Source organism: Nocardia sp. NPDC051570, from assembly GCF_044454005.1.
In the GTDB taxonomy this organism is placed as follows: Bacteria; Actinomycetota; Actinomycetes; order Mycobacteriales; family Mycobacteriaceae; genus Nocardia.
On sequence record NZ_JBITDI010000006.1, the window covers coordinates 322,807 to 380,347 of the forward strand.

Here is a 57,541-nt window from a genome sequence, read left to right on the forward strand (position 1 = left end):
TTCGGATGCATGTAGTTAGAGGGATCACCGGAGCGAATATGGTCGGCGCGCAGCCACTGATGAACGGATCGGTTCCATCTCGTCGACCAGCACCTCGGTGCGGTATGCCGATCTGAACAGTGGAGGGGAGAGATCGGCATATCGCAGCGCAGTGCTTCCGGACGCCGGAATGACTACGCTGTGCGGTTATGCATCTGCCGCGCTGCTGGTTCGGCGTCGACGTCATCGCCACCCTGCTGCGCGAGGAGATCTTCATCCACTCCGCGGGCGGACAGCGCGTGGCCCGTCCGCTGCGCCGGGTCGCGTCCCGGCTGGGATTCGATCGCCAGGGCGAGGATCTGTTCACGGCCGTCGTCCGGGACGCGCTGGCCGGTCCCGCGGTGGACCGGGTCCGAGCGGAGGGTGGGCTGGAATGCCATACCCACTGGATCAAGGCCCCCGATGACACCTCGGTCGGCCTGATCGTCTGGCTGGCCGCCGCGCCGGTGCAGATCCGTCCGGTCTACAACTCGTGGATCCTCGACCTGCACAAGGTCGCAACCCGCAGCGGCGGCGACAACCTCGGCCTGATCGGTTCGGACCGTCTGCCCGGTGAGGAGCGGCCGATCAGGGATCTGCTGCGCCATACCAACCCCGAGGACGCCGGGGAATTCCTCTCGCTGTACTACGGCGCCCGGACCGGGAAGGAGGGCGCCTACACCGAGGCGTTCTGGTCGGTACGCCCAGGCGACGACTGGGTCCATTTCTGGTCCAGCACCAATCTCGTCGGCTCGGCCGATTCCGGCCGCGCCACCGTCTACGGGCTGACCGCGCAGCTGCGCGATCGCGAACTGGATACGCGCCTGGGCACCCTCGTGCGGTACACCAATGCCACCTTGCTGATGGTCGACGCGCAGAACAAGGTGACCGTGACCGCCACCGGCGAGCTCGCCCCCGCACTCGAGGACGAGCAACTGCTCGAGCAGGTACTCGCTCAGATCGATACCGATCGGGTGCTCGCGGCGACCTCGGACTCCGTCGTCGAACAGACGATCGCGATCGAGGGAGACCAATTCCGCGCCGCGGCCTTCTCGGTGACCAACGCGCGCAAACATATCGACGGTCCGGTCGCGATCCTGCTCGTACCCGCCCGCACCGATTAGCGGCGGGGCTGCCGGGCCGTCCAGAGGGCGATCGAGCCGATGGTGTTCACCCGCACGTCCGCATAGGCCTTCTCCAACGCGCCGACCAGGCCGTCGAGATCGTCGTCCTCGTTGTGGAAACCACCGCGGCGGTTGAAGGACGCGGAGGTGGCGCGCGAGATCCGGGTATGCGGGACGTCATGGGACAGTACGGTCGCGCCGAAGAACACGCCGTCATCGGCCGTCGCGTCGGCGATATGCGCGAACGCGATCCCCTTGCTGTCCCAGCCGCCCGGCACGCAGTGCATCAACAGGCTCGCCGCGACCGAGGCGTAGCGACGCTCGACCGGCAGCGGGCGCAGCACGCTGGCGATATGGGTGGTGGGTTCGATCCGGCGTTCGCGCAGCCGTCGACCGGCCATATCCAGCGGATGCTGGTTCAGGTCGATCAGCGTGATCCGCGGCTGCGAGGTCGGGAAGACGGCACGCGCCAGATGTCTGCCGGTGCCCGGGCCGATGTCGAGGTGATCGCCGGAGACGTTGTCGTCGTAGAGCCGCCGCAGATGCCTGGTGGGGCAGCGCCAGACGACCGTGTTGTTGAACCCGAGCACCCAGAGGTCGTAGACGCGCAGCAATCCGGGCGAATACGGGTGCGCGCCGTCCAGCTCCGCCTGACTGATTTCGTTCGACTCCATGTTCGATGACTCCGTGTGGTTGAGGGGGGTGCCGAAAACGAGCCTCGCACAAGGCTTCCGCATTCGGTCGCAGGAGTCGCTCACCGGCCGACGCGTTCCGATCATAGCCCGCGCACGAGATCCGGGCCGGATCCGCGGGTTCTACAAACTTGAACAAAACCCCGTACCTCATTTCGGCATTACTTATTCTTGACTTGTAATGTGATAAACGTCACACTTCATTCAGGCAAACGACATCCGGGCAGCGCGGTGAGAAACAATTCCGGCGAGTAACGTCCGGGCAACCGTCAACCATTGTCACCATGTTTGCCCCATCTGAAAAGACTTGATACGCTGGATTCAGTCGGAATGGACGAGAAAGAATGGGGGTTCTTTTCTATTCGCACGTATTCTTGTCTTTGATCTTGATACTTCGATGGATATGTGCGACACGCGCAGTTCATCGAAAGGAAAGTAGTGCCCGGGCCGACGCAACAGGATGTCCGAAACACCTTCGATAGTGGCCTCCCCCCACAGACCTCCGTCAATTCCGTGATCGTCGTGGGAGCCGGTCTGGCCGGACTCGCCGCCGCCTATGAATTGGCGCAGCGAGGAATCCGGGTCACCGTGCTCGAGGCGAGCGATCATCCGGGCGGGCGAACCCGGACTCTTCGTCATCCATTCGCCGACGACCTCCGCGCCGAGGCCGGTGCGATGACGGTGACCCAACATTGCCACTACACCATGCACTACCTGAGGAAGATGGGCGTCGAGACCGAGCCCAGCGACCTCGTCGACACGGATTTCTATTACTACCGCAACGGTATTCGCATACGCCCGGACAAGATCGGCGATCATGCCGTGGAGCTGGGCCTCAACGCCGCGGAACGGGACCTCTCCGTCGCCGATATGATCGCCGGATACGTCACGAAATGGCATGAGAACATCGGTCCGGAAATCGCCGAACTCACCTGGACCCCGACGCCGCGCCTGCTGGAACTCGACCGGATCTCCGTCCGCCGCGCCCTCGTCGATCGCGGCGCCTCCGCGGCAGCGATCGGCCTGATGGAACCGATGTTCCTGGAGATGCGCGGCGGCGAACTGGAATCCGCCTCGGCGATGTCGTGGGCGCGGTACGAATCGGGCCCGCGCTCCTTCTCCACCGCCGACGCCGGGTGGTACAAGATCAAGGGCGGTACCGATCGGCTCGCCCGGGCGCTGGCGGACAAGATCACCGACCGCATCCTCTACCACCGGCCCGTCGTCCGCATCACGCAGAACGAGCGCGAGGCGCAGGTGACCTTCCTCGATCGCGAGCGGCTACAGACCCTGCGGGCCGACCGGGTGATCGTGACCGCACCGGCCACCACCCTGCGGCGGATCAATCTCTCGATGGCCGGGATATCGGCGGAGAAACACTCGGCCGTTCGTCGACTTCGCTATGCGTCGATATTGCGCATATTCCTGCAGATGCGCACGAAGTTCTGGCCGGAAGAACGGCTGATGATATCGACGGATACGGCCATCGCCACCGTCCGTGATGCCACACCGCGGCTGCCGGGACCGCGCAAGATCGTCGAATGCTGGCTCACCGGATGGCCCGCCCAGGCGGCGGCGAATCTGAGCCCCGACGAACGCATCGAATTCGCGTTGCGCGAGGTCGAGCCGATCCTGCCCGGCGCCCGGGAGAACTTCGAACTGGGTACCTCCGTGGCCTGGGACAACGAGCCGTATGCGGGCGGCGCGTACATACTTCCGGAAACGGGTCACAGTGAACTCATGGCCCCGCTCCGAACACCGGAGGGCCGAATACATTTCGCCGGCGAGCATACCGCATTCGAACCCAATGGCGGATCGATGAACTATGCGCTGGAATCGGCCGCCCGGGTACTCATCGAAATGTCCGCAGCATAAGCATTGATCCTGACGCTGGAAAGGGGGAGTCAATTGCTTCATCCGCGTCTGTTGCTCGTGGCGGATTGTCAAGGTATCGAGGAGACGGTCAAGGACCTCAAACGGCACGGTTTCGAAACCGATACGGCCGCGACGGGTACCGAGACCATGGCCTCGTACTCCGATTTCGACGTGGTGCTCATCGATCTCGAATTCACCGATTTCGATGGGCTCACGTTATGTCGGGAAATCCGCCGGGCAAGCGAGATCCCGATCATCGCCTTCGCCTCGCCCTTCGAGCTCGATCGGATCCTGGCACTGGAGGCGGGCTGCGACGACTGCGTCGTGAAGCCGTACCACAGCCGCGAACTCATGGCGCGCCTGCGGGCATTGCTGCGACGCGTCCACATCATGTCCCAGCCGTCGCTCATCGTGGGCGAGCTGGAGATCGATTCGGCGCTGCGCGAGGTCCGCGTCGGCGGCCGACTGGTCGAGATGACCCGCAAGGAATTCGAACTGCTGCGGCTGCTCGCCACCGAACCGCATAAGGTCTTCTCCCGGGCCGAACTGCTGCGGCGGGTGTGGGGATACGACGACCTCGACGCCGAGGTGACATCGCTGGCGAGCCGGACCATCGACACCCACCTGAGCAGCGTCCGCAAGAAGCTCGGATCCCCGGACTGGATCCTGACCGTCCACAGCATCGGCTTCCGCTTCAACGATGAAGCGCTCAAATGTAAACCGGCACATGCCGAAACACCCGCCCCCGCCGGGGAGGCGGCGGGCTGACTACCCGGTCCGCACCGTCTCCGGAGCGAACCCGTGACTGTACAGCTCGACGAAGTCACCGATCACCGCGTCCTGCTCGCGCGGCAGATCGCGCCCGCGGCACAGCGAGTCCAGCACCGAGCTCAGCTCGGTGTGCACCCGCCGTGCCGCGTCGTAGGGCGTATGGGAGAACGCCACCAGCTGATACAGCGGGGTGAACAGTTCGGGACGCAGCTCGTGCAGCCGTCGTTCCAACGCACGCCGCGCCAGAAACCGCGGATTGTTCACGTGATCGGACAGCTCGTCCAGATTGCGCAGCGACAGTTCGGCCAGCGCGTGCCCGGCCTTGACCCGCACCTGGCTGTACTTCTCGGCAACCAGCGCGGCCACGACCCTGCCGTCGCAGCTCGTGGGCCGGAACTTGCCCAGCAGACCCGACAGCGTCGCGGCATCCTCGAAGCTGCAGTTGATGCCCTGTCCGAAGAACGGCACGACCGCATGTGCGGCATCGCCGACCAGCACCACCCGAAGATGGTGGTACGGAGCACAAGTGACGATCCGCAGCCGCCCGGGATCCCGGGCCGCCAGATCCGTGCCGACCTCGACCATCCGCCCGAACACGTCGGGGAATTCGGTCGCGCAGTAGCTGCTGATCGCATCGGCCGAGGGCAGATCCGAGAAGTACCGATGCGGCGCGTCCCCGGCCAGCGGCTTGAACAGGCTCGTGGTGAAGGTCTGATCCCGGTTCGGCTGGGCCTGCAGGAAATGATCGCCGCGCGGCCACAGATGCATTCCGGTCGGGTCGGCGTCGCCGTAATCCATGGTGATCTCGGCGTAGCCGTGCGATATGGTCTCGCTCGTCACCCAGATATCCGCCGGATGCGCCGCGGCGACGGCCTCGCGCACCGCGCTGTTGGCGCCGTCGCAGCCGACCACCAGATCCCCTGTGAACCAGGTGGTTTCGCCGCGCGCGTCGCGCAGCAGCACCGCTGGACGCGCGGTGTCCACATCGATACACGCTCGGCCGTAATGGATTCGGGCCCCCGCGCGCAGCGCCTGATCGCGCAGGATGTCCTGCAGCACCCGCCGCGGGATGGACAGCAGATGGTGCGCGTCGGTGGTGCCGTACGGCTGGGTGGAGATCGCGCCGTCACGGTGATGGATGATCCGCTTGGCCAGCACCGAACCCTGAAGGTAGAGGCGTCTTTTCACCGATCGGGGCAGACAGTCCAGACCGCGTGAGGTGAGGGTGAGATTGAAGGAGTGACCCGATCCCGTCCCATCCGACTCCTCACCTCGCTCGAAGACATCCACCCGCAGGCCCTGGCGGCACAGCAGCGTCGCCAGGGCGCAGCCGACCGGACCGGCGCCGATGATCACCACCGAACGCATCTGCAGTTCAGGCACTGCGACCTCCTCCCTGAGGTAACGCGTCCGACGGCGGCAGGGCGCCGACGGCGCGGAAATACTCGAACATGCGGTGGATCCAGGCGGTGTCCACCGGTGGGTACGGGCAGCCGAGGCGGGCCAGTGCGCGCCGGGACTTCTCGTTGTCGAACGAATGCGCGCCCAGGCGCATCACGCCCTCACGCATGAAGGGCACCAGCGGGCCGAGTCCCTGACTGCGTTCGTCGGTTTCGACCTGCCGTTCCAGGGCCGTCATCCAATCGGCCGGGGCGGTCGGGCGCACCGGATAGCCCTCGCCGCGGATGGCCTCGATGATCGTGGGCCAGGCCAGTCCGTCCGCGTGGTAGAGGTGCCAGTTCTCGTTGTCCGGCTCGGCCTCGGACAAGCGGATGATCGCCCGCGCCACATAGTCCACCGGCAGCAGATCGATCGCCGGTGATTCCACGATGTCGGCCGGGTAGTGGCCGAGCAGCGCGAAACCCTTCATCTGCAACCAGAAGAAGTCGTCGTGCCGGCACGCGCCGGTGCGGCGGTGACCGGCGATGCGGCCGACGCGATGCAGGGTGACCGGCAGTCCGGCCCGCCGCGCCTGCAGCGCAAGATGTTCCGCGACCCATTTGCTCTGCGAGTATCCGATGCCCAGCGAGGCGGGATCGCCCGGCACCGTATCCTCCCCGACCCGGCCGACCGTGGCGTCCGGCGGGAAGACACCGAGGGTCGAGATCAGGCGCAGCGGCGTGCGATTGACCGCGCAGAAGTCGATGAGCTCCCGGAGACCGTCGACATTCGTGCGCTTGACCGTGTGATAGGGCACGACGAAGTTGATATGTGCCGCAGCGTGATACACCTCGCGCACCGCCAGCGCCCGCGCCTCGTATTCCTCGCCGAGTCCGAGCCGTGGCCGGGCGAGATCGCCCAGGCAGATATCGACCTCATCGAGGCGGGAGGGGTCCAGGGCGAACTTCCGGAACGTCCGGCGAATGCGATCGCGCCCCTCCTCGACGCTGTCGGCGCGCACCAGGGCGCGCACCCGGCGCCCGGTGCGCTGCAGTTCGTCGAGCAGATGGCTGCCCAGGAATCCCGTTGCCCCCGTGAGTAATACGGGCGCGTCGACCGGTTCGCGGCGAGATCCGATCACGAGGTCGTGCAGGCGGGCCTCCGCGCGCAGATCCGGTGTCGCGGCGCTGTCGCGGTCGGCGAGTCGACCCGCCATACCGCGCGGCGTGGGCGTACTCAGCAGCGCCGAGAGCGGAACATCGGTCGCGAAGCGCTGCTTGACCATCCGGTGCAACCGGGCGGCGAGCAGCGAATGTCCGCCCAGGACAAAGAAATCGACATCCGGCGTGGCGGGCCGCTGCCCCAGCACCTCGTTCCACAGCTCGGCCATCGCCCGCTCCGAATCGGTCCAGTCGACGTCGGCCACGGGGTCCACGGTGGCGGGCCGGTCGAGCAGCGTCTCCAATGCCCGGCGGTCGGTCTTGCCGTTCGGGGTCACCGGAATGGTGTCGATGCGGGTGAGCCGGCGCGGGATCATGTAGTCGGGCAGGGCCGCGCCGAGCCTGATGCGCCAGTCCGCGGGCGGCTCGGCGGCACTCTGCACGACGGCGTGCAGCGCACGGTCACCGCCCGCGGCCACCACGAGCACGGCGGCCGCCGCCACGCCCAATTCCCGTTCCAGCGCGGCCTCGACCTCGCCCGGTTCGACGCGGTAGCCGCGGATCTTGACCTGATCGTCGCGGCGACCGCGATAGTGCAGCTGCCCGTCCGGCGTCAGCACGACCACATCGCCGGTGCGGTACATCCGCTGTCCGGGGACGAACGGGTCGGCGACCATGGCCGCGCGCGTCTTATCCGGCAGGCCCAGATATCCGGGCGAGACGACCGGGCCCGCGACGCACAGCTCACCCTCGACGCCGAACGGCACGGGCCGGGCCGAGCCGGTCGAATCGGGATCGTCGAGCACGTACGCGTCGACACCGGCGACCACCCGGCCCATGGGCGGAATGGTCGGCCACGCATCGGGATCGGCGGGCAGCGCGGCCCAGCTGCACAGATGTGCCTCCGACGGCCCGTAGGCGTTGATCAGCCGAGCCTCCGGATTGCGCCGGAACATCGCCCGCAGATCCGCGGTGACCACCAGCCGCTCACCGGTGACATACACCTCGCGCAGCTCCGGCAGCTCCCGCGCCGACGCCCGCAGCACCGCGGCGAGTTCGCGCAGCGCCACATACGGCAGATACATCCGCTCGACACGCTGATCGGCCAGCAGTGCGGCCAGTTCCTCGAAATCGGTGCGGGCGCTCGCGGGCGGCACCACCAGAACGCCTCCGCCGCACAGGGATCCGAAGACCTCGATCGCGAACACGTCGAAGGCCGGTGGCATGTACTGCAAGGTGCGCATCGGCCGGCCCGCGGAGAAGATCGCCTGATTGTGTACGAGATTGGCCAGCGTGATCTCCGGCAGCGCGACACCCTTGGGCCGTCCGGTGGATCCGGAGGTGTACACGATGTAGGCCGTATCCTCCGGCGTCTTCCGTCCGCTCTCGACTCGCATCGCCCCGCCGTCCATATCGGACGAATCGAGAACCTCGAGCCCGTCGGGCAGTGTCACCCCGGACGGCCCGGTCCCCCGCTCGCGCACCAGAATCGTTGCGCCACAGTCCCGTAACGCGAAGCTCATCCGCTCGGCCGGTTGATCCGCGTCGAGCGTGACATACGCACCGCCCGCGCGCAGAATGCCGACGATCACGGCCACCAGATCCGGACCCGGCCGCATCAGCACGGCGACCGGCCGCCCGTCGCGGACTCCGCGCGCGGCCAGGCTCGCCGCCACCGCATCGGCCCGCCGACCGAGATCGGCGTAGGTCGTCACCGCACCGTCGGCCGTCGTCACCGCGGGCCGCGCACCCGCCGCCTCGACGGCCGCCGCGAACAGATCGGCGGTCAACTCGGTGCCCAATTCGGGCGCGGCCGTGCGGCGTGCGCACAGTTCGCCGATCGCTCGCCACTCCGCCTCGCTCACCCAGGCCAGATCCCGGACCCGGGTATCCGGCCCGGTCAGCACGCTCTCGATCAGCACCCGCAGGCGCTGCGCGAGATAGGCGGTGAAGCTCTCGCCGTCGTCCGCGGCCGTCGCATGTTCGACATTCAGCGTGTAGTGCCCCGAGGTCTCGTCGACCAGGAGCGCCAGCTCGTACTTCGCTCCGCCCGGCACGTGGTCCCAGGTCTGGGCGCCCCACGCGGGCAGATCGAGCCGACGGGCGTCGGACGGCATCACGGTGATCATCGCGTTGAAGACCTCACCGGCCGCGTCCTGGGCCGCACCGGCCGCACGCAGCCCGCCGACCACCGCCTCCAGCGGCGTATGTCGATGCCGAAGTGCCTCGAGCACTTCGCGTCTCACCGATCGCAGCACATCGCGCGCGGTCGCGTCACCGGCCAGCCGATGCCGCAGCACCACGGTATTGGTGAGATGTCCGAGCACCTCGGCGTCACCGCCGCCGCGCACGGAGACCGGAATACCCAGCAGCACATCATCATTGCGGGTATGCCGGTGCAACAGCACGAAGTACAGGGCGATGAAGAACATGCTCGTGGTGACGCCGTGGGCCGCACAGAACTCGCGCACCCGCGCCGAGTACGACTCGTCGAGCACGGCATGGCCGACGACATGCCGGGCCGGGCCCTGCCCCGGCAACCCGAGGGGCGCGGGGGCCGGAGCATCGGCCAGCTTGTTCTGCCAGTAGCTCAATGCGACCGCATCCGTGGACAATTCGGACCAGCGCGCATAGGCCTCGATCGACTGCCGCCGCGGTCGCCGCGCCGGTTCGTCGCCGTGCGTGAGCGCGCGGTAGACCGCCTCCACCTCACCGAGGTACGGCCTCCAGGACAGGCCGTCGAACACGGTGTGGTGAATGTTGAACACCAGCACGCTGCGATCCTCGCCGGATAGCCGCAGATGCCGCACCCGCGCGAGTGGGCCGTCGCGCAGATCGAAGGTGGCCGCCGCGATCCGGGCCACCTGTTCGGCCACCCAGGCGTCGACATCGCCGCCGGGATGGTCCCGCGCGTCGACGATCGGCGGCAGCTCGTCGTGCACCACCTGCCGCAGTTCGCCGTCGGCGCTCATCTCGAAGGTGGTGCGCAGCGCCGAATGCCGCTGGTGCACAAGGTGTAATGCCCGCACGAGCCGGGCCTGATCCAGCCGGATGCGCACGCGCAGCACCAAGGGTTGGTTGTAGGCCGTGGGATCGGCCCCGTAGATGCTGGCGAACCACATCCCGGGCTGGGCCGGTGATGCGGGCATTCGCGCTGTGCCGGTTACTGTTTCCCTCTCGGTAGCCGCCATCTCAACCTCGCGTCCGCGTGCTGCGGATCAGATCGGCCACACCGCGCACGGTGCCAGCGCCGACGATCTCGTCGGGCGCCAGGGCGACGCCCACCACATCCTCGAGCCGCGCCCCCAGATCGATCAGATGCAGTGAGGTCACACCGCTTTCGATCAAACCGGCATCCAGGCCGATCGGCTCGCTCCCCATCACCTCCGCCAGTGTCGACCCCACCAGCACGGCCAGCCGGTCCGGTGTCGCCTCCGCCCCGTCCGCCGTGCGCTGCGCGAACTGCGCGGCCAGCTCCCTACGGTCGATCTTGCCGTTGGCGTTGCGCGGGAAGGATTCCAGGACCCGCACCAGCGACGGGACCATGTAGTCGGGCAGGCCGGCACGCAGATGATCCATCAGATCGCGTTGTGCCAGTTCATATCCGGGCGTCGGCACGCACCACAGCACGAGCTGATCGGCGGGCCCGCCACTGGGCATGCCCAGGACGACCGCCTGCTGCACGCCCGCGAACGCCTCGGCCGTGACCTCGACATGCCGTGGCTCCACCCGGAATCCGCGGACCTTGAGCATCTGATCCGTGCGACCGGCGAGCACGATCTCCCCGCCCTCGGTCAGCTTGGCCAGATCACCGGTCCGCAGCAGCAGCCGATCCTCGTGCCGGACGAATTTGCGCTCGGTGAGTTCGGGATCCCCGAGATACCCCAGCGCCACCCCGTCACCGGAGATGCACAGCTCGCCGAGCCGTCCCGGCGGACATTCGTCGAAGTACTCGTCGCGCACGGTCATCTCGACCGCCGGCATGGGCCGTCCGACCGGAATCTCGGCATCGGACAGATCCGCCGCAGTGATCTTGTGCACTGCGGTCAGCGCCGAATTCTCGGTGCATCCGAAGGCGTTGAACAGATCCCCCTCGACGACGGCGAGCGCGCGCTCGAGATGTGCGGCGGAGGGGAAATCGCCGCTGACGATCACCGACCGCGCCCGCGCGACGCTGTCGGGATGGTGTTCGACGAGCAGATTGAACAGTCCCACCGACAGATTGAGCACCGTGATCCGCTCGCGCGCGATGAGCCGCGCGAGCTCACCCAGCGGCGGCACGTCCTGCGGCACGACGGTCAGGCGGCCGCCGCGCAGCAGACAGGTCCAGATATCGGTGGTCGAGGCGGCGAACGCGGGCTGTGCGAGTTGCAGGAACCGATCGCCGGGTCCGGGGGTGAAACCGGTGAGATGCCGGGCGACCCGGGCGATTCCACGATGGGCGATCACGACCCCCTTGGGCACGCCGGTCGACCCGGAGGTGAACAGGATGAACGCGGGTGCGTCCACGCCCACCCCCGACCGCACCGGCCCCGCGGCCGAGGCCGCCGCGGCAGCGAGCAATTCGTCGACCGGCAGGCAGGTCCGCGCACCGATCCCGCCGGGCACGGCGGCCGAATCCGTCACCGTGAGCGCCGGTTCGGCGGCATCGAACATGCGCGCCTTATGCTCCGCGGGATGGGCCGGGTTGAACGGAACCACCACCAGACCGGCCTTGAGAATCCCGAGGAATACCTGGTACGTGCCGAGGCCTCGGTCGAGATGCACCCCGACCCGCTCCCCCGGCGTGAGGCCGCGCTCGCGCAGCACCCGGGCGAGCCGATCGGTGAGCGCGTCCAGTTCGGCGTAGCTCAGTGTCGTCACGCCGTCGGATATCGCCTCGCGGTCGGCGTATTCGCGTGCCGTCCGCGCGAACGCGTCGGCGATCGTCTCGGTGGTGGCGGCCTCGGCCGCGACCACCGACGTGGCAGTGAGAGGGTGATTCATCGCGTCGATGTCACCGTCCCTTCTGGTATCAGGCCCATCTGGTTCAGGCTGGCCCGGCCGAACGGGGTCGACGGGTCCGCCAGATCCAGCGGCAGGTCGAAGTGATCGCGATCGGGCACCGTCTGCTCGGTCACCGTGATCGCCTGTGCGGCAAGATATTCGGCATACCTTTCGTGTTGGCGCAGATAGGTCGGCGTCTCGTGCTCCCCGACCGCGAGCAGGACCGCATCACAGCGGGGCGCGGACATCCACAGCGGACTGCAGGCCCGGGCGAGGGCGGGCGTCAGCGCGAGGGCGTCGTTGACATAGGTCCGCGGGATCTCGGTGAGGTCGTACAGCCCGCTCATCAGGCACGCGCTGCGGACCCGCGGTCCCTGATCACCGGCGAGCGCCGCGGTCAGCAGGTGCGCACCCGCGCTGCTGCCCGCCACATGCACCCGGTCCGGATCGATCCCGAACAGCGGCCCCGCGCCCGCGAGCCAGGCCAAAGCCCGTGTCACCGAGGCGATCATGTCGGGCATCCGGCGCGCCGGGGCGAGGCCGTAGCCCACCGCGACGAACGCGCAGCCGCGCGCCACCGCCTGTTCGGCCGCGAAGCAGGCGTCCTCGATACCGGACTCCTGCCAATGACCGCCGTGCACGAATACCAGTGCGGGCGTCGCGGGCCCCCGAAAGCCGTGCGGCACAGCGGGAAATACGTGACACCGCTCGCCGCGCTCCTCGCCGTACCGCACCGCGAGATGCACCTCGAGCCGGGACCGGGCGTCATCGCTGCGCGTGCGGTACCGCCGCAGCGATCCGGCCGGATCGCGTGCGACGGAACTCGGCGAGTACTCGCGGTCGAGCGGGCCGCGCTCACGCATCGGGTTTACGCCCCTCGATGACGCCGTGCGGGGTCCAGCCCGCGCCGCGGATCCGGGTGATATCCACGAAACCCGCTGCGGCGAGCCACTGTTCGTGCTCGCGCCACGGATAGATCGTCGACTCCTCCGAGGGCAGCGTCGCGAAGTAGACGTTGTCCAGTGCGGTATAGAGCGGTCCGCACCCGTCGTCGTCGGCGAAGGCGTTGAACACCACCACCCGCCCGCCCGGCGGCAGCGCGTCGTGGGCCCGCTTCAACAGCGCCAGATTCTGCTCCGGCGACCAGATCACGAACTGATGCGCGAACAGCACGACGTCGTATCCGGTGGGCAGCGCATCGCCGAACATATCGCCCGCCACGACGTCGAGCCGGTCGCCCAGGCCGGCGCCCGCGATGTTGTCGCGGGCCGTCTCGACCGCGCCCTCGAGGTCGAAAACCGTTGCCGTGATCTGCGGATGGGCCCGCGCCAGCGCGATCGCGTTGACCGCGTCGCCGCCGCCGACATCCAGGATCCGGCGCACGCCGGAGAAGTCCACCTGATGCAGCAGCACCGGATTGGACAGCTCCGACCAGGAGTGCATGCCCCGGAAGAACAGATTCTCCAGCTCCGGGGTCTGCTCGAGCCGGGTGTACAGATCGTCCCCGGTACCCGGGAGATGCCGCAGGCCCAGATTCTTACCGGTGCGCAGCGATTCGGCGTACTCCTTGGCGGGCAGATACGACAGCCGGTGCTGGAAGTCGATGATGTTGCGGATCAACGGCCAGGTGCCGTCGTCCATCGCGGCCCGCACGGTCGCGCTCAGCGCGTAACGGCCCTCGGCGCGTTCGGTGAGGCCGAGTGCGGTGGTGCCCAGCAGCAGCTTACGCGCCGATTTGGCGGGCAGCCCGAGCCCGGCGGCGGCCTGCTCGGCGGTCGACGGCCCGTTCAGGTCGAGGTATTCGAACAATTGCAATTCCGAGGCCGCTCGCAGCTGCTGAAAGGCAGCGAACCCGAACAACACCGGGACTAGTGAGCTGAGGTCGACCGGATTCTGCGTCTCGGTCTCGAGTTCCGTCATCGTGATCGTGTCCCTCCAGGTTTACAGCCGGGTTCGAAATGTCCACAGTTCGGGGAAGAATCGGTGTTCGTTGATGGCGCGCAGCCACGGCGCACCATCGGTGCCGGCCGTGCCGCTCTTCCCGCCGAGCATCCGCTCGACGACGAGCAGATGCGTGGCCCGCCAGCACGAGAATTGGTAGGCGACCTCCAGCAGCGATTCGGCCAGCCGATGCGCCTCGGGGTACCGGTCGCGGTCGCGGTAGATCTCGAGCCATACGTCCTCGACGAGTGGATGCGGCTCATGTTGCTGGGTCGGTGGTTTCGCCACACAGTCGGCCGGAACCGCAAACCCTTGCCGCGCAAGGTATTGCAGCGCCGCGTCGTAGACCGACGGCTTGGCCAGTTCGTCGCGCAGCATCGGGTGACCGTCCCGCAGCGCCGCCTCGACCTGATGCGCCGGACGGTTCCCCATCACGAATTCCAGGGCGCGATAGGCGAAGGACTGGTTGCCCGAGGCGTCGCCCAGCACCTGCCGGAACGCCACGAACTCGTCGGCCGCCATGCCGTTCATCGACTCCCACACGGTCACGAGCACCCGCTGTGTGCGGGTCGCGCGCGCCAGATCCAGGCAGGCGCCGGCGGCGTCATCGCGGGCCAACGCCTTGCGAGCGACGTCGAGATCATCGGCGACCGCGCGGAACAGCAGCTCCTTGACGTGACTGAGCAGGATGAAGTTCAGCTCGCCCCGCGCGTCACTGCGCGGGCGCTGCAGCTCGTGCAGCTGATCCATATGGGCGTAGGCGACATACTCGGGAGCCCTTGTCATCGCACTCCTTCCACGGCATCGCACAGCGCCTCCACCGCGCGGCGCACCTGTTCGTGCGTCACATACAGTGGCGCGAACGCGAATCGGATCAGATCGGGCGGCCGGGAGTCGACGTGCACGCCGCGCTCGGCGAGCGCGTTCTCGACCCGCTCGGCCTGCGAAACCCGCAGTGCCAGATGCCCGCCGCGGCGATCCGGATCGCGGGGCGAGGCGAGCCGCCCCGCCAACTCCGGACTGCGTTCGGCAAGACAGTCGAGGAACAGCTCGCCGAGTTCGGCACTGCGCCGGTGCAATTCGTCGATGCCCACCTCGATCAGCGGATCGAGGGCGTGATTCAGCCCGACGAGGCTGAGCACCGGCGGCGTCCCCGTGCGCGCCCGATCGATACCGTCGGCCGGTGCGAAGGTGGGCGACATCTCGAAAGGCCTTGCGTGCCCGTGCCATCCGGCCAGCGGGAAGTCCACCTGCGACTGCCGTCGCGCGGACACATAGGTGAACGCGGGCGCACCCGGCCCGCCGCCGAGATACTTGTACCCGCAGCCGACGGCGAGATCGACCCGGTTGGCGTCCAGTTCGACCGGCAGCACACCCGCGGCATGGCTGAGATCCCAGACCGATACGACCCCGACGCGATGACACAGCGCGACCGTCGGCCCGATCTCGCGCCGCTCCCCCGTGCGGAAGTCCACGGGCGCGGCGACCGCCACGGCCACCTCGTCACCATGCTCGTGCAGGTACGCGTCGAAACCCGCGCGGGACTCGACGACCAGGCGCCGATCCAACAGCCGCGCAACCGAATTCGCGATGTACAGATCGGTCGGGAACGATTCGGCCTCCACCAGCAGCACCGGGCGGTCGGCACGCAGGCGGCACGCGGCCACCAACACGTTGAACAGCGTCGCCGACGTCGTCTCCCCCGCGACCACCACCTGTCCCGGCGTCGCGCCGAGCAGTGTGGCCAGCTTGTCGCCGACCGTGCGCGGCAGATCCAGCCAGCCGTCGGAGAACCAGCCCTGTACCTGCCGGCGCGCCCACTGATCGGACACGATGCGGTCGAGCTCGGCGACCAGGGTGGTGCGCGGCGGGCCCAGGGAGTTGCCGTTGAGATGGATCGCGCCGTCGGTGGCGAACTCGGCGCCGGATGGCATGGCCACTGCGGGCTCCGGCCGAATTGTCATCTCGCACTCGCTTTCTGGTCATCGGACTCGGGCACCCATATCGTCCCGGCGATCGTCACCCGCGCGACGCCGTCGCGGATGCTCGCGGTGCAGTCGAAGACCGATTCGGTGCCGTGCCGCGTCACCTGGCGCACCGTCACGGCGGACCGGTCGCCGTCGGTCAGGCCGAATGCGACCAGGCCCAGCCCGGCGGCCGCGGGCAGGCAGCCGGCGTCCTCCGGGATGGCGAATCCGGGGGCGAACACCCGGGCCAGCACCTCTCGTCGATCCGGATCCCAGCGGAAGAAGGTGAGATCGGACAGCCCCACCGCCCGCATCCGATCCAGATCCGGAATCGGCAGTCCGAGCGGATCCTCGGTCACGCGAACGAAGTTGAACGCCCTGCCGACCCCGCCCGCATGCGCCGCGCCCTCGTACGGGCCGAACAGCGCCGGATCGTGCGGAATCGCCTCGTGCACAGCGGGTCCCGTGAACGGCACCCGCACCGCACGACCGTCGGTCCACAACCATTGGGTTCCGGTCGGGGCAGCGCGGCCGACCTCGCCCGGCGGGAGGTGGCCACGGCCGACCAGGCAGGCGGCGACGCCCGCCAGCGAATGCGAGGCGAACGGCGTCTCCCCTTCGGCGTTGAAGATCCGCGAGGCGAAAGTCCGTTGCGCACGGGAGTATTCGTCCACCAGTACGCTCTCGTCGGCGTCGCTGCGGCGCGCATGCTCGACCGCGTCGCCGTCAGCCCCATCGTCCGGAACGAGCACATCCAAGGCGCTGCCCCGGCCGGGCGCCGCGCCGAACATATCCACTGTCGTCACTCGCATCGCTGCCCTGCCAGATGTTTCTCGGCGAATTCGACGACGACTCGCTCGTCGCCCTGATATGGCTCGTCGGGGCGCGGCCAGTGCACGACGAGATCGGTGAAACCCGCCTCGGCGAGCTCGCCCGCGGCATCCTCGTACGCGCCCAGCGAGCCGGTGATTCCCCCGGCCGCCGCATCGGCCACGAACAGCCGGGACAACTCGGCCGGATCCCGCCCCGCGCGTTCGCAGGCGGCGTCGACAGCGCGCGACTGCTGCCGGAGCACGGGCATGATCTCGCGCAGCGGCCGCATGTGGAAGTCGTTGGGCGGTCCGGAGGTGATCCAGTACCGCGCGAACCGGGCGGCCAGTGCCATCCCCAGTGGACCGGTCGCGGCCACCGCGAAGGGCGGCCGCCGCCCGTCCCCGGCCCGCGGATGGAAGTTCACCCCGGCGGCGGTGTACCAGCGCGAGGATCGGCTCACCGCGCCGTGTACGAGCACCATATCGAGCAGTTCGACGAAGGCGTCGAATCGGTCCGCGCGCTCGCGGGCGCTCAGATCCGGCCCGCCGAGCATGCTCGCGTCGTATCCCGGTGCGCCCGAACCCAATCCGCAGATCAACCGGCCACCGGCGATATCGTCGACGGTGCCGAGCTCCTTGGCCAGTGCGACGGGATGACGGAAGTTCGGGGTCGCGACGAGCACGCCGAGGCCGATCGACGCGGTGACGGTCGCCGCCGCGGTGAGGGTCGGCATCGCGCCGTACCATCGGCGGTCGGCGAACCAGCGCCACATCAGATGGTCATAGGTCCAGGCGTGGTGATAGCCGAGTTGCTCTGCGGCGCGCCAGCGTTCGGCCGCGACCTTCCACTCGTGTTCGGGGAGCAGGACGATGCCGTGCTTCATGGGCGCACATCCTCGAGCCGCAGCTGCGATACCAGCCGGGCCGCCCGGTCCAGCACCCGCAGGGCGCCGGCGACCAGCGGATCCATCACCCCCGACCCGGTGGTGACCACCGGATGATGGTGACCGTCGACGGCGGGGTACAACCCGTGGTGCGCCAGATCCGCGGCGATATCGGCGATGCGCGAATCGAGCTGCGCGACAAGCTCGGCGTGGCTGATCGGGCGGCGCACGGTCAGGAAGAAGTTGTCGTACAGATCCTCCTTCTCCCGCGATACACTCACCCCCGGCGCGCCCGCGGACCGCTGCAGCAGCGAACGCCCGTCCGGCACAAGGTGATCGGCGATGTGATCGTGGGTCACGCCGTTTCGCGCGATCGCCTCGCCCAGGCCCGCGCACGACGGATCGCTCTGCCACGGGAACCGGCCGCGGAACAGTCGGCGGATCGGCCGATAGTCCGGCGCCCAGGTGCCGCTGAACGAGGGGTGCTGCAACGCCATTCGCACCCGGGTGTAGGCGTGGTAGTGCTCGCGGGGAACGGTGGAGGAGTACAGCAGCATCGCGCTGTACCCGTCGACACAGGCGGCCAGCACGTCGAGCTCGCGCTCGGCCGGCACGCCGTCGGGATGCCGCGACACCACATCGCACATCGCCCGCCACAGCACGAACGAGATCTGGTGGCCCGCGATCCAGCGGTACCAGAACAGCCGCTGCGTCTCGACGGGCCGGAAGCCGTAGACCTCGTATGCCTGGATATCGCGGTCGGCGAACTCGGTCGCATGGGCGGCCTCCGAGGACGCCTCGAAGGCCCGGCCGATCGGCGGCAGCGACAGCAGTCGCGCGTGCAGCGCCGGGGGCCGCGCTTCGCCGGTCACGATGCCGCGCCAGGGAAGTAGACGAACTCGAGCTCGAGGCCGTTGGGGTCCAGCACGTACAGGCTCTGCATGCCGTCGTCATCGGTGACGATCTCCGACGGCGGTTCGTCACGGGCCCAGCGAATGTCGATCTGCTCGCGGACCCGCAGCCAGCGCTGCCGCAGCTCCACCAGATCCTGCGGCCGGCTCACGGTGATGCCGACGTGCTGATACTGATAACCCAGCGGGTCCGGACCGTCCTGGCTGTGCCCGGCCCGGTCGAAGATGTGGAACCGGACGCCCCCCTTCTTCAGCTCGGCCAGCTTCTCGATTCCGGGGAGCCGTGCGTGGGTCAGTGGCGAGAAACTGGTCAGTGACCACTCCACCGTGGCCCCGAGGAATTCCCGGTACCACGTGATCGTGGCGTCCACATCGTCGGTCTGAATGGCGAGGTGGTGGAATCTCGGCGCGATGTCCAGCAGCTCCATCGGATGCCCTTCCGTCGCGAATGCGCTCGTAGTGCCAGCGCTTCCATACTCGGCGGGCGGCGGGGGCCGGACAATCAAATGATGCTCGAGAAAGTGTCAAGTTGTTGTCAGATCCCCCGCCTCGAGGGGTTCTGACAGTAATTTGAGAGTTCTGTGAATGTGCCGGGCATTGCGGGCCGGTTATGTTCGGTGCAGAAAAGTATTGCGCCGAAAGGAGTTTGCCCGTGTCCGAAGTAAGCGTGGGTTCGTCGGAGAATTCCGCAATCATAGGATTCGATCCGATCGAGCGCATCTGGGTCACCGGTCCGCGCGCGGCGGCAGGCCCGTCGTTCGCCGCCGCGCCCGCGCTGGACGGTGAGCTGCTCGTCGACGAGGCATCGCGGCGGGCGGTCGCCACCGACCTGGGCAATATCGCCACCCGTCTGCCCGGCGCGGTCCTGCGGCCGCGTTCGGCGGAGGATATCGCCGCGATGATCCGCTTCTGCCGCACCTACGGCATCAGCGTCTCGACCAGGGGGAACGCGCACACCACGCTCGGCCAGGGCCTCTCGGACGGGCTGGTCATCGAGAACCGCACCCTCGACCGCATCCATTCCCTCGGCCCGGACGTCGCCGAGGTCGACGCCGGAATCCTGTGGAAGGACCTGGTTCTCGCCGGTTTCGACCATGCACCGCGATACACCCCGCCCGCGGTCACCGGCTACACCTCGCTGACCGTCGGCGGGACGCTCTCGGTGGGCGGTCTCGGCGGACTCGTCGGCGCCCTGCGCACCGGACTGCAGGTCGACCACGTGCGCGAACTCGAGGTCGTCACCGGGACCGGCGCCATCGAACGCTGTTCACCGCAGCATAATTCGGAGCTGTTCGAGGCGGTGCTCGGCGGCATGGGTCAATGCGGTGTGATCAGCAAGGCCGTCATCGAACTCGTGCCCGCCAAGGAACGCGCCCGCACCTACGTGCTGGAATACACCGATAACGCCGAATTCTTCCGCGACGTGCGCACACTCGTCGAACGGCCCGTCATCGATCACGTCTACGCCGAGCTGTACGCACCGGAGATCACGCCCACCCACAAGCTGTACGCGACGGTCCTCTACGACCCGGCCGAGCCGCCGAACGACGCAGTGGCCCTGGCGGATCTGACCACCGAGCCGGTCGTCGACGACACCGGCTATCTGGACTACGTCTTCTCGATCGACCGGCTCGTCGACGGCATGCGGGAGACGGTCGGCTGGGATCGGCTCGTCAAGCCGTGGTACGACGTGTGGCTGTCCGGCGCGGTCGTCGAGGATTACGTCGCCGAGGTCCAATCCTCGCTCACCGCACGGGATATCGGCCCCTTCGGGATCAGCCTGCTCTATCCGCAGCGGCGCACCCACATCACCAGGCCGCGTCCCGCACTGCCCGAGCCGAACGGGTCGGACTGGCTGTTCGTCCTGGATATCAACACCGTGGCCGAGGCGCCGGGGCTCGATCCGGCGTACGTCGAGGAGATGCTCGACCGCAACGACCGCCTGCTCGCCCACGCGCGCAAGCAATACGGCGCGGTGCTCTACCCGATCGGCTCGCTGCGGCTCACCCCGCAGGACTGGCGCGCCCATTACGGCGACGCCTGGCCCGCCTTCCAAGCCGCGAAGAAGCGCTTCGACCCCAGCGGCATCCTCGCGCCGGGCGTCGGCATCTTCCCGAGCGAATAGCAGTGCCGACCAACGGCTTTCGATACGTAGGGAGTAGTCGCATGCCTCCATCCAAGCCCGAACTGATCGGGACCATCGGCGCCGTCGCCAGCACCCATTGGCTCGCCTCGGCGGCGGGTATGCGGATTCTGGCGAACGGCGGCAACGCATTCGACGCCGCCGTCGCCGCGGGATTCGTGCTCCAGGTGGTGGAGCCGCATTTCAACGGCCTCGGCGGGGATATCTCCATCGTGGCGCATCGGGCCCGGCGCGACGATGTGCAGGCGATCTGCGGACAGGGGCCGATGCCCGGCGCGATCGGCATCGACACGTTCACCGATCTCGGACTGACCAGCATTCCCGGCTCCGGGCTGCTGTCGGCCTGTGTTCCGGGGGCGTTCGGCGGGTGGATGCGGCTGCTCGAGGAGTTCGGGACGATGCGCCTGGCCGAGGTGCTGGAACCGGCGATCGGCTACGCGGACAACGGATTTCCGTTACTTCCGGAGACCGCGCGCGCCATCGAGGTGCTCGCCCCGCTGTTCCGCGACGAGTGGCTCGGCTCCGGTGCGATCTACCTGCGGGGCGGCATCGCCCCCGCCGCGGGCAGCCGATTCCGCAATCCCGCGCTCGCCCACACCTATCAACGCCTGATCAAGGCGGCCGAATCCGCCTCCGCCGACCGGGACGCGCAGATCCGGGCCGCGCACGACGCCTTCTACAAAGGCTTTGTCGCCGAGGAGATCTCCGACTTCCTGGCGTCGGGCCCGATGCTCGACTCGACCGGCCGGCGGCATCGGGGCCTGCTGACCGCCGACGATCTCGCCGGCTGGGAGGCGACGGTCGAGACCGCGCCGAGCCACGCCTACGGGCCCTATCAGGTATTCAAGCCGGGACCGTGGTCGCAGGGCCCGGTATTCCTGCAGCAGCTCGCGCTGCTCGACGGCTTCGACCTGGCCGCGATGGGTTCGGACAGTGCCGATTACCTGCACACCGTGATCGAATGCACCAAACTCGCGATGGCCGATCGCGAGGCCTGGTACGGCGATCCGGACTTCGGCGACGTGCCGCTCGCGGGCCTGCTCGACGAGGACTACACCCGGGCGCGCCGCGCGCTGGTGCAGGCCCGCGCCGCGCTGACCCTGCGCCCGGGCGCGCCCGGCGGCCGCACCTCGTTCATTCCCGAACCGCCCGCCCCGGATGAGACCGAGGCGAGTTCGGAGTGGATGTCGCAGCTGCGCAACGGATTACCGACGATCCTGGCGGCCACGACGACCAAGAACGACACCTGCACGGTCACCGCGGTCGACCGGCACGGCAACATGGTCGCCGCGACCCCCAGCGGCGGCTGGCTCAAGAGCAGCCCCGCGATCGGCGGACTCGGCTTCCCGCTCGGCACGCGCGGCCAATGCGCGTATCTCACACCGGGACATCCGAATTCGCTCGCGGCGGGCAAGCGGCCGCGCACGACCCTGAGCCCGACCATCGCACTGCGGGACGGGCGACCCTATGTCGCATTCGGCACCCCGGGCGGCGACCGGCAGGACCAATGGACGCTGCAGTTCTTCCTCAACGTCGCCGATTTCGGTCTCGACTTCCAGCGCGCGACCGAGACCACGGCCTTCCACACCGATCAGGTGCCCGCCTCCTTCACCCCGCACGCACACCGGCCGGGCGTGCTGGTGGCCGAACGGACATGCGCCCCCGAGACGGTCGCCGAACTCGAACGCCGCGGCCACACCGTGGAACTCGTCCCGGAGTACTCGCTGGGCCGGGTCTGCGCGGCGGGCTTCACCGACGACGGGGAATTCGTGCGGGCCGCGGCCGGCCCGCGGGCCAGGCACGCCTACGCGGTCTGCGAATAGTGACGGGCCACACCACCTTCGGAAGGAATCACGCCATGACACTCACTCACGACGGTCCGGAGCTCGTCGAACTCCAGGACGAGCAGCAGCGCAGGGAGTGGCAGTCGTTCGTGCTGTCGGACCTGCCCGAGATGATCAGCGCGATGCACGTCTGCCATGCGGTGCGGGCCGTCGCCGACACCCCGCTGCTCGAGCGGCTGCGCTCGGGCCCGCGGCGGATCGCCGACGGCCTGCTGGCCGGGATCGATCCGGCCATCGGCACCGGATTCCTGCGCTATCTGGTCCAGCGCGGCATCCTCGAGACCCAGGGCGAGGAATACGGTCTGACCCGACTGGGCGAATTCCTCACCACCGATGTCTCCCTGGCGCGGCTCGGCGTCTACATCGACGCGTACGGCGCGGTCACCAGCCGCATCGGCGATCTGCTCACCGGTAAGGCCGTCTACGGCAAGGATGTGATCCGCGACGGCGCGGCGCTCGGCGCGCACTGCGACACCCTGTTCACCACCTTCCACTCGCCGGTGGTGTCGCAGGCCATGCGCGGACGGGGCGTGCGCAAGATCCTCGATATCGGTTGTGGCGGCGGGCAATTGGTGATCGATGCCTGCCTGCGCGATCCCTCGCTCACGGGTATCGGCCTGGATATCAGCCCGGAGGCCATCGAGGTGGCAGGCGATCTGGCCCGCCGGTCCGGTGTCGCCGATCGTGTCCGGTTCGTCGTCGGGGACGCCTTCGCCCCGAAGACCTGGCCGACCGAATGCCTCGAGGCCGATGGACTGTGCATCATGAGCGCGCTGCACGAGCATTTCCGCAACGGCGAGCAGGCCGTGGTGGATCTGCTCGACGAGATCGCCGAGATGTTCCCCGCACAGAAGATCCTGTTGGTCGGTGAGCCGGAGATCCGCTACGACGGCCGGGAGAACGACGACGACTTCTTCCTCATCCATGTGCTGACCGGACAGGGGCTGCCGCGCGATCGCTCGGCCTGGTTCGACGTCTTCGCCAAGTCCACCCTGCACTGCCGCCGGGTGTACACGCGGCCGGGCGCGGGACCGCGGATCTGCTTCTACGATCTGACGACCTCGGGTGAGCAGCGGAAATCCGGCAATCCGGACGATATCCAGCTGTGACGTAGACCGGCTGGTTTGCGACCACGTCACCGCAATAGGCTTCGGTATCCACGAGGATCCGGTCGACGCCTAGGGGTAGTCCCATGAGCGGTGTACAGCGGTTGCTTCGAACCTGGTGGCGCGAGGGCGTCGACTACGACTGGATGACGCGTGCCACCGCATCGCATTCGGCGCTCGGCGCGGCGCGGGTCTCGGTCGGCTCCGGCGGAATACTGACCCTGGTGGTGAATGCTCCGGCGATGCTGTCGGCGAGCGGACCGCAGTATCCGGTGGGTTCGGCGATCGTCTGGCTGATCTCGGCGCTGGCGATCGCGTGGCTCGTGCGATGGTGGCTGTTGCCGTGGCCGGGCGCGGTCGAATCGGTGGCGCTGTTCGCGGTGGGCGATCTGGTCATCACCGCGGCGTGCGTGCTGAGCCCGAATCAGGTCGCCCGGTCGATCGGGCTGGTCCTGCTGGTCATCATGGGTATGCATCTGTGCGTCTTCCACAGCCCCAGAGTCCTTGCCGGGCATACGATCTGGGCGCTGCTGTCGGTCGTCGCGGTCGCGGTTCCGCTGCTGGGCGACGGCGACGACGCCACGGCGGCGGTGGTGATCGTGACGATGGCCGCGGCCATCGCGGTCCCGCCCGGACTGCAGTTCGGGTACTGGATGTTCCGGCGCGACATGCTGTCGGATCCGCTGACGATGTTGTTGAGCCGACGCGGCCTCGAGTATCAGTCGTCGGTGCTGTTCGACCGCGCCGATCCGGTACCGATCTGCGTGCTGGTGATCGATCTGGACCGCTTCAAGACCGTCAACGACACCTTCGGACATTCCGCGGGCGACGAGGTGCTGGTGCGCACCGCCGATCGGCTGCGCACCGCCGCGCCGCGCGGCAGCATCGTCTCCCGCATCGGCGGCGAGGAATTCGCGATCGTCACCCGGACCGCCCCGGCCGCCGCGGCCGAGATCGCCGAACGCGTGCGCAGCGCCGTTGCCGAACCGATGGATTCGGTATCGGTCACCGCCAGCATCGGGGTCGCCGGGGCGACGCTCGCCCCGGGACATCCCGCCTTCGTCGACGATCTGATCCAGCGCGCGGACAACGCGATGTACCAGGCGAAACAGCGGGGCGGCGACACCGTGACAATCGCCGCCCCGCTCGCCGGAGCTACTTCGCCGGCGGTCCGTTGAACGGCTGGTTGATGGTGGTGAAGTACTGCGCCGCGGCCAGGATCATGATCGGCGCGGTGATGAAGATCTGCCCGGCCAGCGTGCCCAGCGCGCCGATGGCGGCGATGCCGGCGATGCAGCCGACGGCGGCCGCCGGCAGGAACGCGAACATGCCGGCGATGGAGGCCGCGGCGATGCCCGCGCCCGCGGCGCCACCCAGCAGGCAGCCGATCGCGCCGCCGCCGATACCGCCCACCAGGGTGGCGATGCTCGCGCCCAGGGACATCGTGCCGGTCATGCGGGACCAGGCCGCCTGCTCACGGTCGTAGGGGGTCTTCCACGGCGCGGTGTCCTCGAACGGCATCGCGACCGGCTTGTACTGCGCATGCGCCAGATCGAATTGCGGGGTGAGGGTGGCGGTGTGGTCGGCGATCCGCGCGGCGATCGGGAAGACGAAATCGTCCACGCGGAAGTTCAATTCGGTGCCCGCGACGGTCGTGCCGTTGGCCGCCTTGATCTTGAAAACGCCGTCCTCGACCGTCATCGAGCCCGCGTCGGTCTTGATGACGTTGGCCTCGTCGGTGACGGTGGAGGTGTAGTTGATCACACCCGAATCGGCGGAATCCGCCTGCGGCGCGGCATGACTCGCGCCCGCCGTAACGCCCAGCGCGGTACTGAGCGCGGCGGCCAGCAGGGCGGCCTTGGTGAATTTCACTGGTAGTGACCTTTCTGTTCCCTCATCACGGCATGCGCCGTCGACCCCGCTCGGCACGCGCCGAATCGGTTGCGGGGCAAGTTGATACGTAAAGCATCCGGCGGGATATCGGATACGCTCCGACACCATCACCGCCAGACTGAGAGTTGGCTGTGAACCGAACGTACGACACGGTAGGGTAGGCAAGCCTAAGTATCAAGACCTACGTGTGGTTGATGCACAACAGCCACGGTTCACCTGCCGCATCATCGAGGATCCGGAAACCGGCTCGCCGCTGGTCGTTCCGCCCGCCTCGAACGCCGCACCCGTCGGCTAGGGGCTCGAGCCCACTCCGGACGAATCACCTTTCCCTCGGAAGTAAAGTTAGGCTAACCTAGCTACGCTCTGTCCGATTTGTACGTCATTTCGGCCACCACAAGATCGAGGAGATCAATGAGCGACGAGGTCGTCGACATCGCGGGAATCGGTTTCGGCCCATCGAATCTGGCGCTGGCGATCGCGATCGAGGAACACAACCGCGACGTCGCGCCGACGCGGCGGCTGACCGCGCGATTCATCGAGGCCAAACCGCATTTCGACTGGCATCCGGGAATGTTGCTCCCCGGCGCGATGATGCAGATCTCCTTCCTCAAGGATCTGGTGACCCAGCGCAATGTCCGCAGCCGGTACAGCTTCCTGAACTATCTGACCGAGCACGGCAGGCTCACCGACTTCATCAACCTGCAGTCCTTCCGGCCCACGCGGCTGGAGTTCCTGGACTATCTGCGCTGGGCGGCCCGCACCGTGAACGCCGATGTCCACTACGGCACCAGGGCGGTCGGGGCCACCTCGACCGGCGACAGCTTCGAGATCCGCCTCGACGGACGCGCGACCGGTGTCGTGGCGGCGCGCAATATCGTGATGGGCGTTGGCCTTTCGGCCCGGCTGCCGCACGGTGTGACGGCCTCGGAGCGTGTGTTCCACAATCACGGACTGCTGCCCCGGCTGGCGGCATTGCCTCCGGTGCGGCACGGCAGATTCCTGGTGATCGGCGCTGGACAGAGCGCCGCGGAGGTGGTCGGATATCTGCACGGACGGTATCCGGAGGCCGAGGTGCACGCGGTCTTCGGCAAGTACGGGCTCAGCCCGGCCGACGACAGCCCCTACGCCAACCGGATCTTCGACCCGGCGGCAGTGGACGATTTCTATTCCGCGTCACCGCAATTGCGCCAGAAGCTGATGGATTACCATCGCGGCACCAACTATTCCGCCGTCGAGCCGACGCTGATCGAGCAGCTGTACGCACACGAATACTCCGAACGCGTTGCGGGACAACGGCGACTGTTCATGCACGGCGCCTCCTCGGTCAGCCGCATCGATGCCTACGACGGCGGCGTCCGGGTCGATGTGACCCACGGCCCGACCGAGCTCACCGAGACCTTGGATTGCGATGCGGTGGTGTGCGCCACCGGATTTCGTCCCGGCGACGTCCGCGAGGTGCTCGGCGAGCTGGCGGAGTCGGTGGCCTTCGACGACGACCGGGTCCAGGTGGCCCGCGACTATCGGCTGATCCCGACCGCGCCCCTGCCGGGCGGGGTCTATCTGCAGGGCGGCACCGAGCATACGCACGGAATCTCGTCGTCGCTGCTGTCCAATATCGCGGTGCGGACCGGCGAGATCGTCGGGTCCATCGCGCGCTCGACCGCCCAGGCCGACCGGTCCGGGGCGCCGGCAGGCAGACAGCACGCATGACACCGTTCGAGGAGAGAATGTGATGGATCGTGCCGCCTACGCCGACAACATCGCCGCGGTGCTGTCGGGAGCGCAGAGCGCCAGGGTCGGGTACCCGATCGGGCTGTACGAGGTGGAGGTGCTGCGCACCGAGCGGCTGGGCTCGGGTCTGCTGCGCATCACCTTCGGCGGACCGGAGCTGGCGGGCTTCCACAGCTACGTGGCCGATGAGCATGTGCGCCTGATCTTTCCGGACGCCGAGGGCGTGCTGCGGCTGCCGCGGCCTGCCGGATTCATGCTGGACTGGGGCAATCCCCGCCCGGTGTCGCGCGAGTACACGGTACGCCGCCACAGCGCGCTCGACCGCGAACTGGATATCGACTTCGCCCTGCACTCCGGCGGTATCGCCTCGGAGTGGGCGCTCGCGGCGACGCCCGGAACGCGGATGCATATCGCGGGTCCGCCCGGGGGCCAGGTGGTTCCGCTGACCTACGACAAGTACCTGTTCGCCGGGGATATCACCGCACTGCCCGCGATCGCCCGCTGGCTGGAATGGCTGCCCCGCGAGGCATCGGGCTGGGCCTTCATCGAGGTGGCCGACGCCGCCGAGGAGATCGGTCTGACGCCGCCGCCGGGGATCCAGGTGCGCTGGGTGCACCGCGGCGCGGCCGCACCGGGTACGGGCGACGCACTGGAGCAGGCCGTGCGCACCGTGACAGTGCCCGAGGGAGAACGGGTTTACGTATGGATCGCCGGTGAGGCGGGCGTACTGCGCCCGCTGCGTCGCTGGACCCGCACCGAACTGGGCGTGGGCCCCAAAGACAGTCTGATCGCCGGCTATTGGAAGCGCGGCGTGGCCGATTTCGACGACGAGGAATGACGGATATGCCGAATACGCCGAATGTGATCGCCGATGTCGCCACGGCGCTGGGCGTGCCCGCGGACGAGCTGACCCCCGAAACCGATCTGCTCGACGCCGGATTGGATTCGGTCCGCATCATGTCCCTGGTGGAGAAGTGGCGCGCCGCGGGCCATGAGCATATCGACTTCCCCACGCTCGCATCGGATCCCGTACTGGGATCCTGGCTCGACATCCTGCGGTGAACAGCTGGCGCGGCCGCCCCGTCACTCGGGACGGGGCGGCCCGCACCACCGAATCAGTTCCCGAGCGCACCCTCGGCGAGCGCCTGCCGCAACTCCTTGCGGCTGATCTTGCCCACCCCGGTCTCCGGGAAGCTGTCCACGATCACCACCGAATCCGGCATCTTCCAGGCCGCCACCCCGCGCCCGCGCACGAAGGCGCGCACACCCGCCAGGGTGGGCCGATCGGCCGGATCCTTCGGCTGCACGAAGGCCGAGATCCGCTGTCCGAGAACCGGATCGGGGGTCCCGACGATCACCGCGTCGCGCACGCCGGGATGTTCGAGCAGATACGCCTCGAGCTCCTCGGCGGAGACCTTCTCCCCGCCCCGGTTCACCCAATCCCCCGCGCGGCCCTTGACGATCAGATTGCCCTCGGACGTCACCGCCACGATGTCGCCGGTGCGGTAGTGCCCCTCGGCGGTGAAGCTGCGGGCATTGGCCTCGGGGTTGTCGTAGTAGCCGCGAATCGTGTACGGCCCGTGGGCGATCAGATTGCCGTCCGCGCCCTCGGGCACCGGATCGCCCGCCTCGTCGACGACCTCGATCCGATCATGTTCGGACATCGGCCGACCCTGCGTCCGCACCACCACATCGATCGGATCGTCCAGGCGCGTGTAACACACCAACCCCTCGGCCATGCCGAACACCTGCTGCAACGTGACCCCCAGCGCCGGACCCACACGCCGGGCCAGCTCGTCCGGGCAGCGCGCCCCACCCACCTGCAGCACCCGCAGGCTGGACAGATCCGGGGTATCCCCCGCCTCGGCCCGTTCCACCCACAACCGCGCCAGCGGCGGCACCAGCCCGGTGATGGTCACCCCGAACCGTTCGATGGCCCGAAATGCCGCTCCCGGAGTCGGATCCGCGGTCAGCGCCACCGTCCCACCGGCCCACAGCGTGCCCAGAATGCCCGGCGAGCTCATCGGAAAGTTGTGCGCCACCGGCAGGGCCGCGAGATATACGCTGTCACTGCCGAGTTCGCAGATCTCGGCACTGCGCCGCACGCTGTAGTGATAGTCGTCATGGGTGCGCGGGATCAACTTCGGAATCCCGGTGCTGCCGCCCGAAAGCTGCAGAAACGCAACATCACTCGCGTCCACCGCGGGCAGATCGCCCGGCTCGTCCCGGAATTCGCCGAGGGCATGCGCACCGGCGGGCAGCGCCGCCTCGGCATCGTTGGTGACGACCACCAGATGCCGCAGACTCTCGACCTCCGCGCGGATCGAATCCGCCAGTGCCGCATAGTCGAAGCGCTGATGCACCCCGCAGGTGATCACCGCCACCGCCCCGCTGGCGGCCGCGATCGGCATCAACTCCGCCCGCCGATGCGCGGGCAGGCAGAACACCGGCAGCGCCCCGAGCTTGAACAGCGCGAAGATCACCTCGACGAATTCGGCGCGATTGGGCAGCTGCACCAGCACTCGATCCTGGCGGCCGATCCCGAGCCGGGCCAGTCCCGTGGCCAGCGACCGCGCCCGATGCTCGAGTTCGCCGTAGCTCCAGCTGTGCGCATCGTCCACAACGGCGACGGCCTCGGGCTCGCGGGCCGCGCGGGCGGCGAGCATATCGCCGAAGGTCTCTCCGGCCCAGCAGCCGAGCTCTCGATACCGCTGCGCGTCGGCCGCGGGCCACGGCGTGAAGCCGGGGAGAACGGTGGATGGCATGGTGGCGCACCTCTTTCCATGAGGACGAGTGGGACGAATACCTATTCTGCTAAGGTTAGGCTAACCTCATGCCCATGATCGATTCGGGCGGGCGGGTGCTCGTCGTCACCGGAGCGGCCGCGGGCATCGGCGCGGCCATCGCCGCGGAGCTCGCGAGCGATGCGGCGGCCGTGGCACTGTGGGACCGCGATCCCCGGGTGCACACCGTGGCACAGGAAATCTCCGACCGCACAACGGGTTTCGTCCACGCCGCCGAGGTCGACGTGAGCGACGGGAAGTCGGTGGCCCGGGCGTTCGCCGACTTCACCGCGCGCTACGGCCCGGCCGATGTGGTCGTGCACGCCGCGGGTGTAATGGATTCCGGTACGGCCCTGGACATCACACCGCAGGCATGGGAACGCAGCCTCGCGGTGAACGCCACCGGAACCATGCACGTCCTGCAGCACGCGGCCCGCGCGATGGTCGAGGCCGGGCGCGGCGCGATCGTGGTGCTCACCTCCAACGCCGCGAGCACACCGCGCATCGGCATGGCCGCCTACTGCGCGTCCAAGGCCGCCGCCACCGCCTTCACCCGGGCACTGGCGCTGCAGGTCGCCCCGCACGGCGTGCGGGTGAATATGGTCTCGCCCGGATCGACGAATACGGCCATGCTGCGTGGCCTGTTCGGCGATGCCGATCAGCCGCTGCCCGAGGCCGCGCGAACCGGTGTGCTCGACGGCGACCCCGATGACTACCGCCTCGGAATTCCCTTGCGACGCATAGCCGAACCCGCCGATATCGCCGCGGCGGTCCGCTTCCTGGTATCCGACGACGCTCGCCACATCACCATGCACGATCTGCGGGTGGACGGCGGAGCGACGCTCGATATGTGAGAGAGGATGATCTCCATTTCCGCCGAACCCGCCTTCGTGCTGTCCCGCCCGTATCGCACCGTATGTGCGTGGGGTGCGGGACGCGTCTTCCGTTCCGCATCGGCCGCCGCCGCGGCACTGCGCGACGGTGAGGTCACCCATATCGTCGGCGCGCTGCCCTTCGACCCCGGCGCGCCGGCGGCCCTGTGGGCGCCGCGGTCGGTGACGGTGCGCGACACCGATCTCCGGCCCACGGCGCCCCTCGCGCCGCCGACCTTCGAGTTCACCGCCGCCGTGCCCGAGCCCCAGACCCATCTGCGGCGCGTGGCCCACGCCGTGCGACTGCTCGCCGATCCGGCCCATCCGCTGCGAAAGGTCGTGCTGGCCAGGACGATTCGCGCTCGCTCGGCCGCACCGGTCCGGCCGTGCGACATCCTGGAGCAGCTGGTCGCGACCGATCCGATGGGCAACGGCTTCCTCGTCGACCTCTCGGCCGCGGGCGCGCCGTACACCGGCCGTCATCTGGTGGGCTCGAGTCCCGAGGTGCTCGTGCGCCGCGACGGATCCGAGGTGCTCAGCCATCCGCTGGCCGGATCGGCGCGCCGCATTCTCGGCGACGAGCAGGCCGACCGCGCCGTCGCCGCGGCCCTGCTCGCCTCCGCCAAGGATCGACACGAGCACGGCTATGTGGTCGACCAGGTCTGCGGCGTCCTGCGCGATCGATGTGCCGAAGTGCACACGCCCGCGGCGGAACTCACCAGCACCCCCGAGATGTGGCATATCGGCACCCCGATCACCGCCACCGTCCGGGCCGACGGACCGTCCGCGCTGGAACTGGCCGCGGCCCTGCATCCCACGCCCGCGATCTGCGGGACGCCCACCGCCGACGCGGCCCGCCTGATCGCCGAACTCGAGGGCGATCGCGGCTTCTACGCCGGGGCGATCGGTTGGTGCGACGCCCGCGGCGACGGCGAGTGGATGGTGAGCATCCGCTGCGCCGAACTGTCCGCCGACCGCCGCGACCTGCTCGCCCATGCGGGCGGCGGCATTGTCGCCGAATCGGATCCGGCGGCCGAACTGGCCGAGACCACCGGCAAGTTCGGGCGCATCCTCCGCTCGCTCGGCATCGCCGAAGTTCCCACCGCCGTCGCCTGACCGACGCACACCACAGGAGATCCCATGCCCATCCCGTCGATTGCCCCGTACGCCATGCCGACTCCCGACGAGGTGGTCGGCAACGCGGTGTCCTGGCCGCTGGTCCCCTCTCGTTCGGCCCTGCTGATCCACGATATGCAGCGGTACTTCATGTCGGCCTACGACAACGACCGGGAACCGGCCAGCGCGCTGATCGCGAATATCGCCCTGTTACGAGATCGCTGCCACGCCTTGGGCATTCCCGTGATCTACACCATGCAGCCGGGCGATCAGCATCCGTCGCGCCGCGGCATCCTGGCCGACTTCTGGGGTACCGGCATGTCCAACGGCGCCCAGACCGAGGTCATCGCCGAACTGCGTCCCGACGACCGCGATATCCAGGTCACCAAGTGGCGCTACTCCGCCTTCCAGCGCACCGACCTGCGCGAGCTGCTGTCCTATTACAAGCGCGACCATCTCATGGTCACCGGCGTCTACGCCCATATGGGCTGCATGCTCAGCGCCGCGGAAGCGTTCATGAGCGATATCCGCCCGTTCCTCGTACTGGACGCCACCGCCGACTTCTCCCGCGAGGAACATCTGATGGCCCTCAACTACGTCGCCCGCCGCTGCGGCGCGGTCCTGACCACCGATGAGCTGATGCACCGCCTCGACGGCGCCGACGTGCGCACTACGACGGCCGGCTGAGATCCGAATCGCCCACCAGCCCGGCGAGAGTGGCCCTGGCGCCGCGGGTGTGCAGCGACTCGAGTGCGGCGGTGTAGGCTCGCACGAATCGCGGCTGATCGATCAGATCGCCGAAGACCGCCCGATCGCCGAGGAAGGCGGTCGGTGCGACACGCTGGAGCCGGGCCAGCGGCATCAACCGGTCGCGCAGGCGGTCGACGACCTCGATCGGCTCCCCCTGTTCGTCGATGCCCTCGGCATAGCGCGCCCAGCTGGCGACAATGGCCGCGGCGCAGTCGATCTCGCCGCCCGCGGCGAGCCGCTCCCGGATCACCGGTAGGACGAACTTCGGGATGCGATCGGAGGTCTCCGCGCACAGGCGGGCGATGGTGTCGCGGATCGCCGGATTCGCGAAGCGCTCGACGAGTGTGCGCCGATACCGGGCGAGGTCGACCCCGGGCACCGGCAGCAGCGTGGGCACGGCCTCGGCGCCCATGTACCGCAACAGGAATCGCTCGAACAGCGGATCGCGCGCGGCATCGCTGACCCACCGATAACCGCAGAGATATCCGAAGTAGGCCAGCGCCTGATGGCTCGCGTTGAGCAGCCGCAGCTTCATCAGCTCATAGGGCGCGACATCGTCGACCACCTGCACCCCGGCCTCCTCGAACGCGGGCCGCCCGAGGCTGAACGAATCCTGCAGCACCCACTGGGTGAACTGCTCGGTGATCACCGGCCACCGATCGTGAAATCCGTAGCGCCGCAGGATCTCCGCCTCGGCGTCCGGCGGGGTCACCGGCGTGATGCGGTCCACCATCGAGCTGGGGAACCGCACCCGCTCGGCCACCCAGTCGCCGAGCGCCCGATCGCGCAGCCGCGCGAAGGTGCCGAAGGCGAGCCGCGCCACCTCGCCGTTGCCCTCGATGTTGTCGCACGACATCACGGTGAACGGCGCGAGCCCGCGCGCCCGCCGCCGCGCCAGCCCCTCGACGACGAGGCCGAAGACCGTGACCGGCACCGGATTCGAGCGCAGATCCGCGGCGATCCAGGGGCTGTGCTCATCGAATTCCCCCGTCGCCGGGTCGATTCCGTAACCGCCCTCGGTGATCGTGAGCGAGACGATCCGGGTCGCCGGATCGGCCAACTTCTCGAGCAGGGCCTCGGGATCGTCGGGCGCATAACGGTATTCGAGGATCGAGCCGATCAGCCGGGTATCCCAGCCGCCGTCGGGACCGAGTACCGACAGCGTGTATCGGCACTGCTGCGCCGCCAGCACATCGCGCATGCGGCGGTCACCGGGCAGCACCCCGGCCCCGCAGATCCCCCACTCGTCGGCGCCGCCGCGCTCCAGCAGCCGGTCGACGTACATCGCCTGATGGGCGCGGTGAAAGCCGCCGACACCGAAATGCACGATGCCCGTGGACAACCCGGAGCGCGCATAGGTCGGAACGGAGAGTGTTGCCTGCGTCACATCTGCGATGGTACCGTGGCCCGAGCAGCAGCTCACCGCGTGAGCAGATGATCACGCAATCGATGAGGATGATCGTGATCGCCGTGCCCCCGCAGCCCAGCACTCCGGACGAGGTCCGCCTCGCCCTGCGGGCCGCGCAGCTGTATCACCTCGACGGGGCCACCCAAGCGGAAATCGCTGCCATCCTCGGCGTTTCGCGGCCCACCGCCGGTCGGCTCATCGCCCGCGCCCGGGCCCAAGGCCTGGTCCGCATCGAGGTCGGCGTGCCCGAGGAGCTGCGCGAGACCGTGCACGGCGAGGTCGAACGCGAGCTGGAGGCGGCATTCGGCCTGACCGAGGCGGTCGTACTCGGGGTGCTCATCGAGGGTTCGCCGACCGGGCTGCGATCGATGGCCCATGCCGCGGTCGGCGTGTTGACCCGGCGGCTGCGGCCCACCGACACCCTCGGATTCACCTGGGGGCCCGAGACGATCGCGGTCGCCCGCGAGCTGGGGTCGAAGGCGGCGCGCTGCGCGACGGTGGTGCAGCTGGACGGGGCGATGACCGCCTCGGACTATCAGACCGGCGTCGAATTCACCCTCGGCCGCTGCGCCTCCCAGCTGCGGGCGGCGCCGCTGCGCCTGCACGCCCCGCTGTACGCCGACGCCGCGACAGTGACCGCGCTGCACCGGGATTCGGTCCTGGGCCGCGCGCTCGCCGCGGGCCGCGCGGCCGACGTCATGATGTTCGGCGTCGGCACGGTCTCCACCGCCACCACCCTGTTCGAGGGCAGCTACCTCGACACCACGATCCTCGACGAACTGCGCGGCCTGGGCGCGGTGGGCGAGATCGGCGGCCGCTTCTTCCGCGCCGACGGCCGCGACATCACGGGTTCGCTTGCCGCGCGCACGGTTTCGGTCGACCTGGACGCCGTCCGAGCCTGCCGCACGACCGTGCTGATCGCCGGAGGCGCCGCGCGCTACGGCGCGGTTCTCGGCGCCCTGCGCGGCCGCCTGGCCACGATCCTGGTCACCGATATCGAATGCGCTCGGTGGCTGCTCGAACAGAGAGAGGGGCGCGGATGAGAACGCGATCGTCTGCGGCGCACGCGATCACCGGAGTGATGAAACACAGCGGTGCGCGGATGAGAACGAAAGCGCTTGCGGCGCTCGCGATTACCGCCGTGCTGACGCTCACCGGATGCGCCGGGGCCGGATCGCTCACCGGCAGCGGCGGCGAGACGGTCACCATCGCCATGGTCTCCAATTCCCAGATGCAGGACGCGATCTCGCTGTCACACGAGTTCGAGCGCGACAATCCGGGCATCCATCTGAAGTTCGTCTCGCTGTCGGAGAACGAGGCGCGCGCCAAGATCACCTCCTCGGTGGCCACCGGCGGCGGCGAATTCGACGTCGTCATGATCAGCAACTACGAGACGCCGCAGTGGGCGGCCAACGGCTGGCTGGTGGACCTGTCGACCTACGCGCGCGCCACCCCCGGTTACGACGAACAGGATTTCATCCCGTCGCTGCGCACATCGCTGTCCTACCACGGCGATATGTACTCCGTGCCGTTCTACGGCGAATCCTCGTTCCTCATGTACCGCAAGGATCTGTTCGCCCAGGCCGGGCTGACCATGCCCGACAATCCCACCTGGGATCAGGTCGCGCGGTTCGCCGCGACACTCGACGATCCCGGCCACGGCCGCTCCGGAATCTGCCTGCGCGGCAAGCCCGGCTGGGGCGAGGCGCTGGCGCCGCTGGACACCGTGATCAACACCTTCGGTGGGCGCTGGTTCGACGAGAGCTGGCATGCCCAGCTCACCAGCCCCGAGGTCACCGCGGCCGTGCGGTTCTACGTCGATCTGGTGCGCGCCCACGGCGAACCGGGCGCGGCCACCAGCGGATTCGGCGAATGCGCCACTCAGCTGTCGCAGGGCGACACCGCCATGTGGTACGACGCCACCTCCGCGGTCTCGGTGCTCGAGGATCCCGCCTCGTCCAAGGTGGTCGGCAAGATCGGCTACGTCCTCGCCCCGACAGTGCGTAAACCGAATTCCGGCTGGCTCTATACCTGGTCGCTGGGCATCCCGAAGTCCAGCCCCCGCGCCGATGCCGCGTGGAAGTTCATCTCGTGGATGACCGGTAAGCGCTATATCCGTATGGTCGGCGAGCGCCTGGGCTGGTCGCATGTGCCGCCGGGCAGCCGCCTGTCGACCTACGAGATACCCGAGTACAAGCAGGCGTCGAAGGCCTACGGTCCGCTGACCCTCGCGGCGATGCGGGGCGTCGATCCGGAACATCCCACGGTGCAACCGGTTCCGTACACCGGCATCCAGTTCCTCACCATTCCGGAGTTCCAGGATCTCGGCACCCGGGTGAGTCAGCAGATCAGCGCGGCGATCGCCGGGCGGACCAGCGTCGGGGCCGCGCTCGACCAGGCCCAGGAGTACGCCGACGTCGTCGGCCGGTCGTATCGAGGGAATCAGTAACCATGAGCGATATCTCGCGCGCCCAGGGCTGGCGCCGCCGCGGGCCCCTGCTGCCCGCGCTGATCTTCATGATCGTGGTCACCCAGGTGCCGTTCGTCTTCACCCTGTACTACTCCACGCAGTCGTGGAATCTGGTGCGCCCGGGTTCGCGGCATTTCACCGGCCTGCAGAACTACGCGGAGGTGTTCCGCGACAGCCAGTTTCGCGAGGTCACGCTCAATACCGTGATCCTGATCGCGGGCACGGTGATCGTCTCGGTGATCCTCGGGCTGCTGTTGGCCCTGCTGCTCGACCGCGCCTTCCTCGGCCGCGGCATCGTGCGGACGCTGCTCATCACGCCGTTCCTGGTGACTCCGGTCGCGGCGGCGCTGATCTGGAAGACGACGATGCTCGATCCGGTCTTCGGCCTGATCAACTTCGTGCTGAAGCCCTTCGGCGTCGGCCAGGTCGACTGGATCAGCAAGTATCCGCTGCCCGCGGTGATGGCGGAACTGGTCTGGCAGTGGACGCCGTTCATGATGCTGCTGATCCTGGCCGGGCTGCAGTCGATGCCGCGCGATATCACCGAGGCCGCCCGGGTCGACGGCGCGAACGCGCTCGGGATCTTCCGCGAACTCACCCTGCCGCATCTGCGCCGGTTCATCGAACTGGGTGCGGTGCTCGGGGCGATCTACCTGGTCAACACGTTCGACGCCGTGTACATGATGACCTCGGGCGGACCGGGCATCGCCAGCTCGAATCTGCCCTTCTACATCTATCAGCGCGCATTCCTCGGCTTCGATATCGGCCAGGCCGCGGCGATGGGCGTGGTCACCGTCATCGCCACCACCGTCGTCGCCACGCTCGCGCTGCGCCTGTTGTTCAGGTCCTTCACCGGGAAAGAGGAGGCGGCCTGATGAATGCCAAGCGGCGCGATCGATCCGGTATCGGCTGGGGCGTGCTGGCCTGGGTGGTCGGCATCGGGATGTTCTTCCCGGTGCTGTGGATGGTGATCACGGCCTTCAAACAGGAGGGCGACGCCTACACCGATCCCCCGCGGGTGGTGTTCACCCCGACCCTGGATCAGTTCTCGGCCGTACTGAACAGCGGTATCGGCACGACCCTGCTCAATTCGGCGTTCGCCACCATCGTCTCGGCGATACTCGTTCTGGCCCTGGGTATTCCGGCCGCGTTCGCGCTGTCGCTGCGCCCGATCCGGCGCACCCGCGACGCGCTCATGTTCTTCATCGGCACCAAGATGCTGCCGATCGTGGCCGCGATCGTGCCGCTGTATGTGATCGTCGGCGATATCGGACTGCTCGACAATATCTGGGCCCTGGTCATCCTCTACACCGGCATGAATCTGCCCATCGCGGTGTGGATGATGCGCTCGTTCTTCCTCGAGGTGCCCGGCGAACTGCTCGAGGCCGCCGGCATGGACGGCGCCGGAACGATCACCTCCATGCGTGAGGTGATCCTGCCACTGGTCTCGCCCGGCATCGCCGCCACCGCCCTGATCTGCGTCATCTTCTCCTGGAACGAATTCTTCTTCGCGGTGAATCTGACCGCGGTGCAGGCGCAGACGATTCCGGTGTATCTGGTCGGCTTCATCACCGGCGAGGGACTGTACTGGGCGCGACTGTCCGCGGCCGCGGTCCTCACCGCCCTGCCCGTCGTCCTGGCCGGTTGGCTCGCGCAGAACAAGCTGGTGCGTGGCCTGTCCTTCGGCGCGATCAAGTAAGGAAACATCCATGGCCACAGTGCGTTACGAGAACGCCTCCTGCCTCTACTCCGGGGCCGACACCCTCGCGGTCGACTCCCTGGATCTCGATATCGCCGACGGTGAGTTCATCGTGCTGGTCGGGCCGTCCGGCTCCGGCAAATCCACCGCGCTGCGCATGCTGGCCGGGCTCGAGGAGATCGATACCGGATCGATCCGCATCGACGGCCGGGATATGGTCGGCGTGCCGTCGAAGGACCGCGATATCGCCATGGTGTTCCAGAACTATGCGCTGTATCCGAGCAAAACCGTCGGCGAGAATATGGGTTTCGCGCTGAAGATGATGAAAGTGCCGCTGGCCGAACGTAAACGCCGCGTGGCCGAGGCCGCCGAACTGCTCGGCCTGACCCCCTACCTGGATCGCAAACCCGCGAAACTGTCCGGCGGACAACGGCAACGGGTCGCGATGGGCCGCGCCATCGTGCGCGAGCCGCGCGTGTTCTGTATGGACGAACCACTGAGCAATCTCGACGCGAAGCTGCGCGTGCAGACCCGCACCCAGATCGCCGCGCTGCAACGACGGCTGGGCACCACCACCGTCTACGTCACCCACGATCAGGTGGAGGCCATGACCATGGGCGACCGCGTCGCGGTCCTGCGTGACGGCCGACTGCAGCAGTTCAGCACCCCCGCCGAACTCTACGACCACCCGGCCAACGCCTTCGTCGCCGGATTCATCGGCTCACCGTCGATGACGCTGTGCACGGTGCCGGTGGTCGCCGACGGCGTCGACCTCGCGGGGACCACGGTGCCGCTGCCCCGCGACCGGATGACCCGCATCGCCGAGGCCGGGCTGACCACGGTGACCATCGGCGTGCGCCCCGAACATCTCCAATTGCGCGGCGATACACCGGCTTTCGCCGTCACCGTCGAACTGGTCGAGGATCTCGGCAGCGAATCCTACGTCTACGCCCGTATCCCGGGTGCGCCCGTCACCGGCCTCGACGGCGACGAGGTCACCTTCGTCGCCCGCTCCCCCCAGCGCGCACCCGCCCGCCCCGGCGAGTCGATCACCCTGCATATCGCCGACCCCGCCGCCATCCACCTGTTCCACCCGGCGACGGGAAATCGAGTCGAAGGCTGACATTCGAATACGTGAACATTCCGGTATGTGAATGATGTTGTTACACAACATCTTTGACTGGACATCGATTTCACAATTGCGCCACCCGAACCCGCCCCCGCAACCCCGCCCCGAGAGTGAGAATTACTTCCACTCGAAACAGCCCGGCACGCAACAGAACTCGCCGCGGCCCCCACGGAGGCGAAACACCATGCTGCACACCACCAAAGCCCTGCTCTCGGCGGCATCCGCCACCTTCGGACTCCTGATCGGCCTGCCGTTCGCGGCCGCGCACGCCGCGCCGCAGACGACCACCGCCTACATCACCTCCTACGGCTACAACGACAACGACGACGGCAACGGGCACTACGGCACCGCCGTCATCGCCTATCCGCAGATCCACCAGCAGGCGACCGAGGATCTCGGCACCTTCGATCACCCGAGCACCTTCGCCACCGACCAGCACGAATTCGCCCCGGGCACCAAAATCTATGTCGCCCACCTGCGCAAGTACTTCATCATGGAGGACGGCTGCGTGGAGTGCACGGCCGATTGGAGCAAGCACAAGTACCACGTCGACCTGTGGATGGGCCCGGCCAGCACGCAACCCGAACCCGCACTGGACGACTGCGAGGCATCCATCACCGACAACTTCGCCATCATCGCCGACCCGGACCCGAGCCTGCCGGTCGATACGAATCCCATGTTCTCCGACGGTAAATGCACCGTACACACCTACGGATAACCTGCGGATACGAAGCGAAGGTCGAACTCGTGAAGAAGCTGTTCCTTGCCGCATGCATCATCCTCGCCCCGCTCACGTTCGCGCCCACCGCGTCGAGCGACCCGGTCCAGGCTCGAGACTGGACGCCGGACGCACCGACCTTCAGCGCGCAATTGTGCAACGGAGGCCGAACCGATTCCGGGGGAAGCACTTTCATCCTGCCCGCCAGCGCACCCGACGCATCGGCGAAGGGAGCGTGTGACAACGGAGCCGCACGCGCCGAACGCCGATACCAGGGCTACGCGGGCGGCACGGGCAACTACTCCGACGGAATCCGCCGATTCGCAGGCACATTCACCATCCACGATATGACCGGCGACCGAATCGCACTGAAGCAGACGTTCAACGGAAACGAAGGCCCGTACTTCCTGCTCGCCGTCGACCGGAACCGTCGCCTGTACAACGTCGAGGGCGGAGCGACGATCGCCCCGGCGGGCACGGCGACCGACGGCACTCCGGTGCGGGTCGAAACCGTGCACGACACCGCGCGGCACACCCTGCAGGTCTACATCGACGACAAGCTCGCCTACACCGACACCAACGCCCCCGGCGGAGAGTTCTACGACAAGCTCGGCGCGTATCAGACAGCCAGCGGCTCCGGTCCCATCACCGTCGCGTGGAGCGAGGTGGGTTTCTGGCATCAGTGAGGCGATCCGCCGATGTGGTCGGTGTCAGCGATCCAGGTCGCCACGGGAGGCGGCGGCGTTGAAGGCCGACTACTCGGTGGGGGTGAAGAGGAGTGCGGGGGCGGTGGGGTTCTTCGAATGCCACACGGCGACAAGGGTGTTGGGGAGGTGGGCCACCTCGACACAATTCTCTTTGGCGTTACTGCGGCTGCTCTTGAACCATCTCGGGGCTGACAGGTCGATCATGTCGCGTACTCCCTCGCCGCCTGCCGAAGCAATGCTCGGCTGGCCACTGGATCGAGTGCATTCCGTTGAAGGGCATCGTATCCCTCTTGGTACTTCAGAACGGTTTCTCGTTTGGTCAAGTACAGAACGCCCCGATACGTCTCGACAATCACTACAGGACGTTCGGCTGCCTGACCACGCCTGTTGACACCGAACTCGAAGCTTACGAACGGTCCACCCGACATACCCAAGGGGAAGCCCGTGCTGAGCGGGAGAATCTGGAGGGTGACGTTTGGGCGAGTACTCATATCCGCCAGGTGTTTACACTGCGCCGCCATTACCCGCGATCCGCCGACCGTTCCCCTGATAACCGACTCTCGGATGATCACGTTATAGGTCGCGGGATCGTACCTACGTGTAATGCACATCTGTCGTCGCATCCGATGCTGGATCCGCTGCGCACGCGACTCGGGGCTCTCCTCCGGATAAGCGGCGAGCATGACCGCTCCGGTGTACGCGGGAATCTGCAGGAGCCCCGGGACGAACTCGGCTTCGTAGGTCGTTATCGTGCGGGCCGAGGTCTCCAACCCGACGAAGATCCAGACTGTGGATGCTGGCAACTCCTGGTACTCCCACCACCAATTGAGCTCATCACCCTGCGCGGCAAGCAGCAGCAACGCCGCAGTCTTCCCGTCATCGAACTCATAGACCCGACACAACGCCTCGACCTCGAGCTCCCGAACGCGAGCCCTCAGCCCCTGCTCGAGCCGCTGTATCGTGCTCCCGCTGCGCTGAATCGAAACCCCCGCCTGTTCCAGCGTGAGCCCCAAGGCCTTTCGCCCATCCCGCAGCGCCTTCCCCAACTGCCGCCGAGCCAACGTCGAGTTCTCCTCATCCACAGCCTGCCTCCCATCAGGATTTCCCATTCGGATTGCGACAGCACACCACCACACAACCCACCCTGCCCCCGGCATCCAGCATTCTCATGCAATCCCCACATAACCCCAGGAAGACTCCCACTTTCAACCCACCTCACAGATCAAATCGAAGACCCGGCCGGACCCACCCGACGAACAGAGCACCTACAGTGCCGAGCTGCGATTCGATGGTGATCAGACCGCGATTCGCGACTGAATCCCCCGGCATGTCAGGAGACTTCATCTCTCGAGGAGGATGGAGTCGTGTCGTCGAGGAAGAAGTACCCGGCCGAGTGGCGTGAGCGGGCTGTGCGGATGTTCGTGGAGATTCGGACGGTTCAGATGTCGGCTCAGACGCCGCTTTCGTCATCGCGGAGACTGTAGCTGCGCTCGGCAACCTGGACGAAGCTGCGGATCAGCGGGCTGCGAGCGGTTTTCAGCCATGCGACGACGAGGCTGCTCGGCAGGCGATCGTGGAATGGCACGGCGACGAGGCCGGTGGGCAGCGGCTGGTCGACGGGGGCGAGCGCCGACGTTCCATTCCACACCACCGCTTGCAGGCATTCCTGGATCGTCCGCATCACCGGCGCTGTGTCGTCGTGCGCGTCGCAGGTCCAGTACGCGGTCCATACCGGGTCGACGCCGGGTGGCAGCCGGACCCAGCGGCGGCCGGTCAGGTCGGTCGCCGACACCGAAGAGCGATGGGCGAGCGGGTCGTCGTCCCGCATCACCAGGCCGACGGGTACCGAGCGCAGGATGCGCATGTTGATGCCGTTGTCGTCGAAGGGAGTTCGAGTCAGCGCCACGTCGACGAGCCCGGCGTGCAGTCCGGCCGTCGGATCGCCGAGATCGGCTTCGTGGACGCGGACATTTACCTGCGGATGGCGTGCCCGGAACACTGCGACCAGCCGAGTGCCGACGTGTGCGGCCGTATCCGCCAGCGTCCCGATTGTGAGGGTCGCCGACCCCGCGGCGGTCACCCGGCTGCGGATCCGGTCGGCTTGCGCCAGCAACGCACTCGCCTCGTCGTACATCGTTGTGCCGGCGGGAGTGAGGGCGACGCCCTTCGGGGTGCGTTCGAACAGGAGGACGCCGAATTCGTCCTCCAGCTCCCGGATCGCCCGGCTCAACGGCGGCTGTGTCATGTGCAGGCGGTTCGCCGCCCGGCCGACGTTTCGCTCCTCCGCGACCGCCACGAAGTATCGGAGCAAACGAAGATCCACCACAACACGATACCTACGCGGTATCGGGTTTGCGGAGATGGTCTTGGACGGGCGGCCCACCTGCGGCGAAGGATTGAAAGCGTCGAGCAGACAAGGAGATTCACGCTCATGACCGACCACACTCTCAGCATCGGGTGCTTCCGATACGACACGACGCAGGCACTTTTCGACGGGAGCGTTACCGTCGACGGCAGCGACGTCACGATGAAAACCGCCGCCACCCTGCCGGAGATCTTCGACCGGCTGATCCGCGGAAACGAGTTCGACATCGCCGAACTCGGCCTCACGTTCTACCTGCGGCTGCTCGAAACAGGCTTGCCGTACGTGGCGTTACCGATCTTCCCGAACAGGGTGTTCCGGCACTCGTGCATCTTCGTCAACACCCACAGCGGCATCACCCACCCCGCCGCTCTCACCGGACGGACCATCGGAGAATTCGGCACCTACGGCCAGGACTCCGGCGTGTGGGCCAAAGGGATCCTCATGGACGAGTACGGATTCGAGCCCGAACAGAACCGCTGGGTAATCGGTGGCCTCGAATCACCCATGCCCCCTTTCGATTTCATCCCGCACCCGCACCCGGCCGATCTCACGGTAACCACCACACCCGAGGGAGCGACACTGAGCGCGATGCTCGACGCGGGTGAGATCGACGCCCTGTTCTCGGCGAACGTTCCGCAGTGCGTACTCGACGGATCTCCGAACGTCACCCGGCTGTTCCCCGACTTCGAGCCCCTCGAACGCGACTATCACCAGCGGACCGGGATCTTCCCGATCATGCACACCATCGTCGTCCGCAGGGATCTGCTGCGGGAGCGCCCCGGCCTCGCGCGGGACGTCTACCGCGTCTTCTCCCAAGCGAAAGACACTGCCGCCGAATACTATCGCCGCAACCGCAGACTGTACGAAGTCCAAACCATGGTGCCGTGGATCAACGCGTTGATCGAACGCAATAGTGAACAGTTCGGCGACAACTGGTGGCCCTACGGCATCGCAGCCAACCGCACCGCCCTCGATACCTATCTGCGCTACCACTTCGAACAAGGCTTGTCCTCGCGACGGTGGCAGATCGAGGACGTCTTCGCCCCAGAGTTACTCGACAACTAGCGGTTCTATCACGTCCCAAGGGACGGCAATGTGGCGTCGAAAACTGAAGAGATGCCATAGCTTTGCGACTGAAGGCGAGAGTTGCGGCGTGAGACAAGCTATAAAACCGCAGGTCAAGGCATCGTCACATGCCAATGCCGATGAGACCCTACAGCTTCTACCTCGAATGTGCCCGCCGTCGGGCATCAGCAACTCGGCCCACGCGTATTGCCCGGTGCCGAGATAGCGGAACAGGATGGACCGCCTCGCTTGCCGCACCAGGGTGCACGACACGCGGAAAGTGTTTGGTGACCAGTAGAAGTCGCTAGCGTGTCGCTAGTGAGGTCGGTAGGATTCGAACATGCGAGCGATTCCCGCCCTGATCACCGATCCGTCGGTCGAGGCGGCGGCGTGCGCGCTGGAGAACGCACTGGCACAGGTGGTGAAGGTCCGCACGGACGCGTTGTCGAATCGGGATCGGCTGGTGCTGCTACAACGCCTCGAGGTGGTTGCTCGTGCGGTGCCCGCGGTCGGGTTGGAACTGGTCGCGCAGCTGCATGAGCAGTGGAGCAGCACCGAATTCGCCACCGGCACGCTGGTCGATACCCTCGCCGACGGGTTGCGGATCAGCCCGGCCGAGGCGCGAGCGCGGTGGCGGGCCGCTGATGATCTGGCCCATCACACCGGTCTCACCGGTGAGGTCATCGATCCGATACTGCCCGCGACCGCCGCCGCCCACGCCGAGGGCGTGATCGGTCCCGCGCATGTGAAGATCGTGCGCGATGTCATGGCGCATCTGCCGTGTGTCGTGGACGCGGAAACCAGGGCGCGGGCGGAGGCCGAGTTGGCCGGGCACGCACGGGTATTGCGGCCCGACCAGCTACGCAGGGTGGCCGACAAGCTGGAGGCCCTGGTGAATCCGGATGGCACGTTCACCGATACGGATCGGGCGCGGCGGCGGTCGTTCACGATGGGTCGCCAGGGCCGGGATCTGATGAGTACCTGCACCATGGTCGCCGATCCGCAGTTGCGGGCATATCTGGAGGCGGTGTTCGCCAAGTACGCCAAGCCCGGTGCCTGTAATCCCGACGACGACACACCGTGCGTGGACGGTGAACCCGGTACAGACGCGCAACGGCGAGATACGCGCAGCGCGGGCCAGCGTCACCATGATGCATTGAAGGTGGTGTTGCGGGACTCGATCGCGTCGGGCCGGTTGGGGCAGCATCGGGGATTGCCGGTGACGGTGATCGTATCGATGACGTTGCGGGAGCTGGAAGACGCGGTCGCCGAGCATGATCCGACTGCCCCGAAGGTGGGTGTCGGCGGGGCGCGTGTGGTGACCGGAGACGGCGGAAGGCTGCCGGTCAGCGGGCCGCACGTGGCGACCGGGGGTGGCGCGATGCTGTCGGTCGGTGACGCGGTGCGGTTGGCCTCGCACGCCCATCACTATCTGGCCTTGTTCGACGACGCTGACGGTCGTCCGTTGTATCTGGGGCGGTCCAAGCGGATCGCGTCGGCGGATCAGCGGATCGTGTTGCACGCCCGCGATATCGGGTGCACCTTCCCGGGCTGCACCAAGCCGGGGTTGCTGTGCCAGACCCATCATCGGACCGAGTGGGCCGAGGGCGGGAGGACCGATGCCGATCAGCTGACCTTCGCCTGCGAACCCCACCACCGACTCGCGGGCACGACCGATGCCCACTGGCGTGCGGTCGCGGCCCCGGTCGGTCACCACAGACCCGGTCGCACGCGGTGGATCCCACCGGCGCATGTGGATCGGTGTCAGCGGCCACGGATGAATCGGTATCACCATCCGGGCGAATACCTCACGTCCACAACAGAATCCGGGTGTGATGAACCCGGCGCATTATCGGGCTGATAACGCGCCCTGCTCGAGGCTGTATCGTGCTCCCGCTCCGCTGAATCGAAACCCCGGCCTGTTCCAGCGCGACAGCACACCACCAGACAACACACCCTGTTCCCGGGCATCCAGCATTCCCATACAATCTCCACATAACCCCAGGAAGACTCCCACTTCCCACCCGCTGCAGAGATCAAATCGGAGACTCGGTTAGGCTGCGTGCTGTCGTTCGGGGCAATTGTCCTATTCGGTGCAATTGTTCGAAGGTAGCTGGGAGGGGAGGGCGTAGCCCTATGCAACGAGCCCAAATGGCCGGTTGGGTACTCGTCACGACTTTGGCATTGTCGGCGTGCGATAGCGGAGATTCGGGAGGGCATACCGCGAAACCGTCGCTGCGGGTATCCGTACCCCCGGCACCGGCGCAGACCGGAACCAAGCAGGTGCGCTTCGATCCGTGCGTCGAGATCGGTGACGATGTGGTCAGCCGTGTGGGGTTCGACCCGACCACTCGGGAGCGCGACGCGGGTGAGATCGTCTCGGACCTGCTGACCAGCATCGGCTGCAGTTTCACCAGGACCGCCGTGGTGAACGGCGAGAAGGCACTCACCGGTAGCGTCACGATCAAGTCGATCAACCAGACCCTCGACGAGATCCGGGCCAACGACAGGCGCTCGGTCTTCGACTCCGCCCCGATCAACGGCCGCGAGGCCGTGCTGTACAAGACTCCGAACCTTCCGGGAATGTGCTCCGCGGCGGTCTCGTCCCCGGACGGAATCCTCGACGTCGGCCTGGTCGTATTCCCCGGCCCCGCACAGGTTCCCACTCCCTGCGACCAGATTCGCGAACTGGCCGTGGCTTTCACCGCGCCCCTAGGCACGAAGTAGCCGCTCGCGTGTCGCGCATGACCCGGTTCGTTCGAGGGGGCGGGATCACCGTCCAGCTCGTCAGAATCGCCTTATTGCTGGTTACCGCCATCGCAGTGCTGAGAGTCGCACTGTGGATCGGCAATCCGTACCTGGACCAGACCGAGCCGCCCGAGCGAGCGGCAACGACGTGGCGGCCGCCGCCCGGCCCCGCCGAACCGGCGGATCCGCCCCTACCTCCCGGATTCCCATCGATGGGTGTTCCGCCGCCGATGTCCGCGGCGTCTACCGGGAACCCACAACCCGTACCGACCCGATACGGACTGACCTATAGCGTGCCGCCCGGCGCCGGATGGCGGCCCAGCAATCAGGCGGTAATGGGGTGGACCGACGAATCGAGCGGCGCGACCATCGTCGGCTACGGCGCGGTGAGCGATTACGGCTACGGCTACTGCCCGACCACCGAGGGGTCGGCACTGGCCACCGTCGGGGCACGCGGGCGCAGCGGAATCGATATCGACACCGCGGCACGGACGGATATCGATAGGGCCGAAAAGATCTTCTCCGACAACAAGTCCGGCCAGAAGGCGGCGGTCACGATCGCCGGGCCGATCACGTCGACGATCTCCGGCCGACCGGCCGTTCGCTACACCGCGCGGATCACGAACATCCCCAAGAAATCCCAGTGCGATCCGACCGAGGCCGGATTCGACATCATCGCGACGCCGGCATACGCCTCCGCCGAGGTGGCGGTGTTCATGGTCGAACACCATCTGGGACTACCGAAGTCGCTGTCGGATGCCGATATCGACCGAATCATCGAATCAGTCGTCAAGACACAGTAAGAGCGAAGGACAACAGCGGGTGGGCGAGACATTCAAGGCGAATCCGAGTGAACTGGCGGGGTTCGGCGTCCTTGTCGGCGGAATAGGCGAGGACGCCGCCACGGCGGCGACCTTCATCGGCACGGAGGGATATCCCGCATCCTGGTTACACGGCCCGATCATCGATGGACTGCTGGCCCCGGTCCGCGGCGCGGCCGACGGCACCAAATCACGCATGGACACCCTCGCGGACACGACCAATGTAACCGGCCTCGAATTGAACAAGGCCGCCTGGATGTACTCCGACCAGGACAACAGAAGTTATGACGCACTGAACAACCACACCTACCTCGGCCCGGTCGGACCGGGTAAGCCGAATACGACCCCCGGCACTATCGAGGCCTTCGGGGTGACCGAGGCCTATGCCTCGCCCGCGAGCTATTCCAAGCCCGAGGAGTTCACACTCGACAAGCCGCAGGCGAACAAGGAGGATACCGCCGCGCTCATCGGTGAGGTCGCCCCCGTCCTCGGCGATCTCAACGAGACGATCAAGAACATCACGCGCACGGCGGGCAGCGAGATCGACCCGCTCGGCAAATGCCTGGAACCGATCCCAGGAAACTGGAGCGAGGTCCGCAGGATCGGCGAGGCGTACAAGGCCGCGGGCAACGGCATGGAGGCATGCGGCAAGAACCTCGAATCCGGGCTCAAGCGTATCGATCCGACCTGGGACGGTAAGGCGGCGCTGTCGTTCAACGACTGGGCGAACCATCAGATCGCGGCCATGAAATGGGAGGGTCCGGTCGGCCGCGTGATCAGCGACGCCCTGGGAGCGGTCGCCGATGAGATCAGGAAGGCCGTCAAGTCCATCCTGCAGAAGCTCTGGGGAATTCTCGAGGACCAGATCGACTTCACCAGCGTCAAGGGAGTATTCAAGACGATCGGTAAGAAGATCCCGCTCGTCGGGCAGGCCTGGGAGATCGTCGACCTCGGGCGAAAACTGTTCACCATCATCGATACCGCGATCAATCTGGTCCAGAAGATCAAGGCCCTGGTCGACAAGGTGAAGAAGCTTCTCGAATTCATCAAGGACCCGATCGGCCAGCTGAAGGACAGGGCCGAGCAGAAGCTCGACGACACCATCGCCCCCATCACCGACTCCGTCCAAGACGCCACCCGAAAGGTGGCCCTCGCCAAGGACGTCGCCGAGATCGCGCGGATCGACAACACGCTCGGCAAACCGAAGGACGGCTACGACGCCGGGTCCGGATCCAACCCGTGGGACAACGCATGAGACCGCAGCGAGGCCGCGACCATGAACCCGACCTCGATCCCACGGTCGAGGCGCTCGTCCGCGATCTGATGGGCGCCGTCGACGATCTGCGCACGGCCCGAATCCAATTGGACAACCTCGATGTCGCCGAGATCCTGCACGAGCGCACCGTGGTGACCGAGGATTTCATGTCCGCTCTCGCCGACGCCGAGGGTGCCTCCCCCGCCCTGCGGGAGTATGCCGCCCGGGTCCGGGCGGGTGAATGCCGCTGGCCGGACATCGAATATCTGGCCCGGCCGATTCCACCGGAGGTAGGCGACCTCGAGGCCTCTCCCAACTACATCTGGCCGTGGAGCCACACGACTCCGGCGCCTCCGGACCCCACTTCTCGCCCGACGCCCGGCGGCAATGTGGTTGGCCCGAGCGACTGGCCCGACGACCTCGACGAGTATCCCACCGAAAAGCCCTGGTGGATAACGTAGCCGATTCGCGCCAGACCCCATAATCCCGGGCTCCTTTCGAAATGCGAAATGTATCGGGAATGTTTTCTGCCTGGACTTCGCATGTGCCCCAATGCATCTCAGAGATATGTCAGAGTAACTGTTGTACGCTTACCACTCGTAGCGAGCGTGACTAGTTCCTATTCTCTGGAGATTACGTGGCAGGCGATGCGGCCGAATCGAATACCGGATTCGGATCCTATATCGGATTGCTGAAATCTCCGGGTGCACTGGTACTTTCCGGTTCCGGCCTCATCGGTCGTTTCCCGGCCTCGATGCGCGCGGTCAGCTGCGTGCTGCTCGTCGCGGCGGTGGCCGGATCGCTGCGGACCGCCGGAACCATCGCCGGGACGATGGTCATCGCGCAGAGCCTCGCGTGGCCGTTCATCGGCCGCCTGGCCGATCGGCTGGGCCAGCGCCCGGTGCTGCTCGCCGGCGGCGTGCTGAATGCGCTGGCCACCACCGCACTCGGCGTCGCGATCGTGCTGCACGCCCCGCTGTGGGTCCTGCTCCCCGCGGCGCTGGGCGCGGGCTGCACGGTGGTTCCGGTCGGCTCCTTCGTGCGCGCCCGCTGGGCGACGCTGGCCACGCCGGACCGATTGCGCACGGCCTATGCCGTGGAGTCGATCATCGACGAGATCATCTTCATCGCCGGACCGCTGCTGGTCGTCGCGGTGGTGACCGGCATACATCCGGCCTCCGGCCTGATCGCCTGTATCGCGCTGACGACTCTCGGCAGCGGCGCGCTCGCACTGCACCGGCGTTCCGAGCCGAAATCCGGACCGGCCCAAGGAATCCGAAGCGCCCGCGCGATCGGCGTCTCCGGCATCCGCGTACTCGTCGTGACCTATCTGGGCATGGGCCTGTTCCTCGGCGCGGTCGACATCACGATCATCGCCTTCGCCCGCGAACATCGGATCACCGAACTCACCGGCCTGCTGATGGCTCTGACCGCGGTGAGCAGCCTGCTGTCGGGCCTGTGGTTCGGCGCGGTGAACTGGCGGGTCGGCCGGGATCGGCTGTTCCTCGTGGCGATCTCGCTGCTCGGCCTCGGCGCGGTGCCGCTCGCCCTGGCCGGTCCGACCCTCGTGATGGCGGCGGCCGCGTTCGTATCCGGCCTGGTGGTCTCGCCGACGTGGATCACCGGCAGCGCTCTGGTGCAGCAACTGGTTCCGGCGGGCTCGCTGTCGGAGGGATTCGCCTGGCTGTCCAGCATCGCCGCGCTCGGATCCGCCCTCGGCATCGCGATCGGCGGACAGCTCGCCGATCGAGGCGGCCATCATCTGGCCGGATGGCTGGCCGTCGGCGGCGGCGTCTTCGCGCTGTGCGCGGCGGTCGCCGGGCGCGCGACGCTACGGGCTGCGGCGGGCCGCGAATCCGGTTCCGCCGCACCAGCATCCGAACTCAGTAAGCAGGCGTGAGAAGTAGTACACAGGGAGGACGCCGTGACACACGACAACAACGGGGCCGCTTTACACACCGCACTTCCGGTGGCGCACATAGCATTCGACGATTTCCGAGCACTGGGCCGCGATGCGGTCATCCGGGCGGATGTGCCCGTGGTGATCGATCGACTGCCCCAGCGCCGCGCCTTCGACCGCGACCTGGTGCTCGACCGGCTCGGCGACGCCCCGGTGACACTGTTCTCCGAGCCGAGCAGCCGGACCAACACCCGGCGCTGGGAGACCTCGCGAATTCTGCTGCGGGAGTTCTTCGAACGCTACGGCGACGGTACGGACGCGCGCGCCTGGCATCGCATCGTCTCCAACATCATGAACCTGCCCGACGCGGTGCGCGCGATCATCGGATTCGACCCGGAGGAGCTGTTCGGCCCGCGGAGTCTGCGCAATGCCGCGAATCTGTGGATCAGCCATCGCAGCGTATTCACCCAGAGCCATTTCGACGAGCTGGAGAACTTCAATATCCAATTGGCGGGCCGCAAGCGATTCATCCTGATGCCACCGGGATTCCGCGATTACTATCCGCGCTCACTGCTGCGGGGTTTCGGCGACAAGTCGCAGGCGTTCGACTTCACCGACGTCGACCCGCACCGCTTCCCGCGCCTGACGGCCCGGCTGCCGCAGCGCCGCGACATCCTGCTCGAACCCGGCCAGATGTTGTATCTGCCCCTGGGCTGGTGGCATCAGGCCGAATCGGTGGACGAGCTGAACATCAACATGAACTTCTGGATGTGGGATCGGAAGATCCTGCGCCGCCCCTACGTCCTGGGCAGCGCCCTCTACACCGCGGCCTACCGAAAACTCAAGGGCGTCTACAACTATCAGCCCGAGGCCGCCGGGAGCACGCGATGACCGACCGCAGACAGATCACCCCCACCAACGCATACCGCAACAACGACAAGCTGGTCGGCATCGGAAATGCGTTCTGGGACCTGTCCGAACGCAACGGCATCGCCGGAATCGCCGCCCACCTCGACGTGGACACCGGCCTGCTGCGCACCGAGCCCGGACTCGAATTCGTCCCCGCCGGACATGAATTCATCGACTTCAGCTGCTGCTCCTATCTGGATCTCGACTCCCATCCGCGGGTGATCGAGGGCGGTATCGACGCGCTGCGCCGCTATAAGGTCCTCGACCACTGCATCGCCCGCAGCCGCGTGCAGATCCCGGCCATGCTCGAACTGGAGGCGTCGCTGGGTGAGCTGTTCGGCGCCACCGTCGTCTGCTCGATCGCCGCGAGCACCGCGACCTTCGGCCTGCTACCGCTGATCGCATCGGGTCATCTCGGCAACGGCATCCGGCCGCTGATGATCTTCGACCGGTACGCGCATATCTCGATGGCCAACCTCAAACCGGTCTGCGCCGATGAGACCGAGGTCGTCACCTCACCGCATCACGATCTGGATTTCATCGAGGACGCCTGTAAGACCTACGCCCGGGTCGCCTATGTCTGCGACGGCAGCGACAGCCTCGGCGGCTACGCGCCGGTCGCGGAACTGGCCGAGCTGCAGGACAAGTACGGCCTGCTGGTCTACTACGACGATTCCCATTCGCTGTCGGCCTACGGCGAGCGCGGCATGGGCTACGTCCGCTCGCACTCCCCTGTTCGCGACGATCGCACGATCGTGGTGATGACCCTGAACAAGGCCTTCGGCACCAGCGGCGCCGCGATCGTGCTCGACGGCTATTCGAAGCACACGCTGCGCATCATCGAGCGTTTCGGTGGCGCGCTGAACTATTCGCAGCTGCTGAATACCGCCGCCTGCGGCGCGGGCCTGGCCTCGGCGGAGATCCACCGCACCGCCGAACTCACCGATCTGCAGCAGCGGCTGTATCGCAATATCGCGCTGTTCGATTCGCTGATCCCCACCGCCCAGGCGGGCAGCACCTATCCGATCCGCCTGGTGCCCATGAGCGATTCGACGGTGGTCGAGGCGGGCCGGACGGTCTTCGAGGCCGGATTCTATGTCTCGCCGGTGTTCTTCCCCATCGTGCCCCGCGGCACCGCCGGACTGCGAGTCATGCTGCGCGCCGGGCAGACCGAGGAACAGATCCGCCGGTTGTGCGCGGTGCTGGCCCAGATCGGCGCGCCCACGCCCGCCCCGACACCGGAGCCGGTCCGATGAGCCCCACCGCGCGCGCGATACCGCGCAGCATCTTCTACACCCCGGCGCTCTCGCTCGAGCGAGTGATCAAGGCCTGGTCCTACGACGCCGACGTCCACCTGATCGATCTGGAGGATTCCATTCCCGCCCAGGCGAAGTCGGACGCGCGGGCGATCTGCCGCGAGGCGCTGGACAAGGCCCCGAATCCGGCGAATACGGCCGTGCGGATCAACGAACTCAGCACGCTCGAGGCGATGCGGGACCTGATCCTGCTCGCCGAATGCCCGACCGCGCCCGGCTTCCTCGTCCTGACGATGGTGAAATCCCCCGCGGAGATCACCATGGTGCGTGACGTCTTCGCCTGCGCCGGACGCCATCCCGAGATCTACGTGACCGTCGAGACGGTCGAGGCGGTGACCGGGATGGACGCCATCGCCGCGGTCTCCGACGGATTGATCTTCGGCTCGGCCGATTTCGCGGCCACCCTCGGCATCGAGATCACCTGGGCGGGCATGCTGGGCGCCCGGCACGCCATGGCGATGGCCTGCGCCCACTACGGCATCGGCTGCATCGACACCAGCAACTTCCACCTCGAGGAGCCCGCGGCCCTGCAGGAGGAGATCGACGGGACGCGGGCCCTGGGCTTCCACGGCAAGGTCGCCATCCATCCCGATCAGCTCGACGCGATCAACCGGTCCTACCGCCCGGATCCGGACGAGCTGCGGTTCGCCCGCCGGGTCACCGCGGCCGTGCCCGTCGGCGGTGTCGCCGTCCTCGACGGCAATATGGTCGGCCCGCCGTTCGCCCGCAAGGCCCGTGCCACGGTCGCGCTCGCGGACGCCTGGGACATCCGGTTCGGTACTGGCAAGGAGGCCGGTCATGAATTCTCTTGAGCCCCTGCGGGTCGCCGTCCTCGGCACCGGCATGATCGGCATGGATCTGGTCGACAAGATTCGCCGATCATCGCTGCTGCGGTGCGCATTGGTGGCGGGACGCAATCCGCGTTCGGCGGGTCTGCGGCATGCGAGCGATCTCGGCTACCCGGTCACCGCCGACGGGATCGATGCCCTGCTCGCGGCGGCACGCCCGTTCGACGTCGTCTTCGACGCCACCAACGCGCATTCCCATCGCGAACACTGGCAGCGACTCGAACCGCTCGACACACTGCTGATCGATCTGACGCCCAGCAAGCTCGGGCATATGGTCGTCCCCACGGTCACCGGCACACGGGTGCCGACCCATCGCAATATCAGCCTGATCAGCTGCGGCGGCCAGGCCTCGGTCCCCCTCGTCCACGCGCTCGCGCGCCGGTTCCCGACGCGCTACCTCGAGGTCGTCACGACGGTCGCGAGCGATATCGCCGGGCGCGCCACCCGGCTGAATCTCGACGAATTCGTGATGACCACGCAGCAGGCGCTGAGCGTGTTCAGCGGCGTGCCCGACACCAAGGCGATCATCAACATCAGCCCGGCCGTTCCGCCCGCGACCTTCCGGGTGGCGATCTCGGCGGAGGTCGAGGGCGCGACCACCGAGGGCGTGTACGCCGTGCTGGCCGCGGCCGCCGAGCAGGTGCGGGCCTTCGCGCCCGGCTACGGGATCACCGCATGCACAGTGGCCGGTGAGCGGGTATCGGTCTCGGCCGAGGTGATCGCGACCAGTGCCGTAATGCCCCGGTACGCGGGGAATCTGGACATCATCAACGCGGCGGCCATCCTGGTGGCCGAACAGTATGCGGCCAGCCGGAATTCGGCCGCCATGACCGGGGTGGGGCAATGACCGCGAAGGTGCTGATCCACGATCCCACGCTGCGCGACGGGCACCACGCCGTCCGCCATCGGCTCGAGGTGGATCAGCTCCGCGACTACGCCGCGGCCTGCGACAAGGCGGGCATCCCGGTGGTGGAGGTGGGCCACGGCAACGGCCTGGGCGCATCCTCGTTGCAGGTCGGCCGGGCCGCGCTGTCCGATGAGCGGATGCTCGCGACCGTGCGAGAGGCCTTGTCGCACAGTCGAATGGGCGTATTCATGCTGCCCGGCTGGGGCACCACCGCCGATCTGCGCACGGCGCTGGCGCACGGCGCGGATGTGGTGCGGATCGGGACGCACTGCACCGAGGCGAACCTCGCCGAACGGCATCTGGGCTTCCTGCGCGAGACGGGCGCCGAGGCGCACGGCGTGCTGCTGATGAGCCATATGGCCACCCCGCAGCAGCTGGCCGAGCAGTGCGCCCTGCTGGTCGAATACGGCGCGCAGGCGGTCGGCATCCTGGATTCCGCGGGGCATTTCCTGCCGCCGGATGTCACAGCGCGAATCACCGCGATCGCCGCGGCGGTCGAGGTGCCGGTGATCTTCCACGGGCATAACAACCTCGGCATGGCCGTCGCGAATTCGCTCGCGGCCGCGCAGGCCGGGGCCGGGATCATCGACGGCTGTGCGCGCGGCTTCGGCGCGGGTGCGGGCAACACCCAGCTCGAGGTGCTGGTGCCGGTGCTCGAGCGGATGGGGTTCTCGACCGGTATCAATCTGTACGGCCTGCTCGACGCCGCCGATATCGCCGAGCGGACGCTCATGCCCGCGCCCCCGGTCACCAACTCGCTGAGCATCGTCAGCGGATTGGCCGGTGTGTTCTCGGGATTCAAGAATCCGGTGCTCGACCTGGCCGGACGGGCCGGGGTCGATCCGCGCGATGTTTTCTTCGAACTCGGCCGACGCCAGGCCATCGCAGGTCAGGAGGATCTCATCGTCGATGTGGTCGCGGAGTTGAGTGCGCGCGGCGAGGTGCGGATATGACCGCCACGCCACCGATGATCACCGCCGCCGAAATGCGCGGCGAGGCGACCCTGCGCGCGGTGATCGACGCCCTCGCAGCGGCCTTCGCCGACCTGTCCGCCGGGCGGGCGCAATCCCCGGAACGCACACTGGTCCACCATGATTCGACCATGTCCGAGCTGCTGGTGAGCCCCGCCGCGTGGAGCGCGCGCAGACTCGCCGCGGTCAAGGTCACCACCCTCACCCCGGCCAATCCCGGCCGGGGTCTGCCGCTGATCCATGGCATCGTGGTCCTGACCGATCTGGATACCGGTCGCATCCTCGCTCTGCTCGACGGCGCGGAACTGACGGCCATCCGGACCGGCGCGCTCGCGGCGCTGGCGACTCGGCTGTGCAGCCGCCCCGACGCCGAGGATCTGGCCGTCATCGGTGCGGGCGTCCAAGCGAAGGCATTACTGAATGCGATATCCCTTGTCCGGCCGATACATTCGGTCCGCCTGTGGTCTCGAACCCGATCTCGGGCACAGGCCTTCGCCGACCATATCCGCGACACTCCCCACTCCCCTGCCCGAATCACCGTCTGTGACAACCCGTTCGATGCCGTCCGAGACGCCGAACTGATCTGCACCGCCACCGCCACCGCCGATCCCGAGCCCCTGATCCAGGCCGACTGGATAGCCCCCGGCGCACATCTCAACGTGATCGGCGGCGTCCATGAGAACGCCTTGGAGATCGACCCGGCGCTATTGAAGTCCGCCGTCATCACCGTCGAAACCCGTTCCGCCGCACAGGAAGAGGCCGGAGAGATCCGCGCGGCCCTGAGCCAGGGCCTCATCACCCTCACCGATCTCCACGAACTGGGCACACCCCTGCCCGACCCCCACGGCCGCACCACGATCCTCCGCAGCGTGGGCATGGCCATCGAGGACACCGCCGCCGCGGCGGCCATCTACGAGGAGTACCGGCGATGACCCTGCGACGCGTCGGCGACAACGAATACGTCGAGGAGCACGGCGGCGACTACGAGGACTTCGAACCCGGCATGGTCATCAAGCACTGGCCCGGCCGCACGATCTCCGAGACCGACAACACCTGGCTCACCCTGCTCCTGATGAACCAGCACCCCCTACACTTCGACGAAACCTACGGCGCCGCCTCGGAATACGGCCGAGTCCTGGTGAACAGCTCCATCACCCTGGCCCTGATCGGCGGCATGACCGTCCAGGCCCTGTCCGCCCGCGCCGTGGCCAACCTCGGCTGGGACCGAGTCCGCCTCGCCGACCCGGTCTTCGTAGGCGACACCCTCTACGCCACCAGCCGCATCCTCACCACGCGCCACTCCAGATCCCGCCCCACCCAAGGCATCGTGACGGTCGAGACGACCGGCAGGAAATCCACGGGGGAAACGGTGATCACCTTCGAGCGATCGTTCCTGGTGCGTTGCCGAAACGGCGCACACGATTCCGACTAGATTCGACCTGGGGGGTTCGTCGAGGAAGGGAGAGATCGTGCGCAGGCTGGTGGATATCTCCGTACCGCTGCGGGCGGGAATCGCCTCGGATCCGCCCGGACATCTACCGGAGAT

53 protein-coding genes (1 of these 53 cut by a window edge) are annotated in these 57,541 nt (G+C 67.5%); 35 read left to right on the top strand and 18 right to left on the bottom strand.

Going from position 1 to position 57,541, the window contains the following annotated elements; genetic code table 11:
- The first annotated feature begins 188 nt into the window (after positions 1-188).
- Complete coding sequence (locus ACIA76_RS17705; RefSeq protein ID WP_397152871.1) at positions 189-1,142, top strand: hypothetical protein; 954 nt, start codon at positions 189-191, stop codon at positions 1,140-1,142.
- Here the strand turns inward: ACIA76_RS17705 and ACIA76_RS17710 are convergent.
- Positions 1,139-1,816, bottom strand: a complete 678-nt coding sequence (locus tag ACIA76_RS17710; protein ID WP_397152872.1) for a class I SAM-dependent methyltransferase — start codon at positions 1,814-1,816, stop codon at positions 1,139-1,141. The genes ACIA76_RS17705 and ACIA76_RS17710 overlap by 4 nt on opposite strands.
- 456 nt (positions 1,817-2,272) lie before the next feature.
- On the opposite strand from ACIA76_RS17710, the gene ACIA76_RS17715 reads away from it, so the two are divergent.
- Complete coding sequence (locus ACIA76_RS17715; RefSeq protein ID WP_397152873.1) at positions 2,273-3,709, top strand: flavin monoamine oxidase family protein; 1,437 nt, start codon at positions 2,273-2,275, stop codon at positions 3,707-3,709.
- A gap of 33 nt (positions 3,710-3,742) precedes the next feature.
- On the top strand, positions 3,743-4,477 hold the full coding sequence (locus ACIA76_RS17720) for a response regulator transcription factor (RefSeq protein ID WP_397152874.1): 735 nt from the start codon (positions 3,743-3,745) through the stop codon (positions 4,475-4,477).
- Here ACIA76_RS17720 and ACIA76_RS17725 read toward each other — a convergent pair whose 3' ends face one another.
- From ACIA76_RS17725 to ACIA76_RS17775, 11 genes are read right to left on the bottom strand one after another with little or no spacing between them, the layout of a single operon-like run.
- A complete protein-coding gene (locus tag ACIA76_RS17725) occupies positions 4,478-5,863 on the bottom strand; it encodes an FAD-dependent oxidoreductase (protein ID WP_397152875.1) in 1,386 nt (461 codons plus the stop codon).
- A complete protein-coding gene (locus tag ACIA76_RS17730; protein ID WP_397152876.1) occupies positions 5,856-10,169 on the bottom strand; it encodes an amino acid adenylation domain-containing protein in 4,314 nt (1,437 codons plus the stop codon). Before ACIA76_RS17730 ends, ACIA76_RS17725 begins: the two co-directional genes overlap by 8 nt.
- Before the next feature lie 43 nt (positions 10,170-10,212).
- Complete coding sequence (locus ACIA76_RS17735; protein ID WP_397152877.1) at positions 10,213-12,006, bottom strand: amino acid adenylation domain-containing protein; 1,794 nt, start codon at positions 12,004-12,006, stop codon at positions 10,213-10,215.
- Positions 12,003-12,869, bottom strand: a complete 867-nt coding sequence (locus ACIA76_RS17740) for an alpha/beta hydrolase (protein ID WP_397152878.1) — start codon at positions 12,867-12,869, stop codon at positions 12,003-12,005. Before ACIA76_RS17740 ends, ACIA76_RS17735 begins: the two co-directional genes overlap by 4 nt.
- Positions 12,862-13,926: a methyltransferase gene (locus ACIA76_RS17745; protein WP_397152879.1), complete on the bottom strand. Its 1,065-nt coding sequence runs from the start codon at positions 13,924-13,926 to the stop codon at positions 12,862-12,864. The genes ACIA76_RS17740 and ACIA76_RS17745 overlap by 8 nt, the downstream gene beginning before the upstream one ends.
- A 21-nt stretch (positions 13,927-13,947) precedes the next feature.
- The gene (locus tag ACIA76_RS17750) at positions 13,948-14,733 is read right to left on the bottom strand and encodes a tryptophan 2,3-dioxygenase (RefSeq protein WP_397152880.1); all 786 of its coding nucleotides are present in this window, start codon (positions 14,731-14,733) and stop codon (positions 13,948-13,950) included.
- On the bottom strand, positions 14,730-15,911 hold the full coding sequence (locus ACIA76_RS17755; RefSeq protein ID WP_397152881.1) for an aminotransferase class V-fold PLP-dependent enzyme: 1,182 nt from the start codon (positions 15,909-15,911) through the stop codon (positions 14,730-14,732). Before ACIA76_RS17755 ends, ACIA76_RS17750 begins: the two co-directional genes overlap by 4 nt.
- Positions 15,908-16,726 (bottom strand): phenazine biosynthesis protein PhzF, encoded by an 819-nt coding sequence (locus ACIA76_RS17760; RefSeq protein WP_397152882.1) that lies wholly within the window; start codon positions 16,724-16,726, stop codon positions 15,908-15,910. The genes ACIA76_RS17755 and ACIA76_RS17760 overlap by 4 nt, the downstream gene beginning before the upstream one ends.
- Entirely contained in the window at positions 16,717-17,610 is an 894-nt protein-coding gene (locus tag ACIA76_RS17765; protein WP_397152883.1) for an LLM class flavin-dependent oxidoreductase, read from the bottom strand. Before ACIA76_RS17765 ends, ACIA76_RS17760 begins: the two co-directional genes overlap by 10 nt.
- A complete protein-coding gene (locus ACIA76_RS17770) occupies positions 17,607-18,482 on the bottom strand; it encodes an L-tyrosine 3-hydroxylase (RefSeq protein WP_397152884.1) in 876 nt (291 codons plus the stop codon). Before ACIA76_RS17770 ends, ACIA76_RS17765 begins: the two co-directional genes overlap by 4 nt.
- Positions 18,479-18,949: a VOC family protein gene (locus ACIA76_RS17775; protein WP_397152885.1), complete on the bottom strand. Its 471-nt coding sequence runs from the start codon at positions 18,947-18,949 to the stop codon at positions 18,479-18,481. The genes ACIA76_RS17770 and ACIA76_RS17775 overlap by 4 nt, the downstream gene beginning before the upstream one ends.
- A 224-nt stretch (positions 18,950-19,173) precedes the next feature.
- Here ACIA76_RS17775 and ACIA76_RS17780 point away from each other — a divergent pair, with 224 nt between their 5' ends.
- From ACIA76_RS17780 to ACIA76_RS17795, 4 genes are all read left to right on the top strand, one after another.
- On the top strand, positions 19,174-20,646 hold the full coding sequence (locus ACIA76_RS17780) for an FAD-binding protein (RefSeq protein WP_397152886.1): 1,473 nt from the start codon (positions 19,174-19,176) through the stop codon (positions 20,644-20,646).
- Between the two features lie 41 nt (positions 20,647-20,687).
- A complete protein-coding gene (locus ACIA76_RS17785; RefSeq protein WP_397152887.1) occupies positions 20,688-22,487 on the top strand; it encodes a gamma-glutamyltransferase family protein in 1,800 nt (599 codons plus the stop codon).
- A gap of 35 nt (positions 22,488-22,522) precedes the next feature.
- Positions 22,523-23,617, top strand: a complete 1,095-nt coding sequence (locus tag ACIA76_RS17790) for a class I SAM-dependent methyltransferase (RefSeq protein WP_397152888.1) — start codon at positions 22,523-22,525, stop codon at positions 23,615-23,617.
- 83 nt (positions 23,618-23,700) lie between these two features.
- Positions 23,701-24,792: a diguanylate cyclase domain-containing protein gene (locus ACIA76_RS17795; protein WP_397152889.1), complete on the top strand. Its 1,092-nt coding sequence runs from the start codon at positions 23,701-23,703 to the stop codon at positions 24,790-24,792.
- Here the strand turns inward: ACIA76_RS17795 and ACIA76_RS17800 are convergent.
- On the bottom strand, positions 24,770-25,486 hold the full coding sequence (locus ACIA76_RS17800) for a hypothetical protein (protein WP_397152890.1): 717 nt from the start codon (positions 25,484-25,486) through the stop codon (positions 24,770-24,772). The two genes, ACIA76_RS17795 and ACIA76_RS17800, sit on opposite strands and share 23 nt — an antisense overlap.
- Positions 25,487-25,918: 432 nt before the next feature.
- Here ACIA76_RS17800 and ACIA76_RS17805 point away from each other — a divergent pair, with 432 nt between their 5' ends.
- The 3 genes from ACIA76_RS17805 to ACIA76_RS17815 are packed head-to-tail and all read left to right on the top strand — an operon-like array spanning position 25,919 to position 28,300.
- Entirely contained in the window at positions 25,919-27,217 is a 1,299-nt protein-coding gene (locus tag ACIA76_RS17805; RefSeq protein WP_397152891.1) for a lysine N(6)-hydroxylase/L-ornithine N(5)-oxygenase family protein, read from the top strand.
- A 22-nt stretch (positions 27,218-27,239) separates the two neighbouring features.
- The gene (locus tag ACIA76_RS17810; protein ID WP_397153070.1) at positions 27,240-28,076 is read left to right on the top strand and encodes a siderophore-interacting protein; all 837 of its coding nucleotides are present in this window, start codon (positions 27,240-27,242) and stop codon (positions 28,074-28,076) included.
- A gap of 5 nt (positions 28,077-28,081) precedes the next feature.
- On the top strand, positions 28,082-28,300 hold the full coding sequence (locus tag ACIA76_RS17815; RefSeq protein WP_397152892.1) for a phosphopantetheine-binding protein: 219 nt from the start codon (positions 28,082-28,084) through the stop codon (positions 28,298-28,300).
- 53 nt (positions 28,301-28,353) lie between these two features.
- Here the strand turns inward: ACIA76_RS17815 and ACIA76_RS17820 are convergent, their stop codons facing one another.
- Positions 28,354-30,003 carry a (2,3-dihydroxybenzoyl)adenylate synthase gene (locus ACIA76_RS17820; protein ID WP_397152893.1) on the bottom strand — a complete coding sequence of 550 codons (1,650 nt, stop codon included), beginning with the start codon at positions 30,001-30,003 and terminating at the stop codon, positions 28,354-28,356.
- Positions 30,004-30,071: 68 nt separating this feature from the next.
- On the opposite strand from ACIA76_RS17820, the gene ACIA76_RS17825 reads away from it, so the two are divergent.
- Genes ACIA76_RS17825 through ACIA76_RS17835 form a run of 3 tightly spaced genes read left to right on the top strand, consistent with a single transcriptional unit; the run spans position 30,072 to position 32,696 of the window.
- The gene (locus ACIA76_RS17825; protein ID WP_397152894.1) at positions 30,072-30,875 is read left to right on the top strand and encodes an SDR family oxidoreductase; all 804 of its coding nucleotides are present in this window, start codon (positions 30,072-30,074) and stop codon (positions 30,873-30,875) included.
- 6 nt (positions 30,876-30,881) lie between these two features.
- Complete coding sequence (locus ACIA76_RS17830; protein WP_397152895.1) at positions 30,882-32,009, top strand: isochorismate synthase MenF; 1,128 nt, start codon at positions 30,882-30,884, stop codon at positions 32,007-32,009.
- A gap of 24 nt (positions 32,010-32,033) precedes the next feature.
- Positions 32,034-32,696 carry an isochorismatase family protein gene (locus tag ACIA76_RS17835; RefSeq protein ID WP_397152896.1) on the top strand — a complete coding sequence of 221 codons (663 nt, stop codon included), beginning with the start codon at positions 32,034-32,036 and terminating at the stop codon, positions 32,694-32,696.
- On the opposite strand, the gene ACIA76_RS17840 is transcribed toward ACIA76_RS17835, so the two are convergent.
- Complete coding sequence (locus tag ACIA76_RS17840; protein ID WP_397153071.1) at positions 32,680-34,155, bottom strand: mannitol dehydrogenase family protein; 1,476 nt, start codon at positions 34,153-34,155, stop codon at positions 32,680-32,682. The two genes, ACIA76_RS17835 and ACIA76_RS17840, sit on opposite strands and share 17 nt — an antisense overlap.
- Before the next feature lie 59 nt (positions 34,156-34,214).
- On the opposite strand from ACIA76_RS17840, the gene ACIA76_RS17845 reads away from it, so the two are divergent.
- From ACIA76_RS17845 to ACIA76_RS17875, 7 genes are all read left to right on the top strand, one after another.
- On the top strand, positions 34,215-35,210 hold the full coding sequence (locus tag ACIA76_RS17845) for a sugar-binding transcriptional regulator (protein ID WP_397153072.1): 996 nt from the start codon (positions 34,215-34,217) through the stop codon (positions 35,208-35,210).
- 59 nt (positions 35,211-35,269) lie between these two features.
- Complete coding sequence (locus ACIA76_RS17850; RefSeq protein WP_397152897.1) at positions 35,270-36,616, top strand: extracellular solute-binding protein; 1,347 nt, start codon at positions 35,270-35,272, stop codon at positions 36,614-36,616.
- Between the two features lie 2 nt (positions 36,617-36,618).
- Positions 36,619-37,512 (top strand): carbohydrate ABC transporter permease, encoded by an 894-nt coding sequence (locus ACIA76_RS17855; protein WP_397152898.1) that lies wholly within the window; start codon positions 36,619-36,621, stop codon positions 37,510-37,512.
- The gene (locus tag ACIA76_RS17860) at positions 37,512-38,336 is read left to right on the top strand and encodes a carbohydrate ABC transporter permease (protein ID WP_397152899.1); all 825 of its coding nucleotides are present in this window, start codon (positions 37,512-37,514) and stop codon (positions 38,334-38,336) included. Before ACIA76_RS17855 ends, ACIA76_RS17860 begins: the two co-directional genes overlap by 1 nt.
- A 10-nt stretch (positions 38,337-38,346) precedes the next feature.
- Positions 38,347-39,459, top strand: coding sequence for an ABC transporter ATP-binding protein (locus ACIA76_RS17865; RefSeq protein ID WP_397152900.1), 1,113 nt, complete (start codon positions 38,347-38,349; stop codon positions 39,457-39,459).
- A gap of 190 nt (positions 39,460-39,649) precedes the next feature.
- Positions 39,650-40,183, top strand: a complete 534-nt coding sequence (locus ACIA76_RS17870) for a hypothetical protein (RefSeq protein ID WP_397152901.1) — start codon at positions 39,650-39,652, stop codon at positions 40,181-40,183.
- Positions 40,184-40,212: 29 nt separating this feature from the next.
- On the top strand, positions 40,213-40,869 hold the full coding sequence (locus ACIA76_RS17875) for a hypothetical protein (protein ID WP_397152902.1): 657 nt from the start codon (positions 40,213-40,215) through the stop codon (positions 40,867-40,869).
- 69 nt (positions 40,870-40,938) lie between these two features.
- Here the strand turns inward: ACIA76_RS17875 and ACIA76_RS17880 are convergent, their stop codons facing one another.
- The 3 genes from ACIA76_RS17880 to ACIA76_RS17890 all read right to left on the bottom strand — a co-directional run bounded on the left by ACIA76_RS17880 (position 40,939) and on the right by ACIA76_RS17890 (position 43,213).
- Positions 40,939-41,094 carry a DUF397 domain-containing protein gene (locus tag ACIA76_RS17880; RefSeq protein WP_397152903.1) on the bottom strand — a complete coding sequence of 52 codons (156 nt, stop codon included), beginning with the start codon at positions 41,092-41,094 and terminating at the stop codon, positions 40,939-40,941.
- The gene (locus ACIA76_RS17885; RefSeq protein WP_397152904.1) at positions 41,091-41,972 is read right to left on the bottom strand and encodes a helix-turn-helix domain-containing protein; all 882 of its coding nucleotides are present in this window, start codon (positions 41,970-41,972) and stop codon (positions 41,091-41,093) included. Before ACIA76_RS17885 ends, ACIA76_RS17880 begins: the two co-directional genes overlap by 4 nt.
- A gap of 368 nt (positions 41,973-42,340) precedes the next feature.
- Positions 42,341-43,213 (bottom strand): LysR family transcriptional regulator, encoded by an 873-nt coding sequence (locus ACIA76_RS17890; RefSeq protein ID WP_397152905.1) that lies wholly within the window; start codon positions 43,211-43,213, stop codon positions 42,341-42,343.
- Positions 43,214-43,321: 108 nt separating this feature from the next.
- Between ACIA76_RS17890 and ACIA76_RS17895 the strand changes: the two genes are divergently transcribed.
- The 15 genes from ACIA76_RS17895 to ACIA76_RS17965 form a co-directional block, all read left to right on the top strand.
- Positions 43,322-44,320 (top strand): 4,5-dihydroxyphthalate decarboxylase, encoded by a 999-nt coding sequence (locus ACIA76_RS17895; protein ID WP_397152906.1) that lies wholly within the window; start codon positions 43,322-43,324, stop codon positions 44,318-44,320.
- A 340-nt stretch (positions 44,321-44,660) separates the two neighbouring features.
- Positions 44,661-46,181, top strand: coding sequence for an HNH endonuclease signature motif containing protein (locus tag ACIA76_RS17900; RefSeq protein WP_397152907.1), 1,521 nt, complete (start codon positions 44,661-44,663; stop codon positions 46,179-46,181).
- 290 nt (positions 46,182-46,471) lie between these two features.
- Positions 46,472-47,047, top strand: a complete 576-nt coding sequence (locus ACIA76_RS17905) for a DUF3558 domain-containing protein (RefSeq protein ID WP_397152908.1) — start codon at positions 46,472-46,474, stop codon at positions 47,045-47,047.
- Between the two features lie 95 nt (positions 47,048-47,142).
- A complete protein-coding gene (locus ACIA76_RS17910; protein WP_397152909.1) occupies positions 47,143-47,871 on the top strand; it encodes a hypothetical protein in 729 nt (242 codons plus the stop codon).
- Positions 47,872-47,890: 19 nt separating this feature from the next.
- Positions 47,891-49,144 (top strand): hypothetical protein, encoded by a 1,254-nt coding sequence (locus ACIA76_RS17915; protein ID WP_397152910.1) that lies wholly within the window; start codon positions 47,891-47,893, stop codon positions 49,142-49,144.
- On the top strand, positions 49,141-49,605 hold the full coding sequence (locus ACIA76_RS17920; protein ID WP_397152911.1) for a hypothetical protein: 465 nt from the start codon (positions 49,141-49,143) through the stop codon (positions 49,603-49,605). Before ACIA76_RS17915 ends, ACIA76_RS17920 begins: the two co-directional genes overlap by 4 nt.
- Before the next feature lie 176 nt (positions 49,606-49,781).
- Positions 49,782-51,044, top strand: coding sequence for an MFS transporter (locus ACIA76_RS17925; RefSeq protein ID WP_397152912.1), 1,263 nt, complete (start codon positions 49,782-49,784; stop codon positions 51,042-51,044).
- A gap of 24 nt (positions 51,045-51,068) precedes the next feature.
- On the top strand, positions 51,069-51,935 hold the full coding sequence (locus ACIA76_RS17930; RefSeq protein WP_397152913.1) for a cupin-like domain-containing protein: 867 nt from the start codon (positions 51,069-51,071) through the stop codon (positions 51,933-51,935).
- On the top strand, positions 51,932-53,209 hold the full coding sequence (locus ACIA76_RS17935; protein WP_397152914.1) for an aminotransferase class I/II-fold pyridoxal phosphate-dependent enzyme: 1,278 nt from the start codon (positions 51,932-51,934) through the stop codon (positions 53,207-53,209). Before ACIA76_RS17930 ends, ACIA76_RS17935 begins: the two co-directional genes overlap by 4 nt.
- Entirely contained in the window at positions 53,206-54,081 is an 876-nt protein-coding gene (locus ACIA76_RS17940; RefSeq protein WP_397152915.1) for an HpcH/HpaI aldolase/citrate lyase family protein, read from the top strand. Before ACIA76_RS17935 ends, ACIA76_RS17940 begins: the two co-directional genes overlap by 4 nt.
- Positions 54,068-54,964, top strand: coding sequence for an acetaldehyde dehydrogenase (acetylating) (locus ACIA76_RS17945; protein ID WP_397152916.1), 897 nt, complete (start codon positions 54,068-54,070; stop codon positions 54,962-54,964). The genes ACIA76_RS17940 and ACIA76_RS17945 overlap by 14 nt, the downstream gene beginning before the upstream one ends.
- Positions 54,961-55,977 (top strand): 4-hydroxy-2-oxovalerate aldolase, encoded by a 1,017-nt coding sequence (gene dmpG / locus ACIA76_RS17950; RefSeq protein WP_397152917.1) that lies wholly within the window; start codon positions 54,961-54,963, stop codon positions 55,975-55,977. The genes ACIA76_RS17945 and dmpG overlap by 4 nt, the downstream gene beginning before the upstream one ends.
- Positions 55,974-56,927 (top strand): ornithine cyclodeaminase family protein, encoded by a 954-nt coding sequence (locus tag ACIA76_RS17955; protein ID WP_397152918.1) that lies wholly within the window; start codon positions 55,974-55,976, stop codon positions 56,925-56,927. Before dmpG ends, ACIA76_RS17955 begins: the two co-directional genes overlap by 4 nt.
- Entirely contained in the window at positions 56,924-57,427 is a 504-nt protein-coding gene (locus tag ACIA76_RS17960; protein ID WP_397152919.1) for a MaoC family dehydratase, read from the top strand. The genes ACIA76_RS17955 and ACIA76_RS17960 overlap by 4 nt, the downstream gene beginning before the upstream one ends.
- Before the next feature lie 37 nt (positions 57,428-57,464).
- A protein-coding gene (locus ACIA76_RS17965; protein ID WP_397152920.1) for a cyclase family protein crosses the window boundary here: on the top strand, positions 57,465-57,541 show its beginning. The gene runs 697 nt beyond the window's last position; only the first 77 of its 774 coding nucleotides appear in the window; it begins with the start codon at positions 57,465-57,467; its stop codon lies beyond the right edge, outside the window.

Excerpts from the sequence above, each read along its gene's own strand:
- ACIA76_RS17760 (WP_397152882.1), bottom strand. The coding sequence starts at position 16,726 with ATGCGAGTGACGACAGTGGATATGTTCGGCGCGGCGCCCGGCCGGGGC.
- dmpG (WP_397152917.1), top strand. The coding sequence starts at position 54,961 with ATGACCGCGAAGGTGCTGATCCACGATCCCACGCTGCGCGACGGGCAC.
- ACIA76_RS17905 (WP_397152908.1), top strand. The coding sequence starts at position 46,472 with ATGGCCGGTTGGGTACTCGTCACGACTTTGGCATTGTCGGCGTGCGAT.
- ACIA76_RS17920 (WP_397152911.1), top strand. The coding sequence starts at position 49,141 with ATGAGACCGCAGCGAGGCCGCGACCATGAACCCGACCTCGATCCCACG.
- ACIA76_RS17940 (WP_397152915.1), top strand. The coding sequence starts at position 53,206 with ATGAGCCCCACCGCGCGCGCGATACCGCGCAGCATCTTCTACACCCCG.
- ACIA76_RS17900 (WP_397152907.1), top strand. The coding sequence starts at position 44,661 with ATGCGAGCGATTCCCGCCCTGATCACCGATCCGTCGGTCGAGGCGGCG.
- ACIA76_RS17775 (WP_397152885.1), bottom strand. The coding sequence starts at position 18,949 with ATGGAGCTGCTGGACATCGCGCCGAGATTCCACCACCTCGCCATTCAG.
- ACIA76_RS17815 (WP_397152892.1), top strand. The coding sequence starts at position 28,082 with ATGCCGAATACGCCGAATGTGATCGCCGATGTCGCCACGGCGCTGGGC.
- ACIA76_RS17880 (WP_397152903.1), bottom strand. The coding sequence starts at position 41,094 with ATGATCGACCTGTCAGCCCCGAGATGGTTCAAGAGCAGCCGCAGTAAC.
- ACIA76_RS17825 (WP_397152894.1), top strand. The coding sequence starts at position 30,072 with ATGCCCATGATCGATTCGGGCGGGCGGGTGCTCGTCGTCACCGGAGCG.
- ACIA76_RS17895 (WP_397152906.1), top strand. The coding sequence starts at position 43,322 with ATGACCGACCACACTCTCAGCATCGGGTGCTTCCGATACGACACGACG.
- ACIA76_RS17710 (WP_397152872.1), bottom strand. The coding sequence starts at position 1,816 with ATGGAGTCGAACGAAATCAGTCAGGCGGAGCTGGACGGCGCGCACCCG.
- ACIA76_RS17790 (WP_397152888.1), top strand. The coding sequence starts at position 22,523 with ATGACACTCACTCACGACGGTCCGGAGCTCGTCGAACTCCAGGACGAG.
- ACIA76_RS17850 (WP_397152897.1), top strand. The coding sequence starts at position 35,270 with ATGAGAACGAAAGCGCTTGCGGCGCTCGCGATTACCGCCGTGCTGACG.
- ACIA76_RS17855 (WP_397152898.1), top strand. The coding sequence starts at position 36,619 with ATGAGCGATATCTCGCGCGCCCAGGGCTGGCGCCGCCGCGGGCCCCTG.
- ACIA76_RS17750 (WP_397152880.1), bottom strand. The coding sequence starts at position 14,733 with ATGACAAGGGCTCCCGAGTATGTCGCCTACGCCCATATGGATCAGCTG.
- ACIA76_RS17935 (WP_397152914.1), top strand. The coding sequence starts at position 51,932 with ATGACCGACCGCAGACAGATCACCCCCACCAACGCATACCGCAACAAC.
- ACIA76_RS17745 (WP_397152879.1), bottom strand. The coding sequence starts at position 13,926 with ATGACGGAACTCGAGACCGAGACGCAGAATCCGGTCGACCTCAGCTCA.
- ACIA76_RS17865 (WP_397152900.1), top strand. The coding sequence starts at position 38,347 with ATGGCCACAGTGCGTTACGAGAACGCCTCCTGCCTCTACTCCGGGGCC.
- ACIA76_RS17955 (WP_397152918.1), top strand. The coding sequence starts at position 55,974 with ATGACCGCCACGCCACCGATGATCACCGCCGCCGAAATGCGCGGCGAG.
- ACIA76_RS17755 (WP_397152881.1), bottom strand. The coding sequence starts at position 15,911 with ATGACAATTCGGCCGGAGCCCGCAGTGGCCATGCCATCCGGCGCCGAG.
- ACIA76_RS17835 (WP_397152896.1), top strand. The coding sequence starts at position 32,034 with ATGCCCATCCCGTCGATTGCCCCGTACGCCATGCCGACTCCCGACGAG.
- ACIA76_RS17810 (WP_397153070.1), top strand. The coding sequence starts at position 27,240 with ATGGATCGTGCCGCCTACGCCGACAACATCGCCGCGGTGCTGTCGGGA.
- ACIA76_RS17795 (WP_397152889.1), top strand. The coding sequence starts at position 23,701 with ATGAGCGGTGTACAGCGGTTGCTTCGAACCTGGTGGCGCGAGGGCGTC.
- ACIA76_RS17785 (WP_397152887.1), top strand. The coding sequence starts at position 20,688 with ATGCCTCCATCCAAGCCCGAACTGATCGGGACCATCGGCGCCGTCGCC.
- ACIA76_RS17845 (WP_397153072.1), top strand. The coding sequence starts at position 34,215 with ATGATCGTGATCGCCGTGCCCCCGCAGCCCAGCACTCCGGACGAGGTC.
- ACIA76_RS17945 (WP_397152916.1), top strand. The coding sequence starts at position 54,068 with ATGAATTCTCTTGAGCCCCTGCGGGTCGCCGTCCTCGGCACCGGCATG.
- ACIA76_RS17820 (WP_397152893.1), bottom strand. The coding sequence starts at position 30,003 with ATGCCATCCACCGTTCTCCCCGGCTTCACGCCGTGGCCCGCGGCCGAC.
- ACIA76_RS17870 (WP_397152901.1), top strand. The coding sequence starts at position 39,650 with ATGCTGCACACCACCAAAGCCCTGCTCTCGGCGGCATCCGCCACCTTC.
- ACIA76_RS17705 (WP_397152871.1), top strand. The coding sequence starts at position 189 with ATGCATCTGCCGCGCTGCTGGTTCGGCGTCGACGTCATCGCCACCCTG.
- ACIA76_RS17805 (WP_397152891.1), top strand. The coding sequence starts at position 25,919 with ATGAGCGACGAGGTCGTCGACATCGCGGGAATCGGTTTCGGCCCATCG.
- ACIA76_RS17765 (WP_397152883.1), bottom strand. The coding sequence starts at position 17,610 with ATGAAGCACGGCATCGTCCTGCTCCCCGAACACGAGTGGAAGGTCGCG.
- ACIA76_RS17830 (WP_397152895.1), top strand. The coding sequence starts at position 30,882 with ATGATCTCCATTTCCGCCGAACCCGCCTTCGTGCTGTCCCGCCCGTAT.
- ACIA76_RS17860 (WP_397152899.1), top strand. The coding sequence starts at position 37,512 with ATGAATGCCAAGCGGCGCGATCGATCCGGTATCGGCTGGGGCGTGCTG.
- ACIA76_RS17740 (WP_397152878.1), bottom strand. The coding sequence starts at position 12,869 with ATGCGTGAGCGCGGCCCGCTCGACCGCGAGTACTCGCCGAGTTCCGTC.
- ACIA76_RS17735 (WP_397152877.1), bottom strand. The coding sequence starts at position 12,006 with ATGAATCACCCTCTCACTGCCACGTCGGTGGTCGCGGCCGAGGCCGCC.
- ACIA76_RS17960 (WP_397152919.1), top strand. The coding sequence starts at position 56,924 with ATGACCCTGCGACGCGTCGGCGACAACGAATACGTCGAGGAGCACGGC.
- ACIA76_RS17730 (WP_397152876.1), bottom strand. The coding sequence starts at position 10,169 with ATGCCCGCATCACCGGCCCAGCCCGGGATGTGGTTCGCCAGCATCTAC.